Source organism: Paraburkholderia sp. LEh10 (assembly GCF_017814945.1).
Taxonomy (GTDB): domain Bacteria; phylum Pseudomonadota; class Gammaproteobacteria; order Burkholderiales; family Burkholderiaceae; genus Paraburkholderia.
In genome coordinates this window covers 285,630-342,102 of sequence record NZ_JAGIPX010000001.1, presented here as the reverse complement: position 1 = coordinate 342,102, position 56,473 = coordinate 285,630, and the positions used below count along the sequence as shown (strand labels likewise).

Annotated in this window: 53 protein-coding genes, 1 pseudogene and 1 riboswitch (2 of these 55 only partly in view); of the genes and pseudogenes, 21 read left to right on the top strand and 33 right to left on the bottom strand. The window is 62.3% G+C overall.

Annotated features, from left to right (window positions below):
• The 3 genes in view from J8I87_RS01610 to J8I87_RS01600 are tightly spaced (at most 56 nt apart) and all read left to right on the top strand, a layout consistent with a single transcriptional unit that may run on beyond the window.
• Window positions 1-619, top strand: the 3' portion of a protein-coding gene (locus tag J8I87_RS01610; RefSeq protein ID WP_209929676.1) for an acyl-CoA dehydrogenase family protein. Its footprint begins 623 nt before the window's first position; only the last 619 of its 1,242 coding nucleotides appear in the window; its start codon lies off the left edge, out of view; its stop codon occupies window positions 617-619.
• A gap of 5 nt (window positions 620-624) precedes the next feature.
• Window positions 625-2,061, top strand: a complete 1,437-nt coding sequence (locus J8I87_RS01605; RefSeq protein ID WP_209929675.1) for an LLM class flavin-dependent oxidoreductase — start codon at window positions 625-627, stop codon at window positions 2,059-2,061.
• A 56-nt stretch (window positions 2,062-2,117) separates the two neighbouring features.
• Window positions 2,118-3,617, top strand: coding sequence for an APC family permease (locus J8I87_RS01600; protein WP_209929674.1), 1,500 nt, complete (start codon window positions 2,118-2,120; stop codon window positions 3,615-3,617).
• Window positions 3,618-3,938: 321 nt separating this feature from the next.
• Here the strand turns inward: J8I87_RS01600 and J8I87_RS44400 are convergent.
• Window positions 3,939-4,071, bottom strand: a pseudogene (locus J8I87_RS44400) (glyoxalase); the annotation flags it as partial.
• A gap of 151 nt (window positions 4,072-4,222) precedes the next feature.
• Here J8I87_RS44400 and mdcA point away from each other — a divergent pair.
• From mdcA to mdcH, 9 genes are all read left to right on the top strand, one after another.
• Window positions 4,223-5,878, top strand: coding sequence for a malonate decarboxylase subunit alpha (gene mdcA, locus J8I87_RS01595; protein WP_209929673.1), 1,656 nt, complete (start codon window positions 4,223-4,225; stop codon window positions 5,876-5,878).
• Window positions 5,878-6,780, top strand: coding sequence for a triphosphoribosyl-dephospho-CoA synthase (locus J8I87_RS01590; protein WP_209929672.1), 903 nt, complete (start codon window positions 5,878-5,880; stop codon window positions 6,778-6,780). The genes mdcA and J8I87_RS01590 overlap by 1 nt, the downstream gene beginning before the upstream one ends.
• Before the next feature lie 8 nt (window positions 6,781-6,788).
• A complete protein-coding gene (locus J8I87_RS01585; protein ID WP_209929671.1) occupies window positions 6,789-7,097 on the top strand; it encodes a malonate decarboxylase subunit delta in 309 nt (102 codons plus the stop codon).
• Between the two features lie 5 nt (window positions 7,098-7,102).
• Window positions 7,103-7,951, top strand: coding sequence for a biotin-independent malonate decarboxylase subunit beta (locus J8I87_RS01580; protein WP_209929670.1), 849 nt, complete (start codon window positions 7,103-7,105; stop codon window positions 7,949-7,951).
• Window positions 7,951-8,778, top strand: a complete 828-nt coding sequence (gene mdcE / locus J8I87_RS01575) for a biotin-independent malonate decarboxylase subunit gamma (RefSeq protein ID WP_209929669.1) — start codon at window positions 7,951-7,953, stop codon at window positions 8,776-8,778. Before J8I87_RS01580 ends, mdcE begins: the two co-directional genes overlap by 1 nt.
• A gap of 97 nt (window positions 8,779-8,875) precedes the next feature.
• On the top strand, window positions 8,876-9,271 hold the full coding sequence (gene madL, locus J8I87_RS01570) for a malonate transporter subunit MadL (protein WP_209929668.1): 396 nt from the start codon (window positions 8,876-8,878) through the stop codon (window positions 9,269-9,271).
• A gap of 14 nt (window positions 9,272-9,285) precedes the next feature.
• Entirely contained in the window at window positions 9,286-10,053 is a 768-nt protein-coding gene (gene madM / locus J8I87_RS01565; RefSeq protein ID WP_209929667.1) for a malonate transporter subunit MadM, read from the top strand.
• 23 nt (window positions 10,054-10,076) lie between these two features.
• Window positions 10,077-10,754 (top strand): malonate decarboxylase holo-ACP synthase, encoded by a 678-nt coding sequence (locus J8I87_RS01560; protein WP_209929666.1) that lies wholly within the window; start codon window positions 10,077-10,079, stop codon window positions 10,752-10,754.
• Complete coding sequence (gene mdcH / locus J8I87_RS01555; RefSeq protein ID WP_209929665.1) at window positions 10,751-11,683, top strand: malonate decarboxylase subunit epsilon; 933 nt, start codon at window positions 10,751-10,753, stop codon at window positions 11,681-11,683. The genes J8I87_RS01560 and mdcH overlap by 4 nt, the downstream gene beginning before the upstream one ends.
• Before the next feature lie 21 nt (window positions 11,684-11,704).
• Here the strand turns inward: mdcH and J8I87_RS01550 are convergent, their stop codons facing one another.
• From J8I87_RS01550 to J8I87_RS01480, 15 genes are all read right to left on the bottom strand, one after another.
• On the bottom strand, window positions 11,705-12,619 hold the full coding sequence (locus J8I87_RS01550) for a LysR family transcriptional regulator (protein WP_209929664.1): 915 nt from the start codon (window positions 12,617-12,619) through the stop codon (window positions 11,705-11,707).
• A gap of 185 nt (window positions 12,620-12,804) precedes the next feature.
• Window positions 12,805-13,110 (bottom strand): hypothetical protein, encoded by a 306-nt coding sequence (locus tag J8I87_RS46210; protein ID WP_409518716.1) that lies wholly within the window; start codon window positions 13,108-13,110, stop codon window positions 12,805-12,807.
• Window positions 13,111-13,527: 417 nt separating this feature from the next.
• Entirely contained in the window at window positions 13,528-14,529 is a 1,002-nt protein-coding gene (locus tag J8I87_RS01540) for a transketolase family protein (RefSeq protein ID WP_209929663.1), read from the bottom strand.
• Complete coding sequence (locus J8I87_RS01535) at window positions 14,526-15,377, bottom strand: transketolase (RefSeq protein WP_209929662.1); 852 nt, start codon at window positions 15,375-15,377, stop codon at window positions 14,526-14,528. The genes J8I87_RS01540 and J8I87_RS01535 overlap by 4 nt, the downstream gene beginning before the upstream one ends.
• Before the next feature lie 26 nt (window positions 15,378-15,403).
• Entirely contained in the window at window positions 15,404-16,732 is a 1,329-nt protein-coding gene (locus tag J8I87_RS01530; protein WP_209929661.1) for an MFS transporter, read from the bottom strand.
• 138 nt (window positions 16,733-16,870) lie between these two features.
• Window positions 16,871-17,620, bottom strand: a complete 750-nt coding sequence (locus J8I87_RS01525; RefSeq protein ID WP_209929660.1) for an SDR family NAD(P)-dependent oxidoreductase — start codon at window positions 17,618-17,620, stop codon at window positions 16,871-16,873.
• 108 nt (window positions 17,621-17,728) lie between these two features.
• On the bottom strand, window positions 17,729-18,631 hold the full coding sequence (locus J8I87_RS01520) for a LysR substrate-binding domain-containing protein (RefSeq protein WP_209929659.1): 903 nt from the start codon (window positions 18,629-18,631) through the stop codon (window positions 17,729-17,731).
• Between the two features lie 371 nt (window positions 18,632-19,002).
• A complete protein-coding gene (gene atzF, locus J8I87_RS01515; RefSeq protein ID WP_209929658.1) occupies window positions 19,003-20,829 on the bottom strand; it encodes an allophanate hydrolase in 1,827 nt (608 codons plus the stop codon).
• 40 nt (window positions 20,830-20,869) lie between these two features.
• Window positions 20,870-24,481, bottom strand: a complete 3,612-nt coding sequence (gene uca, locus J8I87_RS01510; RefSeq protein WP_209929657.1) for an urea carboxylase — start codon at window positions 24,479-24,481, stop codon at window positions 20,870-20,872.
• Window positions 24,482-24,574: 93 nt separating this feature from the next.
• Entirely contained in the window at window positions 24,575-24,712 is a 138-nt protein-coding gene (locus J8I87_RS01505) for a hypothetical protein (RefSeq protein ID WP_209929656.1), read from the bottom strand.
• A complete protein-coding gene (locus J8I87_RS01500) occupies window positions 24,703-25,347 on the bottom strand; it encodes an urea amidolyase associated protein UAAP2 (RefSeq protein ID WP_209929655.1) in 645 nt (214 codons plus the stop codon). The genes J8I87_RS01505 and J8I87_RS01500 overlap by 10 nt, the downstream gene beginning before the upstream one ends.
• Window positions 25,348-25,363: 16 nt before the next feature.
• Window positions 25,364-26,071, bottom strand: a complete 708-nt coding sequence (locus J8I87_RS01495; RefSeq protein ID WP_209929654.1) for an urea amidolyase associated protein UAAP1 — start codon at window positions 26,069-26,071, stop codon at window positions 25,364-25,366.
• Window positions 26,072-26,107: 36 nt separating this feature from the next.
• Window positions 26,108-26,881: an ABC transporter ATP-binding protein gene (locus J8I87_RS01490; protein WP_209929653.1), complete on the bottom strand. Its 774-nt coding sequence runs from the start codon at window positions 26,879-26,881 to the stop codon at window positions 26,108-26,110.
• Window positions 26,878-27,693, bottom strand: a complete 816-nt coding sequence (locus tag J8I87_RS01485; protein ID WP_209929652.1) for an ABC transporter permease — start codon at window positions 27,691-27,693, stop codon at window positions 26,878-26,880. The genes J8I87_RS01490 and J8I87_RS01485 overlap by 4 nt, the downstream gene beginning before the upstream one ends.
• A gap of 30 nt (window positions 27,694-27,723) precedes the next feature.
• A complete protein-coding gene (locus J8I87_RS01480; protein ID WP_209929712.1) occupies window positions 27,724-28,791 on the bottom strand; it encodes a putative urea ABC transporter substrate-binding protein in 1,068 nt (355 codons plus the stop codon).
• 57 nt (window positions 28,792-28,848) lie between these two features.
• Window positions 28,849-28,968, bottom strand: a riboswitch (guanidine-I (ykkC/yxkD leader).
• An 813-nt stretch (window positions 28,969-29,781) separates the two neighbouring features.
• On the opposite strand from J8I87_RS01480, the gene J8I87_RS01475 reads away from it, so the two are divergent.
• Window positions 29,782-30,189 (top strand): OsmC family protein, encoded by a 408-nt coding sequence (locus J8I87_RS01475; protein ID WP_209929651.1) that lies wholly within the window; start codon window positions 29,782-29,784, stop codon window positions 30,187-30,189.
• Window positions 30,190-30,716: 527 nt separating this feature from the next.
• Here the strand turns inward: J8I87_RS01475 and J8I87_RS01470 are convergent.
• The 3 genes from J8I87_RS01470 to J8I87_RS01460 all read right to left on the bottom strand — a co-directional run bounded on the left by J8I87_RS01470 (window position 30,717) and on the right by J8I87_RS01460 (window position 34,676).
• Window positions 30,717-31,739: a porin gene (locus J8I87_RS01470; protein ID WP_209929650.1), complete on the bottom strand. Its 1,023-nt coding sequence runs from the start codon at window positions 31,737-31,739 to the stop codon at window positions 30,717-30,719.
• Window positions 31,740-31,871: 132 nt separating this feature from the next.
• On the bottom strand, window positions 31,872-33,347 hold the full coding sequence (locus tag J8I87_RS01465) for an NCS1 family nucleobase:cation symporter-1 (RefSeq protein WP_209929649.1): 1,476 nt from the start codon (window positions 33,345-33,347) through the stop codon (window positions 31,872-31,874).
• Between the two features lie 54 nt (window positions 33,348-33,401).
• Window positions 33,402-34,676: a M20 family metallo-hydrolase gene (locus J8I87_RS01460; protein WP_209929648.1), complete on the bottom strand. Its 1,275-nt coding sequence runs from the start codon at window positions 34,674-34,676 to the stop codon at window positions 33,402-33,404.
• A gap of 439 nt (window positions 34,677-35,115) precedes the next feature.
• On the opposite strand from J8I87_RS01460, the gene J8I87_RS01455 reads away from it, so the two are divergent.
• Genes J8I87_RS01455 through J8I87_RS01440 form a run of 4 tightly spaced genes read left to right on the top strand, consistent with a single transcriptional unit; the run spans window position 35,116 to window position 39,553 of the window.
• Window positions 35,116-35,913: a GntR family transcriptional regulator gene (locus J8I87_RS01455; RefSeq protein ID WP_209929647.1), complete on the top strand. Its 798-nt coding sequence runs from the start codon at window positions 35,116-35,118 to the stop codon at window positions 35,911-35,913.
• Window positions 35,914-35,962: 49 nt separating this feature from the next.
• Window positions 35,963-36,907 carry an allantoinase PuuE gene (gene puuE / locus J8I87_RS01450; RefSeq protein ID WP_209929646.1) on the top strand — a complete coding sequence of 315 codons (945 nt, stop codon included), beginning with the start codon at window positions 35,963-35,965 and terminating at the stop codon, window positions 36,905-36,907.
• Between the two features lie 20 nt (window positions 36,908-36,927).
• On the top strand, window positions 36,928-38,169 hold the full coding sequence (locus J8I87_RS01445; protein WP_209929645.1) for a M20/M25/M40 family metallo-hydrolase: 1,242 nt from the start codon (window positions 36,928-36,930) through the stop codon (window positions 38,167-38,169).
• A gap of 22 nt (window positions 38,170-38,191) precedes the next feature.
• Complete coding sequence (locus J8I87_RS01440; RefSeq protein ID WP_209929644.1) at window positions 38,192-39,553, top strand: MmgE/PrpD family protein; 1,362 nt, start codon at window positions 38,192-38,194, stop codon at window positions 39,551-39,553.
• A 184-nt stretch (window positions 39,554-39,737) separates the two neighbouring features.
• On the opposite strand, the gene J8I87_RS01435 is transcribed toward J8I87_RS01440, so the two are convergent.
• The 4 genes from J8I87_RS01435 to J8I87_RS01420 all read right to left on the bottom strand — a co-directional run bounded on the left by J8I87_RS01435 (window position 39,738) and on the right by J8I87_RS01420 (window position 44,276).
• Complete coding sequence (locus J8I87_RS01435; RefSeq protein ID WP_209929643.1) at window positions 39,738-41,078, bottom strand: MFS transporter; 1,341 nt, start codon at window positions 41,076-41,078, stop codon at window positions 39,738-39,740.
• A gap of 104 nt (window positions 41,079-41,182) precedes the next feature.
• Complete coding sequence (locus tag J8I87_RS01430; protein WP_209929642.1) at window positions 41,183-42,151, bottom strand: nitronate monooxygenase family protein; 969 nt, start codon at window positions 42,149-42,151, stop codon at window positions 41,183-41,185.
• A gap of 119 nt (window positions 42,152-42,270) precedes the next feature.
• Window positions 42,271-43,509: a CaiB/BaiF CoA-transferase family protein gene (locus J8I87_RS01425; protein WP_245253626.1), complete on the bottom strand. Its 1,239-nt coding sequence runs from the start codon at window positions 43,507-43,509 to the stop codon at window positions 42,271-42,273.
• Window positions 43,509-44,276 carry an enoyl-CoA hydratase/isomerase family protein gene (locus tag J8I87_RS01420; protein WP_209929641.1) on the bottom strand — a complete coding sequence of 256 codons (768 nt, stop codon included), beginning with the start codon at window positions 44,274-44,276 and terminating at the stop codon, window positions 43,509-43,511. Before J8I87_RS01420 ends, J8I87_RS01425 begins: the two co-directional genes overlap by 1 nt.
• Before the next feature lie 698 nt (window positions 44,277-44,974).
• On the opposite strand from J8I87_RS01420, the gene J8I87_RS01415 reads away from it, so the two are divergent.
• Window positions 44,975-45,862, top strand: a complete 888-nt coding sequence (locus tag J8I87_RS01415; protein WP_209929640.1) for a 3-keto-5-aminohexanoate cleavage protein — start codon at window positions 44,975-44,977, stop codon at window positions 45,860-45,862.
• A 71-nt stretch (window positions 45,863-45,933) separates the two neighbouring features.
• Window positions 45,934-46,704: a TetR/AcrR family transcriptional regulator gene (locus J8I87_RS01410; protein ID WP_209929639.1), complete on the top strand. Its 771-nt coding sequence runs from the start codon at window positions 45,934-45,936 to the stop codon at window positions 46,702-46,704.
• Between the two features lie 280 nt (window positions 46,705-46,984).
• Here J8I87_RS01410 and J8I87_RS01405 read toward each other — a convergent pair whose 3' ends face one another.
• The 4 genes from J8I87_RS01405 to J8I87_RS01390 form a co-directional block, all read right to left on the bottom strand.
• Window positions 46,985-47,317 carry a hypothetical protein gene (locus tag J8I87_RS01405; protein ID WP_209929638.1) on the bottom strand — a complete coding sequence of 111 codons (333 nt, stop codon included), beginning with the start codon at window positions 47,315-47,317 and terminating at the stop codon, window positions 46,985-46,987.
• 531 nt (window positions 47,318-47,848) lie between these two features.
• Window positions 47,849-48,724 (bottom strand): amidohydrolase, encoded by an 876-nt coding sequence (locus tag J8I87_RS01400; RefSeq protein ID WP_209929637.1) that lies wholly within the window; start codon window positions 48,722-48,724, stop codon window positions 47,849-47,851.
• A 52-nt stretch (window positions 48,725-48,776) separates the two neighbouring features.
• Window positions 48,777-50,072 carry an MFS transporter gene (locus tag J8I87_RS01395; protein ID WP_209929636.1) on the bottom strand — a complete coding sequence of 432 codons (1,296 nt, stop codon included), beginning with the start codon at window positions 50,070-50,072 and terminating at the stop codon, window positions 48,777-48,779.
• A 61-nt stretch (window positions 50,073-50,133) separates the two neighbouring features.
• On the bottom strand, window positions 50,134-50,856 hold the full coding sequence (locus tag J8I87_RS01390) for a GntR family transcriptional regulator (RefSeq protein WP_209929635.1): 723 nt from the start codon (window positions 50,854-50,856) through the stop codon (window positions 50,134-50,136).
• Window positions 50,857-51,080: 224 nt separating this feature from the next.
• Between J8I87_RS01390 and J8I87_RS01385 the strand changes: the two genes are divergently transcribed.
• On the top strand, window positions 51,081-52,328 hold the full coding sequence (locus J8I87_RS01385) for an MFS transporter (protein WP_245253635.1): 1,248 nt from the start codon (window positions 51,081-51,083) through the stop codon (window positions 52,326-52,328).
• A 185-nt stretch (window positions 52,329-52,513) separates the two neighbouring features.
• Here the strand turns inward: J8I87_RS01385 and J8I87_RS01380 are convergent, their stop codons facing one another.
• The 5 genes from J8I87_RS01380 to J8I87_RS01360 form a co-directional block, all read right to left on the bottom strand.
• A complete protein-coding gene (locus tag J8I87_RS01380; RefSeq protein WP_245253625.1) occupies window positions 52,514-52,759 on the bottom strand; it encodes a hypothetical protein in 246 nt (81 codons plus the stop codon).
• Window positions 52,760-52,809: 50 nt separating this feature from the next.
• The gene (locus J8I87_RS01375; RefSeq protein ID WP_209929632.1) at window positions 52,810-53,184 is read right to left on the bottom strand and encodes a phage holin family protein; all 375 of its coding nucleotides are present in this window, start codon (window positions 53,182-53,184) and stop codon (window positions 52,810-52,812) included.
• Window positions 53,185-53,240: 56 nt separating this feature from the next.
• On the bottom strand, window positions 53,241-53,507 hold the full coding sequence (locus J8I87_RS01370) for a CsbD family protein (RefSeq protein WP_209929631.1): 267 nt from the start codon (window positions 53,505-53,507) through the stop codon (window positions 53,241-53,243).
• 165 nt (window positions 53,508-53,672) lie between these two features.
• Entirely contained in the window at window positions 53,673-53,810 is a 138-nt protein-coding gene (locus J8I87_RS01365; RefSeq protein WP_209929630.1) for a hypothetical protein, read from the bottom strand.
• On the bottom strand, window positions 53,807-54,829 hold the full coding sequence (locus J8I87_RS01360; protein ID WP_209929629.1) for a chemotaxis protein CheB: 1,023 nt from the start codon (window positions 54,827-54,829) through the stop codon (window positions 53,807-53,809). The genes J8I87_RS01365 and J8I87_RS01360 overlap by 4 nt, the downstream gene beginning before the upstream one ends.
• A 243-nt stretch (window positions 54,830-55,072) precedes the next feature.
• Between J8I87_RS01360 and J8I87_RS01355 the strand changes: the two genes are divergently transcribed.
• Entirely contained in the window at window positions 55,073-56,326 is a 1,254-nt protein-coding gene (locus tag J8I87_RS01355) for a sensor histidine kinase (protein ID WP_209929628.1), read from the top strand.
• Window positions 56,327-56,441: 115 nt separating this feature from the next.
• On the opposite strand, the gene J8I87_RS01350 is transcribed toward J8I87_RS01355, so the two are convergent.
• On the bottom strand, window positions 56,442-56,473 hold the 3' end of the coding sequence (locus J8I87_RS01350) for a hemerythrin domain-containing protein (protein WP_245253634.1). The gene runs 529 nt beyond the window's last position; the window shows 32 of its 561 coding nt (coding positions 530-561); the start codon falls outside the window, past its right edge — the gene reads right to left on this strand; its stop codon occupies window positions 56,442-56,444.

Below are 56,473 nucleotides of genomic sequence, written 5' to 3'. Positions count from 1 at the left end.
CGGCACTACGGTATTCGACAATGCCTGCGTCGATGAACACAACGTCATCCCATTCGAGCGGCGCTTCAAGTATCAGACCGCGTTTTATCAGCTCGTGCACGTCGCGACACTGGCGGGCATTGGTGCGGCCACCATGCGCGATGTCGGCACACTGGTGCGGCAACGCAAGCGTATCTATAGCCACGGCAACGCGCAGCACGTGAGCGAAGATGCGCAGATCCAGCAGGTGGCGGGCGAAATCGCGTCATGGGCCTATGCAGCACAGGCTCTGACCGGGCAGGCGGCGCAGCCCTTGCAACGCGCGTACGAAGCCCGTTTTTCCGACGATGCCGAAGCGGAGCATCGCGCCAACGTCGATGCCGAAATCGAATCGGCGCAAAGCCAGCTAGTCGTGTCGGATCTCGTGTTGCGCGCGGCGACGCATCTGTTCGATGCGCTCGGTGCGTCGGCGACCAGCACCACGCAGGCGCTCGACCGTCACTGGCGCAACGCGCGCACCGTGTCGTCGCACAACCCGCTCGTCTATAAGGCGCGCATCGTCGGCGACTGGGTGATCAACGGCAAGGAGCCGCCGTTTAACTGGAGCATCGGCAACGGCCCTGGCCGTGGGAGCAAGTGAGCGTCATGACCAAACCCATTCGCTTCAATGCGTTCGAAATGAATTGCGTAGGTCACCAGTCGCCGGGTTTGTGGGCGCATCCGCGCGACCGCTCGTGGCAATACAAGGATCTCGAATACTGGACCGATCTCGCGAAGGTATTGGAGAAAGGCATTTTCGACGGCATCTTCATTGCCGACGTGATCGGCTATTACGACGTCTACAAGGGCAACAACTATCACGCGCTGCATCAGGCCGCGCAGATTCCCGTCAACGATCCGCTGCAACTCGCCGCGCCGATTGCGATGGTGACCGAGCACCTTGGCATCGGCATTACGGCGTCGACGAGTTTCGAGCATCCGTACACCTTCGCGCGCCGCCTCTCGACCGCCGATCATCACACCAGCGGACGGCTCGCGTGGAATATCGTCACGTCCTATCTGGAGAGCGGCGCGAAGAACATCAGCGAAGGCGGATTGCGCGATCACAGCAACCGCTATGAAGTCGCGACGGAATACGTCGAAGTTTTGTACAAGCTGCTGGAAGGAAGCTGGGAAGACGGCGCGGTCGTGCGAGACCGTGGAAAGCGCGTGTTCACGCATCCGGAGAAGGTCCACGAAATCGGCCACAAGGGCAAGTACTTCGACGTGCCCGGCTATCACCTTTGCGAGCCGTCACCGCAGCGCACGCCGGTGCTATTTCAGGCGGGCGCGTCGGGACCGGGCAAGGCATTCGCCGCGCAACACGCCGAATGCGTGTTCGTCGCCGCACCGACGCAAGCCGTGCTGAAGCACTACGTGAGCGATGTGCGACGCCAGGCAGCGGAAGCGGGACGCGACCCGGACAAGCTGCTGATCTACAACCTCGTCACCGTGATCGTCGACGAAACCGATGCGAAGGCGCAGGCGAAGTTCGAAGAGTACAAGCGCTACGTGTCGTATGACGGTTCGCTCGTGTTCATGTCGGGATGGACGGGTATCGACTTCGGCCAGTACGCGCCCACCGATCTCGTGAGACGCGTCGAAACCAACGCCATCGTCTCGGCCGTCGAGCATCTGGCGGGCGGCGACAAGGCATGGACGATTGAAGAACTGGCGATCTGGGGCGGCGTCGGCGGCATGGGCCCCGTGTTCGTCGGCTCGCCTTCGACGGTGGCGGACATCCTCCAGCAATGGGTCGAGGCAACGGGCGTCGATGGATTCAATCTTGCGTATGCGATCGCGCACGAAACGTTCGAAGACGTCGTGCATTACCTCGTACCCGAGTTGCAGCGCCGCGGCGTCTATCCGACTGCCTACACGCCCGGCACGCTGCGCGAGAAGCTGTTCGGCGGCGGCGCGCGCCTGCCGCAGACCCATCCTGCCAGCCGCTTTCGCGATATCGAGCGGGTCAAGCGCGAGTCGCAACAGGCGCAGTTCGTGACAGCCAATCTTGCCCATGCCGAAGCCGAAACGGTGAGGTAAGCGCTTCCCGGCATTTCATTCATTAAGCCGTTCATATTCCTGGAGCACCTCTACAGATGAGTCACATTACCGTCGATACGCACCGCGGCGGCACGCTGCGCCGCGGCTACCTGTCCTTGTCGGAACTGATCGCGCAATCGATCGGTCTGGTCGGCGCGGCGGGCGGCGCCGGCCTGCTCGTGCCCGCTGTCTTCGCCACGGCCGGCAACGGCACATGGCTGGCCTATCTGTTCGCGACCGTGGGGCTGCTGTTCGCGTCATGGAGCATCACGCAATTCGCCAGACGCACCGCTTCGCCGGGCGCGCTGTACACCTATGCCGCACGCGGCATCGGACCGATCTGGGGCGTCGTGGCAGGCTGGTCGCTGCTGATCGCCTACTCGATCGGCGCGGCCGGCATTCTGCAAGGCACCGTCAACGAGACAGTGGTCCTGCTGAAAGATGTCGGCGTGCTGGGGGCCAAGGGCGCATGGCTGCCAGTTTCGGTGGCGCTTACGGCGATCATCGCACTGGCGGCGTGGTTCATCGCGTATCGCGACATCCGCCTGTCCACCCGCACCACGCTGTGGATCGAATTGACGACAGTCGCACTGATTCTGCTCGTGATCGTCGTGGCGCTGTTTGCGAAGCATCGCTGGGCGGACAGCAGCCAGTTGACGCTCGACGGCGTGAAGCCCGATCAGTTACGCCTCGGTATGGTGCTGGCGTTTTTCAGCTTCACGGGTTTCGAGAGCGTGACGGCGCTCGGGATCGAAGCGAAAGAACCGTTCCGGCTGATTCCGCGTGCCGTCATCGTCAGTATTCTCGGGCCGGCTGCGCTGTTTCTCGTGACATCGTATGGTCTCGTCGCGCTGTTTCATGGCGATGCGACACCGCTCGATCAGGTCAGCGCGCCGCTGTCGTCGGTCGCGCATGGCATCGGCTTCGGCGCAGTGGGTATTCTTATCGACGTGGGCGTCGCATTGAGCTTCTTCGCGGCGTTCTTTTCGTCGATCAATGCTGCCGCGCGCCTGCTCTATACGTTTGCACGTCAAGGTCTGTTGCATGCGGCAACAGGCCGTGCCCACGCAGGCAACGCGACACCTCATGTCGCCGTTACGCTTGTCGCGCTGTTCTCGCTGGTCACGGGTCTTGCGTTTCAATTCGCAGGCACGTCGCTCTTCGATTCATACGGCTATCTCAGCACGATCGCCACGTTCGGCTTTCTGCTGACCTACGTGGTCGTGGCAATCGCGGCGCCGCTGTTCCTGCGCAAACGCGGTGAACTGAAACCGCCGCATATTGCGATCACGGTGATTGCCGTCGTGCTGATCGGGATTCCGTTCGTTGGCAGCGTCTATCCGGCTGCGCCAGGCGCTTACGCGATCTTGCCTTATGTGTTCGCTGCACTGCTGCTGGCGGGACTCGGATGGTTCGTCGCGCTGCGCGTGTTCGCGCCGCATCGTTTGCGCGAGATCGAAGCGGAACTGGCGGGTACAGAGGACGACGCGCCCGTATCGTCACAGGCAGGCGCGAACTCAGCGATGCCCGCTCATTGCGAGCACCAAGGTCTGTGAGCGCATTATCCGTGGAGGCTGAACGGCTCGCGCCCGCGATCATGAGCTGCGTGCGGCTCTCCTGTACGACCGCCTGCTTCAGGACATCTGCCGACTCAGACCCGGCTTGCCGGAACGAGCTCGCGCCATTCCACCTCAAACTGGAAAACCTTGAGCCATGTCGGGTGATCGCGATCAGCAGCACGTTCAGTGGAACGGAAAGCTGCGAAACCAGATAGAGCACTGTCGCGGGCCATATGATCGCTTTTACGGACCGCCATTTGGTTTCGGCAACGAATCGATGACTCCTGGGTGCCGCGCGTTGCCCCCGCTCACGCCGACCCAGTTCGAACCAAACTGATGGCGGGCGGCCCGGACCCCAGTACGATTCATAGCCTTTAGCGGCGAAGGCGCTGCCCGCACGCAGTACCTCAGTCGGGCCGCCCAGATGGAACGTGAAATGTTCGCAGCCTCGACTCGACCCGTATATAAATATTAACCGCGCAAAACGCTGCGTTTCCCGCGTTGAAGATCGTTAGCGTCGGAGTAACAGTCGAACCCTGGACTTGATTGAATGGGCACCCCTCGCTCCCTAGACTCGCCTTATGTTTTGAGCGAGAGAACCCATGTCCAGTCCAAACCAGTCCCGGTGGGCCACCCGCCGGGCGGAAAAGCAACGGCGCCTCGCGCGCGTTGCATCGATCGCCGACGGCGCGGTGTTACCCACCGACCGCATCGTCGAAGTCCTGCAAAACCTGATTGCGCCGGGAGATCGCGTTGTCGTCGAGGGCAACAACCAGAAACAGGCCGACTTCCTGTCACGCTCACTCGCCAAGGTCGACCCGGCAATCGTTCACGACCTGCAACTGATCATTCCGAGCGTGAGCCGCGCCGAGCATCTGGACCTGTTCGAGCGAGGCATCGCAAGAAAACTCGACTTCGCCTTCGCCGGCGCACAAAGCCTGCGCATTTCGCAGTTCCTGCAGGACGGCATTCTCGAAATCGGCGCCATCCACACCTACGTCGAACTGTACGGCCGGCTCTATGTCGATCTGACGCCGAACGTCGTGCTGGTCGCCGGCTACAAGGCCGATCGCGACGGCAATCTGTATACCGGCGCGAGCACCGAAGATACGCCCGCACTCGTTGAAGCGGCAGCGTTTCGCGATGGCATCGTGATCGCACAGGTCAACGAGATCGTCGACGATCCGAAAGACCTGCCGCGTGTGGACATTCCCGGTTCATGGATCGACTTCGTGGTCCAGTCGGACAAGCCGTTCTTTATCGAGCCGCTGTTCACGCGCGATCCACGTCTGATCACGCCCATTCATGTCCTGATGGCGATGATGGCGATTCGCGGTATCTATGAACGGCATCAGGTGCAATCGCTCAATCATGGCATCGGCTTCAACACTGCCGCGATCGAACTGATTCTGCCCACTTACGGCGACAAGCTCGGGCTCAAAGGCAAGATCTGCCGGCACTGGACCTTGAACCCCCATCCGACGCTGATCCCTGCAATCGAAACCGGCTGGGTCGATAGTGTGCACTGCTTTGGCGGCGAACTGGGGATGGAAGGCTATGTCGCGCAGCGGCCCGATGTGTTCTTCACGGGGCGTGATGGCTCGATGCGTTCGAATCGCGCGATGTCGCAACTCGCTGGCCAGTACGCGATCGACATGTTCATCGGCTCGACGCTGCAGATGGACGGAGCCGGCAACTCATCGACCGTCACGCATGGGCGACTGGCCGGCTTCGGCGGTGCGCCGAACATGGGCCACGACCCGCACGGCCGCCGTCATGCGACGCCTGCCTGGCTCGATCTGCTGCAAACCGACAGCCCGCTCGAGCGCGGCCGCAAGCTGGTCGTGCAAATGGTGGAGACGTTTCAGGCGGGCGGCCAGCCGACCATCGTCGAGACGATCGATGCGGTGGAAGTCGGGCGCGAATCGGGCATGCCGATCGCACCGGTGATGATCTACGGCGACGACGTCACACATGTGCTGACCGAGGAAGGCATTGCGTACCTGTACAAGGCGGATTCGCTCGAACAACGCAAGGCAATGATCGCAGCCGTCGCGGGCGTCACGCCGATCGGCCTTTCGAGCAGCGCAGAGAAGCGCGCGGTACTGCGGCGCGACGGTCTGATCGCACTGCCCGAGGACCTCGGCGTTCACCGCGGTGAAGCAAGCCGCTCGCTGCTTGCCGCGAAGAGCATTGCGGATCTCGTCGACTGGTCAGACGGACTGTACGAGCCGCCCGCACGCTACCGGAGCTGGTGATGCGCGAGAACCTCGCAATAATCCATGCGCCGCTGCAACGCGCTACAGCCGACTTTGCCGGGCATTTCGGCGCGCAGGTGGTCGGCGCGCTGATCGACGAAGTGACGCTTGCGCCGAAACCCGGACTCGTCGATATCCGCAGTCAGGGCGCGCATCACGACCTCGACTGGCAGCTCATGTGCAAATCGGCGTTGGCGCTGCAGCCGACCTTCGTCGAACTGGCTCGGGCGGGCATCGAAACGCGGCCGCTGCCTGAATTGCGTGAGCGCATCGGCGCCATCGGCCGCGACGGCGAAGCACGGATGATGGAGGCGACGCATGGCGTCAACACGCATCGCGGAGCGATCTGGGCGCTCGGATTGTTGGTGACGGCAGCCGCCCGCAATCCAGACGACCTTGCCGCCGATGCGATCGCCGCGCGCGCTGGCGAGATCGCGCGCATTGCAGACCCGCGCGCGCCGCTGCAAACGGGCCACAAGGGCGAGCAGGCATGCGTCGAATACAACGTCGGCGGCGCCCGCGGACAGGCTCAGGCCGACTTCCCGCACGTCGTGCAGATTGCGTTGCCGGAACTCCTCCGTTCGCGCCAACGCGGCGACAGCGAGACAGCCGCACGATTGAACGCGCTGCTCGCTGTGATGGCAAGCCTCGACGACACCTGCGTGCTCGCACGCGGCGGCCTCAGCGCGCTCGCGCAGATGCAGAGCGGCGCGCAGCGCGTGCTCGCGCATGGCGGCGCCGCTGCGCTGGCTGGCCGTCGTGATCTGAAGGCGCTGGATCGGCGTCTCGTCGAACTGCATGTGTCGCCCGGCGGCGCCGCCGATCTGCTCGCCGCAGCCCTGTTCCTCGACCGGCTTCAAGTCAACGCCGCCACTACGACGCTCAACGCGGCAAACGCATAGGAAAGTTCATGGAAACCCTCGTTTTTGAGTTCCCGGCGGGACAGCCCGCGCCACGCCGCGCAATTGCCGGCGTGGTCGCGTCGGGTGACCTCGAAGTCCTGCTCGAAGCCAACAACGCGCAACGCACGGTCGTCAACATCACGACGACCGTCGACGGCAAGAGCCGTATCTGGGAAGCCGTGCTGGAGCGCATCTTCGGCGACGGCTCACTGCCCGCCGCACGGCTCGAAATCAACGATTCCGGCGCGACGCCCGGTGTCGTGCAAATGCGCATCGGCCAGGTGCTGGAACAACTGCAATCAACGGGCGGAGCATAACGATCATGGATACACAGGAACTGCTCGAGCGTCGGAGCTTCATCGAGCTCGACGCGCGCAGCCGCGCAAAGAGACTGCTCGATGCGGGCAGCTGCAATGAACTGCTCGATCCGTTCGAACGCGTACGTTCACCATGGCTCGCGCGGCAAGGAATCGTCACGCAGGCTGACGACGGCACCGTGGTCGCCAAAGGACTGATCGACGGCCAGCCCGCTGTCGTGCTCGCCATCGACGGCGGCTACCAGGGCGGCAGCATGGGCGAGGTGTCGGCAGCGAAGATCGCGGGCAGCCTCGAACTTGCCGCCGAGGACAACCGCAACGGCATCCCCACACGCGCGGTGATTCTGTTCGAGACGGGTGGCGTGCGCCTGCAGGAGGCGAACCTCGGGCTCGCCGGCATCGCGGAGATTCACGCCGCGATCGTCGACTTGCGGCGCTATCAACCAGTGATCGGGATCACGGCCGGTCCAATCGGCTGCTACGGCGGCATGTCGATCTCGGCGGGACTCTGCAGCTATCTGATCGGCACGCGCGAAGCACGTCTCGGGCTCAACGGACCGGCCGTCATCGAACAGGAGGCCGGCATCGCGGAGTTCGACTCCCGCGACCGCCCGATGATCTGGAGCTTCACCGGCTGCGAGCAGCGTCATCGCACCGGCCTCGTCGACGTCTACGCTGCCGACGATACCGATGCGATCCGCGCGGCCGTCATCGAGCTGTTTCGCACGGGACGGCCGCCCGTGTGTCGCAGCGAACGGGTCGCGGGCTTTCTGCAGCGGCTTTCCGAAATCGATCCGGGCGTGCAGGCAACACCGGAACAAGTGGCCGCAATCTACGGCAAGGGGTTTCAGTGATGAGCACACAACAGCTTTCCGCACGGGGCGCCGTCTGGCTCGACGCGCTCACCTACAGCGCACCGTTGCAGCATGGCTTTCCGCCCTCGGTACGGGTGGTCGATGCGCGGCTCGGTGAACACCCGGCCCGCTATATCGCGGTGGTGCCCACGCCCGACCATCCGTTCCCGCGCGTACGCGGCGGCGAGGTCGGGTTGATCGAAGGATGGGAACTGGCGCGCGCGGTGCGCGAGGTGATCGACGCCGATGCGGCACGCGAAGAGAAGCGCCCGATCGTTGCGATCATCGATGTCGCGAGCCAGGCGTATGGGCGGCGCGAGGAAGCCTACGGCATTCATCAGGCGCTGGCAGGCGCGGCCGATGCATACGCAAGTGCGCGTCTGGCCGGTCATCCCGTGATCGGGCTGATCGTCGGGCGTGCGGTGTCAGGCGCGTTTCTCGCGCATGGCTATCAGGCGAACCGTTTGATCGCGCTTGCCGATGCACAGGTCATGGTGCATGCGATGGGTAAGGAATCCGCCGCGCGCATCACGCTGCGCACGGTGGCCGACCTCGAAGCGTTTGCCGCGAAGGTGCCGCCGATGGCCTACGACATCGACAACTACGCGTCGCTCGGGCTGCTGTGGAAGCTCGTTCACGTGAGCAACGCGGAGGCACCCAGCGGCGCCGACCAGACAACGATCGAAAAGGCCCTGCACGATGCGCTTGCCGACATTCGCGCCGACCCGTCGCACGGCCTCGCCGGGCGGCTTGCAAGCCCCCACCGTGCGGCATCCGTGACGGTACGGCAGAAGTTGCGCGAGCAATGGCCGCTGAACCAGCCATGACCTCGGCTCCGATGTGGCACCAGAGGCCACGTCGGGCACCTTCCCGAGCCTGCAACGACCCATCAGAGGTCCACAAATCAATCATCGGAGACAACACATGATCATCTACGGTACCGCATTGCTCGCGTTCTGCCATCTGGCCGGACTTTTTCTGGGCGATCTGCTTGGGGTCGCGATCGGCGTCAAGACGAATGTCGGCGGCGTCGGCATCGCCATGCTGCTGCTGATCTTTCTGCGCCTCTATCTGCATGGGAAAGGGTTGCTGCCGAAAGAAACGGAAGCGGGCGTCGGCTTCTGGGGCGCGATGTACATCCCCGTGGTCGTCGCAATGGCTGCGAACCAGAACGTCGTCGCGGCGATCAAGGGCGGCCCGGCCGCACTGCTTTCGGCCCTAGGAGCGGCGGCCGTCTGCGCATGCTGCATTGCCGTTCTTTCCCGTACCGGTCGCGACAGCACTTCGCTCGTGAGCGCGCCGCACCTCGAAGAAATCTGAACCAGGAGTCCGTCATGTTGCACATGCTTGAGAAAGTGTTTGTTCAGAACGGTCTGGTTACGTCGTTCGCGCTGGTCGGGTTGATCATGTGGGTGTCGTCATTGATTTCGCGCACGCTGACGCGCGGACGCGTGCACGGCTCGGCAATCGCGATCGTGATCGGCCTCGCACTCGCCTGGCTCGGCGGCCTCTTCACGGGCGGACAAAAAGGGCTCGCCGATTTGCCGCTCTTCACGGGTGTCGGCCTGATGGGCGGTGCGATGCTGCGCGATTTCGCCATTGTCGCCACCGCATTCGAAGTGCAGGCGAACGAGGCGCGCAAGGCCGGGCTCATCGGCGCGGTGTCGCTGCTGCTCGGCACGCTGTTGCCGTTCATCGTCGGCGCGAGCATCGCGCATGCATTCGGCTATACCGACGCCGTCAGCATGACGACCATCGGTGCAGGCGCCGTCACTTACATCGTCGGGCCGGTGACGGGCGCGGCAATCGGCGCAAGTTCGGACGTGATCGCGCTCAGCATCGCAACGGGCCTGATCAAGGCGATCATCGTCATGATCGGCACGCCGATCGCGGCTGGCTTCATGGGGCTGAAGACGCCCCGCTCGGCGATGATCTTCGGCGGCCTCGCTGGCACCGTCAGCGGCGTCAGCGCGGGGCTGGCCGCCACCGATCGGCGGCTCGTGCCGTATGGCGCGTTGATCGCGACGTTCCATACGGGCGTCGGCTGCCTGCTCGGACCGTCGGTACTGTTCTTTGCGACGAGAGCGCTGATGAACGCGTGAGCGCAGCTTCAAGGAAAATCGGCATGCGCCCCGCTCGAGCCACTTACGCAACGTTCCGCCCGCACGATCTGCTGTGGATCGGTGACGGGCACGACCTTCGATCGACTTCGCCGGTTCCTGCCTGGGCCACGCGCACATGGCTGACTCTTGCCCCGGTTGTGGTGCGTCGCGAAACGGTTGTCGACGATGGGATGGTGCCTGTCGGTTTGCGCGGAAGTGATCGCAGCGAGCGCTTCGCCGGGTATGTGCCGCGCGAGCGCGTCCGGCGCCGTGTCACACCGGAATCGCTTGCGCAAGCACGGGCCTGGCGCCGTCATGCAGGCTTCGCGCAACTTCCCTGCGTGAGGGCGCTGAACCGCGTTGCGCCTGAACTCGACCGCTTGCAGCTGACGTGGGGCATCACCGGCAGCGTCGGCTTCGCGTTAGCAAGCGGCATCAACACACTGCGATCGGACAGCGACCTCGATCTGCTTCTGTGCGCCGCAAAGCCGTTGTCTCGCGACCATGCGCGCTCGATTCTTTCTGTTGTTCAGGCTGCTGGCACACGCGTCGACATACAGGTCGATACGGGTGATGCCGGCTTTGCGCTCGCTGATTGGGCAGGGCTCGCGGACCGCGTGCTGTTGAAAACGGGTCAGGGGCCCATGCTCGCCGCTAACCCGTGGGTCCGTCACGCCCCGTCTCCATCGCGAACGTCATGAGTATCCTGTTCACCTTCCCCGGCCAGGGCTCGCAAAAGAGCGACATGCTCGATGCGCTGCCGGATCACATCGAAACGTCCCGCGCACTCGAAGAGGCCAGTGATACGCTCGGCTACGATGTCCGCTCGCTCGATGACGCCGCTTCACTGCGCTCGACCATCGCCGTTCAGCTCTGCCTGTTGATGGCGGGCGTCGCGCAGGCCCGGGTGCTCAAAGCGTGCGGCTGCGAGCCTGACATCGTCGCGGGTCTTTCGATCGGCGCCTACCCGGCGGCGGTGACAGCCGGCGCGCTGCGCTATGCGGATGCCGTCAGGCTGGTTGCACTGCGCGGCCAGTTGATGGAACGTGCGTACCCGCGCGGCTATGGGATGACGGCGATCGTCGGCCTCAGACAGCGACCGCTCGAAGCTTTGATCGCGCGGGTCAACCGCGCGGCCACGCCCGTCTTTCTGGCCAACCTCAATGCCGAGACACAGATGGTGGTTGCCGGCAGCGACACTGCGATGCATGAGCTCGCTGCGCTTGCACTGGAACACGGCGCGCAACGCTGCGAGCGGCTCGACGTCGCCGTGCCATCTCATTGCGCGTTGCTCGATGAGCCAGCCGCCGCACTCGCCGAAGCATTCGCGCAGGTCACCGTGCATGCGCCTCGCGCGGTGTATCTGAGCAGCAGCGCTGCGCGGCCGCTGTTCGACGGTCCACGCATCTCGACCGATCTCGCCGGCAACATGGCGCAGCAGGTCCGCTGGTTCGACACGATGCGGCTCGCTTGGGAGCGCGGCGCCCGCCTCGCGATCGAGATGCCGTGCGGCAGCGTATTGACCCGCATGACTCGCGCAGCCTTCGATCAAGGCGTCGCGGTCAGCAGCAGCGAAACCGCATTGCCGGATCTTCGTATGCTGATCGAGCGCGAACGCTCGCACGCATGACGGCTGAACGCCGACTGGGCTTCAGTCGGCGTGGCGGGTTCGCAGACGGCAAACCGCCATCAGCGCAAGCAGATTCGGATCGCGTTCACGTGCGCGCAGATAGCTGACGCCGATCGTCTGACGCATCAGGTATTGCGGCTTGAGCGGAATGAATTGCACCTTGTCGCCGAACACGCCGCGCACGCGGCCCGGCAACAGCGTATAGCCGACCCCGCCGCTCACCAGATTCATCAGCGAGAAGATATCGCCGACCTTCATCGTCACGTTCGGCGTGAAGTCCGCCACGCGAAACGCGTCCAGGAAGCCGTGATACGTGACGAACCCCTCGCCGAGCGAAACGAATGTCTCGTCGCGGCAATCCCTCAGGTCGACGGCCTCCTGATTTGCAAAGCGCGAGTTTGCGGGTGCCGCGAAAAAGATGTCGTCTTCGAAGAGCGGCAACGAGTCGACTTCGGATTCGCCCTCGGGGACGGCCATTAACGCCGCATCGACTGCACCCTGCTTCAGCTTGTCGAGCAACTCGGCATTCGACCCGAGCACCAGTTCGACCTGAAGGGTTGGACGACGCACCTTCAGGTCGATGATGATGCCCGGCACGGTCTTGATCGTCAGCGAGTACAGCGAGCCGATTTTCAGGCGGTCGGACGAATAACCCGCGGCCTCGCGCGTCGCGCGAATGCCGTCGGACATCAGCGTGAGCACTTCTTCAGCGACGTCGGCAAGCATTTGCGCGGCTTCCGTCGACTTCAGATTGCGGCCCTCATGCCGGAACAGCGCACAGCGCACGCCCTGTTCGAGCGAGTGCAGCGCCCGGTGCACACTGACCGTGCTGACGTCCAGGGCCTCGGCGGCCTTTGACAGGTTGCCCGTCTCCATGAACGCGAGCAGGACTTCAAGCTTGCGAAAAGTGATCTCGTCGTCGATTCGGTCGCGCATCTCTGGCTCTGGATGTGTCGGAATTGGGATGATCGATTCGCGCTAACGGGTAACAATAGCGTTGCCCCGCATCCTTCCGTGGCCAGACGGCGATCTTCGCTCATTCGGCTTCGCCGGGAAAAGGCGGGGGATTGCCATGGTGACTCGTTGATCGCACGCGAACGCGAGGGCGCAGATACGATCCCTCAGTATACGTCGACGCTAGAACGCCTCACCCAGTTGCCCCAGAATAGCGGGATTTTCCAGAGTCGAGACATCCTGGGTGATTGCTTCGCCTTTAGCCAGCGAGCGTAGCAGTCGCCGCATGATCTTGGTCTTGACCACAAAAGGTTCTCCCGGGCGAGGCGCGCCCAGAATCCTTCGTAGTCTTTTTCTGCTTCTGCGCACAGCGCGTTGTAGGCTTCCATACCTGCAATCGTCGCCCGCGTCGAAAATGCCTCCGGCACATCAAAAACCAGGCCATCTCGTTTCATTGATTCGATGTCGTACATGGTTGCCTCCTCGATCAGCTTGACGCGTGCTACCTCCGCAGGCTGCTCCAACGCGGAGCCCAGTGCCCCGACTCCGAGCGGATGATGACGCTGAGTTTCGTAAGGTAACCCGCCCATTATCAGCGGATCAATTAACCTGCATGACGGATGGTTACCCCAGGTGAAAGATCAGCGCTTTCGTTGACTCGCGTGTCGATTTCCCGTCGCGGACGGGAGCCGGCGCTGAGTCCCGGAAGGCGCCTTGTCGAGGCAGAAGGTCGCGGGGCATTGGCTCGGACTGGAGACTCAACGAAATAGCCCCCTTCAATGGCGGGCTTTTGTAAGCGCTTGGCAGCGCATAGGCTGGCATCTACCAGTCTCTTGAGTAGGCCTTATTGTCAGCCTTCAGATGCCTTTGTCCGGTGCCAACAGTTCCGACTATGCGAGCCACTGCTTGATGTTGGCAGCCATGACGTTGGTCGAGATGCCGTAACGGTCGTGAAGAGTCGGTAGTGCGCCGGCATCGAGGAATGCGTCGGGTAGCGCGATCTGTTTGAACGTACACGACACGCCGGCGCTGATGAGAGTCGTCCCGACAGCTTCACCCAAGCCACCGATGACGGTGTGGTTCTCGGCGACCACAACCATTCTCCCCGTTCGCTTTGCTTCACGAATAACGGTTTCAGCGTCGAGCGGCTTGATGGTTGGAACGTGCAGCACGGCGACGTCCACTTTGTCGGCTTCCAGAGCCTTCGCGGTCTCCAAGGCGCGCATCGTCATAATGCCGGAAGAGATGATGAGCACATCGTTGCCGTCACGCAGCATTTTCGCTTTGCCGAGTTCGAACTTGTAGTTGTACTCGTCGAGCACGGCCGGAACGTTGCCGCGCAACAGGCGTGCGTACACGGGACCTTTATGTGCGGCAATGGCAGGTACCATCTGCTCGATGTCGAGCGCGTCGCATGGGTCAATTACCGTCATGTTCGGCATCGCCCGCATCAGCGCCAGGTCTTCGGCCGCCTGGTGGCTCGGACCATATCCCGTTGTCAGTCCGGGCAAAGCGCAAACGATCTTGACATCGAGGTCATCTTCGGCGATTGTCTGGTGGATAAAATCGTACGCGCGGCGAGTTGCGAACACGGCATAGGTGGTGACGAACGGCTGCGCTCCCTCGTGAGCAAAACCAGCCGCAGCGCCCATTAGCAACTGCTCTGCCATTCCCATCTGATAATAACGTTCCGGGAATTCTTTCGCGAAGATATGAAGGTCGGTGTATTTGCCCAAGTCGGCCGTGATACCAATGACGTTCTTCTTGCTGCGAGCCAAATCGACGAGTGCGTGACCGAATGGAGCTGAACGGGTTACCTGACCTTCGCCAGCGATGGAAGCGATCATCGCGGACGTTTTCAGACGAGGTTTTTTATCGACAACCGAGTTCATGCTTTTCTCCCTGCGAAAGTTTCATCAAGTGCATCCAGTGCCAGTTTCCATTCATGTGCATCGACGCGAATAAAGTGATTCTTTTCCCGTTGCTCAAGGAAAGGAACACCACACCCCATCTTCGTATCGCAGACGATGATTCGCGGCTTCGGTTCCGTCAGATTCCGGGCGTTATCGAACGCGTCTTTCACGGCATTGATGTCGTTTCCGTTGACCCGCTGCACATACCAGCCGAACGCCTCGAGTTTAGGGACGAGAGGCTCAAAAGCCATGATTTGCGTTGAGGGACCGTCGGCTTGCTGATTGTTGACGTCAATCATTGCAATGAGGTTATCCAGCTTCCAGTGAGCGGCAGAGAGAAGGCCTTCCCAAATTGCTCCTTCGTCGAGTTCGCCGTCGGAAAACAGCGTGTACACAAAGGATTTGGAGCCCTTGCGCTTCAAGCCGAGACACCGGCCTACAGCAATGGTCAGCCCCTGACCGAGAGAACCACCAGACATTTCCATGCCGGGGGTGTAACTAGCCATACCAGACATCGGTAGGCGACTATCATCGCTGCCATACGTCTCGAGTTCTTCCTGCGGAAGGATGCCGGCTTCAAAGAGCGCAGCGTACAGTGCGATGGCATAGTGACCGTTCGAAAGCAGGAATCGGTCACGGTCCTCCCAATCTGGCTCGGCCGACCGGTAGTTCATTGCGCCGAAGTACGAGACAGCCAAAACGTCGGCGATGTCCAGCGCCTGACCAATATAACCTTGGCCCTGCACTTCGCCCATTAGCAGGGCATTGCGTCGGATGCGATAAGCGCGCTCGGCGAGCGATACATCCTCGATGACGGTTGTACTCATTTACTCGTCTCCTTGAAAGAGTTTGGTCAGCGATTGACCGTCTTGGCTGGCACGAAGAAAACCAGCACCGCGCCCAGCACTACGGCCGTCGAAATAAAGATGAGTCCCGCGGTCGCCTTGCCAGTGAGGTCGTTGAGCCACCCAACGATGGCGGGCGAGAAAAAGCCGGCGAGGTTGGCGAAACAGTTAACCGCGGCGATTCCGGCAGCAGCAGACATGCCGCCGAGAACCGCAGTGGGCAGCGCCCAGAAAAGTGAAGACGAGGCAAGGATGCCCGCCGCGGCGATGCTCACACATACAATCGACGCACCTACGCTTCCCAGCATCGGCAGCGTTGCAAAAGCGGCCGCGGAGACCAGCATCGGAATCGCGAGGTGGAATCGGCGCTCGCGACGTTTGTCGGCACTACCTCCGAGTATGGGCAGGGCGATGATGGCGCAGATATAGGGAATTGCAGTCAGAACACCTACCCACAACGGGTCTGCAACACCAGTGCGCCGAACGATAGTGGGCAACCAGAAGGTAAGTCCATACTGTCCGAGCACGACGCAGAAATAGATTCCGGCCATCAACCACAGACGACGGTCGCCGACGAAAGCGCTAATGGAAACGTGTTCCGTCGCCTTCGTACGGTCGCTGTCCACGTTCCGTTTGAGCAGGGATTTCTCCTCGTCGGAAAGCCATTTGGCGCTAGCGATTCCGTTGTCGAGATACAGGAAGATTGCGACGCCGAGGAACAACGAAGGCAGGGCCTCCAGCATGAACAGCCACTTCCACCCTTCGAGCCCATGAGCGCCTTGGAAAGCGTGCATAATCCAGCCTGACAGCGGACCGCCGAGGATACCGGCCAGTGGAATTGCCATGAAAAACATGGAAAGCGCCTTGGCGCGCCGGGCTGCGGGGAACCAGTACGTGAGATAGAGAATCACGCCCGGGGCGAAGCCCGCTTCTGCGACGCCAAGCAAGAACCGCAGAACGTAGAACATTGTGGGTGTCTTTACAAACACAAAGCTCGCGGAAATCACGGCCCAGGTCAGCATGATGCGGGCGAGCCAGTTGCGAGCGCCGACCTTGTGCAGAATCACGTTGCTGGGTACTTCGAAGAGGAAGTAGCCCAGAAAGAAAATGCCCGCGCCGATGCCATATACGGTTTCAGAGAAGCGCAGGTCATTGAGCATTTGCAGCTTCGCAAAGCCGACGTTCACCCGGTCGAGATATGCGCCGAGGTAGCAGAGCATCAGGAACGGAATGAGGCGCCGAGCGACCTTTGCGTAGGTCCTCGCTTCGAAGCTTGAAATATCGCTGGAAGCGGGCAGGTCTGCACCGATACCCGGTGTGGCCAGTTTGGACTTCATGGGGTTGTCTCCTTTCATCTGAACCCGTCGCGGTGACGGGCTCAGCTCCATCCTCTAGGGCCGCTTGCGCGGCAAGACGCCTCGGCTAGACCTCGTGCGTCATCGTGTGCGCCGACGGGCGAACACAAGTGGGTGATGTCAGTGAATCAGCATGCCGCCGTTGACGTCGAGCGTGATGCCTGTCAGATACGTAGAGAGGTCGCTCGCCAGGAACAGGCAAGCATTGGCGATGTCGTTTGCTTCACCGAGGCGCCCCAGCGGAATGCCCTTGATGATGTCAGCGCGCATCTCCGGGGTCAGCTTGTCGCCAGTGATGTCCGTCTGGATAAGGCCCGGTGTAATAGAATTGACGCGGATATGGTCACCACCGAATTCGCGTGCCATCGCCTTGGCAAGTCCGAGGACGCCAGCCTTCGCTGCGCTGTAATGGGGGCCGCCGAAAATGCCGCCGCCGCGCTGCGCTGAAACGGACGACATACAAACGATGCTGCCACGTTGCTGCTGTTTCATGTGCGGGATAACAGCCTGTGACATGTACAGCGTTCCAAGCAGACTTACGCCGATGACCGCGTCGAAATTGTTCTTCGAGATTTCGAGCGTCTTGATGGGTTGCGTAATTCCGGCATTGTTCACCAATGCATCGATGCGGCCGTATTTTGCTGCCACCGCATCTGCAGCTGCCACACACGCCGCTTTATCGGTAACGTCACAAGCGAGGCCCAGGTGGCCTTCGCCCAGGTCACGCGCGGCGCTTTCTGCATCTGACTGGCTCAGGTCCAGGATAGCAATGCGCGCGCCTTGTGCCGCCATTACCTTTGCTGTTGCCTTACCGATGCCGCGTGCCGACGCCGCGCCCGTGATAATGACGACTTGATTCTCGAGCAACATGTGAGTGTCTCCGTTGATGAACTAGGTGTAGGCGAAGTTTGTCCGCCAGCAAGCCTTGCATCAACGCAGTTCCTTTCAACCGTAGCTGAGAAATTTTCAGCCCCAGGGTTATCCCTGCGAACCGGGTCTGCTGCGCTCGATTTCTTGTTCGATCCAAGAGAGGAATTTTGCAACTCGAGGCAAGTCGGCGTTCTGGCGGGGGTAAACCAGATGATGGGCTCCCACCTCGACCGAATGACTATCGTCAAATACTTGCACAAGCGAACCGTCCCTTATCTTGCGGGACGCCATCATCACACTTTCCAGCGCGATTCCGAGGCCTAGCGAAGCTGTCTCGATGGACATATACGAACGGTCGAAAGAGAAGTCGAACGTCTTATGTGCAGCGGCTACACCGGCCCGTCCGAACCACTGCCGCCATTGGACAAGAGGCGTCTCCGAATAAACGAGCCGCTGGTCTAGCAGGTCTTCCGGGTTTTTCACCGGATGACGCTCAAGATAGGCCGGCGAGGCAAGCGGTGCAATGAATTCACCGCGGACGGTTCGTACCTCGAGGTTGCTCCACTCGCCGTATCCGTGGCGGATGTCGATGTCGTAGTACCCATTTGAAAATGAAACGTTCTCGTACGAGCAAGCTACATTCAGTTGAACGTCCCCGTTGGCTTCCTGAAACGACGGCAGCCGCGGCAGCAGCCACATAAGTCCGAAGCTCGGGCTCGAATGCACGCGCAAAATGTCGACCTCCTTCTGGCTTGAAGCCCGTTCCGTCGCCCGGCTGAGGTCGGCCAGCGACCCCGTCACGTCAGACAGATAACGCTCGCCGGTCGGCGTCAGAACAAGACCACGTCCCGTCCGTTGGAATAGCGATTGACCAATCATCGATTCGAGATTGCTCAACTGATGGCTGACCGCCGACGCGGTGAGGTCGAGCTCTTCAGCGGCACGGTTGACACTCTTGGTGCGCGCGATGCTTTCGAAGGCAATGATGGATTTCAACGGAGGGATTCGCATGGTCAGATTTTTTCAGCCGCGATTGAACAAAGCTGCATTGCCTTCGGAGGGTCGGCACTGCCATCCTCAGCCTCAAGCGATACGGGTTCGAAAACAATTTAAATGTTACCCGTGTCCGGCCTGCAGGTCCCGTAAGGACTTGCCTCATATAAATATTGCGCTCTGCAGCAACTGCGCAGGAGACAGCAATGCGGCTTTTGTCATTCATGCCTGACATGCGAATCGCACTCGGCCACGAGGGCGAATACGGCTAAGGCAGTCCGCAAAAGGGGGCGGTGTTCGGTCCCGTCGCGTCGTACGACTGTAGCGTTCTTGACGATATCGCCAAACGAAGGCGCCGCCATTGACAGCGGCGCCCGCCCGCGCGGCGATCATGCAGTGGTTGCTTTCATGCGCTCGCGCTCAAGATGTTGCAGCCACGCACGCCACCCACCGTACCCTGTGATGTCAGTTGCGCCTTTTAGACCATATGCTTCACACACGAAGCCGGTCTCCCAACGTCCGTCCGCAAGTTCAACCTTCCCGAGTGCGAGCGGCGCGTCGATGCCCGCGAGAAACGAACCGAGTTCGGCGCTCGGCAACTCCCACACTTCGACGGCAATCGCCGCGCCATTCGCCGTATCGCGCATCATGCCGGGGCGCTGCATCGGTCGTGCCGCCAGCGCATACAGGCGATAGCGCGGCGCGCTCGTCGTTGCTTCGACGAGCCGGGCACCGCGCGCCCTCAGCTGGCCGTTCAGCGCCAGCCCATCGAGATGCGCGCCGCACACGACCAGCTTCATTCGGTCGTGGCGGGCTTTTCGCGCAGACACGCTGCCATCGTCACGCGCGCCGCCGATCAACGGCACAGCGAGCTTGCGATGCAACGCATCGGCGACGCTCAGCAAGTATTGATCGGTAAAAGCGCGGCCGAACAGCGTCACGCCCCACGGCAGACCGTCGCGCATGAATCCGGCGGGTGTCGCGACGGCGGCGTAGTCGAGCAGGTTCATGAAGTTCGTGTAATGCCCGAGCAGCGAGTTCGCGCCGATAGGATCACGCTCCAGTTCGGCGAGCGTGACGGGGCGCGGAATGGATGGCGTCAGCACGCAATCCAGTTGCGCGAGCTCGGCATCGCAGCGTTGCTTCAAAGCCTGAAGGCGATACTGCGAGCGAAATGCATCAACGGCCGTCGCGCCTGGCGCTTTTGACAGCACGTCGCGGATCACGGGCAGCACGGCGTCGGGTTGCGATTCCATCAGTGCACCCGCAACGCTGTAGCGCTCCGCGACCCACGGTCCTTCGTAGAGCAGCCGCGCTGCTTCCACGAACGGTGCGAAATCGATTTCAACTGCCTCGCCGCCGATCGCTTCGAGCGCCGCGCGCGCCTGCGCAAACAATGCGGGACTTTCGTCGCAGCCGGCAAATTCGAGTTGAGCCGGCACGCCAAAGCGAAAGCGGTGCACTGCACCGAATGCGGACGCGTCGTTCCACTGCGGATTGGCGCGGCTGTAGGCGTCCGCGGGATCATGACGCGCCGTGAGCGCGAGCAGTTCGCTCGCCTCGCTCGCGGTCGCGGTGAAATACGTCACGCAATCGAGTGTGCGGCACGCAGGCACCACGCCCGCCGTCGACAGCAGTCCCTTCGTCCCCTTCGTTCCGAAGAGGTTGTTCAGTGCGGCGGGCACGCGGCCCGATCCCGCCGTGTCGGTGCCGAGCGCGAAGCTCGCGACACCGAGTGCGACAGCCAGCGACGAGCCCGCGCTCGATCCGCCCGAAGGATAGTCGGGATGCACGCTGTTGCGGCATTTGCCATAAGGCGAACGGGTGCCGTTGAGGCCCGTGGCGAACTGGTCGAGATTGGTCTTGCCGATGGGCACGGCGCCGAGCGCGATCAGTTGTGCTGCGAGTGTCGCCGATTCGCGCGGCGTGTAGGCGAATGCGGGGCAGGCGGCCGTCGTGGGCACGCCGGCCAGATCGATGTTGTCCTTCAGGGCGAACGGCACGCCGTAGAGCGGCAGCGAATCGATGTCGGCCGAATCCAGCGCCGCGAGATAAGGCTCGATCTCCGCGTCGGACAGCAAATGAATGAAAAGCCGGTACTCCGGGTTCAGCGTTGCAGCGCGTTCGCGCAAGGCGGCGATGAGCGCGCGCGGCGTCGTGCGGCCCGCGCGGTACGCGGCGCGCAGCGCGGGAAGACGCAGGTCGAATGAATCCATTGTCAAAGGTTCCTTGAATGCGTTGAATGGCAGTGCTGGTTCAAGCGTGCTGTTCGATCACGACGACGCGTTGCCCCGCGCGCACAGGCGAGCCCGGCGCCACGTGAATCTCGCCGACTGTGCCCGCGCATGGCGCGATCACCGAAATCTCCATCTTCATCGATTCGATCACGAGCAGCACGTCGCCCGCTTCGACGGTCGCGCCCGTCTCGACGCGCACTTGCCACAAGTTGCCCGCGATTTCGCTATCGACGGCAATCTGGCCGTCCGTGAGCGGCGCAATCTCGGCATCGGCGGAAGTGGGCGGTTCGAGCGCGTCTTCGTTGCTGCCCGCTTCGTGCCAGCGCTGCCGTTCGGCCTGAAACGCGCGTTGCTGGCGCGCGCGGAACTGCGCGATATCGTCCGCGTCGCGTTCGAGAAAAGCCTGATAGTCGGCGAGCGAGAGTTCGGTTTCTTCGATCCGCAACGGATAGCGCCCGAGCGGAAACGCCTCGCGGATGCGCAGCAGTTCGTCGGCGGACACTTCGTAGAAGCGGATCTGGTCGAAAAAGCGCAACAGGTACGGGCGCCCCGCGAAATCCGCGACGTCGCGATAGCGGTTCCACATTTGCAGCGTGCGTCCGACGAACTGATAGCCGCCCGGCCCTTCCATACCGTACACGCACAGATACGCGCCGCCGATGCCGACCGAGTTCTCCGCGGTCCACGTGCGAGCCGGGTTGTACTTCGTCGTCACGAGACGATGGCGCGGATCGAGCGGCGTCGCGACGGGCGCGCCGAGATACACGTCGCCGAGGCCCATCACGAGATAACTCGCATCGAACACGATGCGCTTCACGGCATCGATCGAGTCGAGGTCGTTGATGCGGCGGATGAACTCCAGATTGCTCGGGCACCACGGCGCATCCTTGCGCACGGTGGTCATGTACTTGTCGATCGCAAGCTGGCACGCCGGATCATCCCACGACAACGGCAGATGCACGATACGCGACGGCGCGCGCAGATCCTTTTGCAGCAGCACGCGCCGCCACGTCGACGACACGTGTTCGAGCAGCGCGGCAAGCGGCAGTTGCTCCGGCTGATAGTGCACCTGAAGCGAGCGGATGCCGGGCGTGAGATCGATCACGCCGGGCAATTGCAACGCTTCGAGCGATTGCATCAGCGCGTGGCCGCGAAAGCGCAGCACCAGATCGAGTTCGGGCGGTCCGATTTCGAGCAGCAGATGCGTATCGCCGGAAAGGCGCGCAACGAGCCGTTCATCGCCTTCGCCGACGTTCAGCACGATGGGCGATGGCAGCGTTGCGCCATCGCCGGGGTGAGGCAACCGTTCCTGTTCGTCGAGCGTTTCCAGTTCTTTGCCGCGTGCGAGGGCCGCCGCACGCGCGGTCGCGATGTCGACGGGAACGAAGCGCACCTTGTCGCCAGCCTTCAACTGGCCGATCTGCCACAGGTCGGCTTCGATGATCGTGACCGGGCACACGAAGCCGCCGAGGCTCGGTCCATCGGGGCCGAGAATCACGGGCATATCGCCCGTGAAATCGATAGCGCCCACCGCGTAGGGGTTGTCGTGAATGTTCGATGGATGCAACCCTGCTTCGCCGCCATCGGCGCGCGTCCATTCGGGCTTCGGACCGATGAGGCGCACGCCTGTGCGGCTCGAATTGAAGTGGATCTCCCAGTCCGTAGCGAGAAACTGTTCGATATAGCGCGCGCTGAAGTACTCGGGCGCGCCATGCGGACCATAGATCACGCGCAGTACACGCACGTCGTCCAGATGGTGCACGAGCGCGGCGGGCAACGTCGCGCCTGCTTCGCGGTCCACGAGTGGATGCAGATGCAGCACGTCGCCTGCACGCAGCGCGCGTCCGCCGTGGCCGCCGAACTGGCCGAGCGTGAACGTGCTGCGGCTGCCAAGATACTGCGCGACATCGAGACCGCCGCGCACGCACAAGTAGGCGCGGGCGCCCGCGCCGCGTATCGTGCCGAGCGCGAGCGTCGCACCGGCTGCGACGTAGAGCGTCGTGTTCATCGGCTGCGGCACTTCGTCGAGCGAGACAGGCAGCGTGGCGCCCGTGACGATCACGACAGCGTCGGTGTTGAAGCGCAACGTCGGTCCGCTCATCGTGATTTCGAGCGCGGCCGCTTGCGCATCGTTGCCCAGCAGCCGGTTGCCGAGGCGCAACGAGCGGTCGTCCATCGGACCGGAAGGCGGCACGCCGACGGCCCAATAGCCGGGACGTCCCGGGTAGTCCTGCACGGTGGTCTGCGTGCCGCCGCTCAGCACTTCGAATGTCGACGCGCGGTAGCGCAGGTGTTCGAGACAGCGCGTCCACGGCTGGCCGCTTGCGAACGGCGCGTCCGCCAGTATCTGGCGCAGATAGTCGCGGTTGGTCTCGACACCGTAGATGCGCGAGGCTTCGAGCGCGGCGTCGAGCGCGTGGCGCGCTGCGTCGCGTGTCGGCTGCCACGCGATCAGCTTTGCGAGCATGGGATCGAACCACGGCGGCACTTCACAACCCGCTTCGATCCATGTGTCGATGCGCAGTGCGCGGCCATCGGCGCAAGGAAACGACACTTCCGTCAGCAGGCCCGGACAGGGCTTGAAATCGCGGCCGGGATCTTCCGCATAGAGGCGCGCCTGGATCGCGTGGCCTTGCGGCTTCAGATCGCGCGACAGCACGTCGAGCGGCGCGAGCGTGCCCGCAGCGAGCTCGATCATCCAGCGCACCAGATCGACGCCCCATACCTGTTCGGTGACACCGTGCTCGACCTGGAGGCGCGTGTTCACTTCGAGAAAATAGAAGCGCGCGGCGTCGCTGTCGTAGACGAATTCGACCGTGCCCGCCGAGCGGTAGGCGACGGCTTGTGCCAGCCGGATGGCGGCATCGCACAGCGCGGCTTCGACGCCTTCGGGCAGATTGGGTGCAGGCGTCTCTTCGAGCACCTTCTGGTTGCGCCGCTGCACCGAGCAATCGCGAACGCCGAGCGCGATCGCCCCGCCCTTGCCGTCGCCGAATACCTGCACTTCGAGATGCCGCGCTTTTTCGATGTACTTTTCGAGGAACACGCCCGCATCGGAGAAGTTGTTCTGGCCAAGCCGCTTGACGTTGTCGAACTGCGCGGCCAGTTCGTCGGCGGCACGGCACACGCGCATGCCGATGCCGCCGCCGCCCGCGGTGCTCTTCAGCATCACCGGGTAGCCGACGCGCCCTGCCGCTTCGAGCGCGGCCTCGAGATCGTCCAGCAGGCCCGTGCCTTCGAGCATCGGCACGCCCTGTTCGGCGGCGATGGCGCGCGCCGTGTGCTTCAGGCCGAACGCGCGCAATTGCGCGGGCGTTGGGCCGATGAACGCGACGCCTGCGGCTTCGCAGGCTTCGGCGAAGGCCGCGTTCTCGGACAGAAAGCCGTAGCCGGGATGGATCGCCTGCACGCCTTCTTCGCGCGCGATGTCGAGCAGCTTGCCAATGTCGAGATAGGTGACGCTCGCCGCGCCGTCGCCGAGGCTGCGCGCCGTGCCCGCGAGACTGACATGGCGGCTCGCGCGATCCGCCTCGCTATAGACGGCCACGCCTTCGACGTGCAGGTCGCGCAGCGTGCGCAGAATGCGGCAGGCAATCGCGCCGCGATTCGCAATGAGGACTTTATCGAACATGAGTGGATGTTCAATGCGTGGGCGGGTCGTCCCGCCACGTGGGCATGCATGCCGAGGTCGTCCACGGCAGGTCGCGTCGGTTGCTCGCGATGTTCAGTGTTTCGTGTGCTGTTCTGCGGGCTTCGTCCGCGGCTTCGCCGGCGGCTTCGTCTGCAGCTTCGTCGTCACCAGGCGCTCCGCGCGGACTTTCATCATCGTGTAGAGCCACACGCGCAGCGTGCTCAGTTCCATATCGTCAGCTCCGCTGGAGTAGGGTTGTACGCGTTGCACGGATTGTTCAGTTGCGGGCAGTTCGAGATCAGCACGATCACGTCCATTTCAGCGCGCAATTCGACGTATTTGCCCGGCGCGGAAATGCCGTCTTCGAACGTCAGGCCACCCTCGGACGTCACGGGAACGTTCATGAAGAAGTTGATGTTGGCGGCGATGTCATGCTTCGACAGGCGGCCGTCGTGCGCGCAGGCGCGCAGGTAGTTGTCGCGGCAGCTGTGCATGTAGCGCTTTTCGAGCGCATAGCGCACGGTGTTGCTTTCCTGCGCGCAGGCGCCGCCGAGCGTGTCATGACGTCCACACGTATCGGCGACGATGGTCAACATCGGATTGCCGAGGTTCGAATAGAGCACGGTGCCTGTCGTCAGATAAAGGCTCTGCTGGCGGCGCAGCGTGCGTTGCGCGTCGTAGCGCTCGCGCGGATTCGCGAGGCGGTAGAAGAGCGTGTCGATGGCCTGATTGCCTTCGACGTCGCGAATACGCAGCGTCTGCCCCGCCTTCAGTTCCTTGAGCCACGGTTCGCCCGCGGGCAACGTTTCGCGGAAGATGGCATCGGCGGGATCACGCGTGCTGGCTGTGAGTGTGGTTGTCGTCATGGCGCGCATCGCTTGCTCAGAGAAAGAATCGTTCGGTATTGATGAAGCCGCGCGTGTTCTCGTCGCACGACGTGCGGCAGACTTCCGCCACTTGCGGATCGGCGGCGCGCAGCGCGAGCTTCACGGGCTTTGGTGCGTATTCCGGGTTCGGGTCGAGCGGATGCTGGATCGCCGTCAGCACGACGAGCGTGTTCATCGGCGCGTACAACTCGACGTAGTCGCCTGCCTTCGAATTGCCCTCGACGAATTTCATCGCGCCCGTATCGGTCACATCGACGCGGCTGAAAAGGTTGAGCGTCATCAGCAGATCGGCGATGCCGAGCCCCCATTTGCCGAGTTCGACGAGCAGGTTGTCGGTGCCGTTGCGATAGAACGCGTTGCGCAGTTCCTGATAGCGGCCCTGGCCGTATTTCTCCCGCACTTCGGCGGCATTGGAGACACCCGCGAGACTGTCGTGCCAGCCGCACGTATCTGCGACGATCGCGGCGAGCACGCGGCCCATGTCGGAATAGATGCAATGACCTTTGGTCAGCTTCGCGGTGTGCTGGCACTTCAGCGTGTCGGGCAGATTCAGCCGTTCGCTTTTCTCGGCGGCGTTGAAGAGCAGCATGCTGACGTTCGCGCCGCCGCGCACGTCGGTGACGCGCAGCAACTGGCCGCGCTTGAGTATCAACGACGCGTGGCCGCCACCGGGCACGGTTTCGTCGAGCAGTGTTTCGTTCATGTCGTGTCCTTGATTCGTTTGCATCGTTTGCACGGTTCATGCGGGCACGGCAAGCAGCGGCGCAATCGCCGTGGCCGCCTGCGGCTCGCGCACGCCGTTGCGTTCGAGCGGAATGTCGTAGGTGATGCGCGCGCCATAAGCCTGCGGCGCTTGAGGATCGATGCGCACCTTGTCGAACACCAGCACACGGCTGCCGAGGGTGAAGCCCTCTTTCAGGTCGTGCGTGACCATGAAGACGGTCAGCCGCGCTTCGCGCCACAGCGCGCTCAGCAATTCATGCATGTCGCGGCGGATGCCGGGGTCGAGCGCGCCGAAGGGTTCGTCGAGCAGCAGCACGCGCGGCTTCATCACGAGCGCCTGCGCAAGCGCGAGACGCTGCTGCATGCCGCCCGACAACTGATGCGGGTACTTGTCGAGCGAATCGGCAAGGCCGACGCGTGCGAGCATCGCGACGGCTTCATCGCGCGCGCGGCGGCGGCGCGCGCCGAACAGCCGCCCTGTGATGGGTGCGTGCGGCAGTTCGAGTCCAAGCATCACGTTGCGCAGCACGGTGAGATGCGGAAATACCGAATAACGCTGAAACACCACGCCGCGATGCGGGTCCGGCTCCGCCGGCAGCGGTTCGCCGTCGAGCAGGATCTGGCCGCGTGTCGGACGTTCCTGGCCGAGCAGCAGCCGCAGAAACGTCGACTTGCCGCAGCCCGACGCACCGACCATCGAACAGAACTCGCCTTCCGCAATGCGCAGATTGAGCCGCTCCAGCACGACCTGATCGCCGTACTGCTTCCACAGGTTGCGGATTTCGATCATGCGCGGCCTCCGTTGTACCAGGGGAATGCCCATTGCGTGAGACGGCGCAGCGCTTCGTCGATGAACCACGCGAGCAGCGTGATCCACGCGACGTAAGGCAGGATCACATCCATCGCGAGATAGCGGCGCACGAGAAAGATGCGATAGCCGAGGCCGTCGGTCGAAGCAATCGCTTCCGCCGCGATCAGGAACAGCCACGCCGAGGTCAGTGCGAGACGCAATGCGATCAGAAGGCGCGGCAGCAGTTGCGGCACGATCACCCGCAGGATCAGTGTCCAGCTCGACGCACCGAGCGTTTGCGCCTTGATCCACAGCTCCTCGGGAATCTCGCGCGTGCGCTGTTGCAGATCGCGGATCATCATCGGCGTGATGCCGATCACAATCAGCACGACCTTCGACAACTCGTCCAGGCCGAACACGATGAAGAGAATCGGCAGTACCGCGAGCGGGGGAATCATCGATATCACGGTGATGAACGGCGACAGCGTGGCGCCCGCGAGCGGAATGCTGCCCGTCGCGATGCCGAACACGAGCCCGATTGCAGCGCTGGCGACGAGCCCGATGCCGAGCCGCTTCATGCTCGACACCGTGTCCTCCCACATCACGTATTCGCCCGTGCGCTTGTCCTGAGTGAACGCGTATTCGCGCAGCGCGTCCGTCATCTGCGTGGCGCCCGGCAGCAGCTTGTCGTCGGGGTTCGCTTGCAGCCGCAGCGACGAGCCCGTGAAATACACCGCGACGAGCACGATGAAGGGCAGCAGCAACAGCATCAGACTGCCGGTGCGGCCGGGATGTCGGTTGATGAGCCGCATGGGCCTCTCCTGCTCAGATTGACGCGGCGTTCACAGCTTGCCTTGTGCGGCGAGGCGCACATAGGTCGGATCGAAACGCAGCTTCAGGTTGCTCTTGCTGCCGACGACCACGTTGTTGTCGAACGCCATGCCGACCGCGCCCGAATTCGACGCGCCCTTGCCGAGCAGGCCATGATCGAACGAGAACTGCGCGACGCGCGTCATGATCTTCGGCATGTTCGGGCTGGTCGCGAAGTCGAGCGCCTGTTGCGGCGTGTAGAAGAGCGCCGTGGTCGACAGTTGCGCCTTATAGCCCGCGAGGTCCGTGCCCGAGGCCTTGGCCATCGACGCGAGCGCGGCCTGGCTGTCGGGCGAAGTGCCGTGCATCGTCTGCACGATTTCGAACCATGCGCCCGTGAGCGCCTTGCCGAGCGCGGGGTTGTCCTGAAGCGTCTTCGTGTTGACGACCATCATGTCCATGATCTCGCCAGGAATCTTGCTCGAGTCGAACACTTCGCTGACGTTGGGCTTCGCCTTCAGGTCGGCGAGCATCGGGTTCCACGTGACAGCGTTGTGGACGGCGGGCGTGGCGAACGCGCCGGAAATGTCGGCGTCGGACGTGTTGACGGTCTTGATGTCGCGCTCGCTCATGCCCGCCGATTCGAGCGCGCGAGCCAGCAGATAGTGCGAGACGGAGAGTTCGACGAGATTGACGGACTGGCCTTTGAGATCGGCGACCTTCTTGCCCGCGCCCTTGATGAGCACGCCGTCGTTGCCGTTCGAATAGTCGCTGACGATCAGCGCCGTGCTATCCACGCCTCCCGTTGCCGGAATGGTGAGCGCGTCCATGTTGGTCATCGCGCAGCCATCGAACTTGCCGGCCGTGTACTGGTTGATCGATTCGATGTAGTCGTTCAGCTGCACGACGTCGACATTGATGCCGTACTTCTTCGCCCATTTGGACATGATGCCTTGGGTCTTCGCGTAGCCCCACGGCATCCAGCCAGCGTAGATGGTCCAGCAGACCTTGAAGTCCTTTCTGGCCTGAGCGAATGAGGGTGTGGAAATGCAGAGGGAGAGAGCGACGGCGGCAGCGGCGAAAAGACGGAGCTTGCGCATGAGGTTGACCTCGCAGGGACGGTTATCGACGGCAGGAGCGGCGCGACGCATCGCGTTCTCTCCCGGGCTTTTGTCCCGCCGTGTAACCTCGATGAGGTCGACAACTCTCGGACCAGCGTCGCGCATCGAATGCTGTTGTCGCATCGAGACGGGACCGGAACCCTAGTCGTCCATTTGCCAGATTGTGACTGCTAAACCGGATGCTGCACCGGCTCCTGTGCGTCATAAAGCGATAAGCGTGCCATCGCCGTCGATACGGATGTTCGCGGTATCGATTGGGCAACCCGTGCACAAGCTTGATGCGCAGTCTCGATACGCATGGGCGTTCAAGCACTAATCGAGTGCTTTCTGCCCGGCATCCGGCAGTTGCGCGGCCCCGCTCGCGCTCTTATCGGAAAGCGCCGTCCGCACCAGTCGGTTAGCTTTTGCTAGCGCCTCTTCCGCCACATCGGACACACCGACTTCATTCAGGATTGTGGAAGCGCGGCGATCCAACGATCCCGTTGCTCGCTTTCGATTGGCTGGACTTTCACGATCGGCTGGGTGCGCTGCCGCCGACCCCTGCCGTCTAACGAGCAGTCAGATGCGTCTATCAGCGAAGACGTCTCCGCTCTCGTCCATGCACAACAAAGCCCCATCGCGGATTCAATGCGAGCCAGGCTGTCTGTGAATGGCGCGCTCTTTGGCTCACAAGGCACAACTCTGGGCGCCACGGTTGGAGTCCGGCACTCGTTCTAGCCGGTCTGCCTCTTCATCATCGTGCGGAATATGGCTGTGATTTCGTCTTGAATCTCGACAGCTCGCGACTCCACGCCACGCATTCCGTGGAGTTACCAAACGCACTCTGGGACGGCGACTGCCTCAGAATGAGGCGTAGCATTACCGCACATGCAAGCAAGGAGCCGGTGCATCGCATGTGCCCGGCGAAGCCGGAAGCATCACGCCATTCAACTGACGCGCGCGATATCACGCCACGCCTTGGAGTTACTCATGCCGCTCGCCTCCGCTACTGCTCACCTTGCGGCCGACGCGCCCGACTATCTCGTCGCCATCGAGGCCGGACGCCACCCGCTGACGGGCGACGAAGGCCCCCACGAAGGCGGCCAGGATCGCGGCCCCGCGCCATTCGCGTTCGTGCTGTCCGGGCTTGCCGCGTGCACAGCCGCAACGCTGCGCATGTACATGCAGCGCAAGACGTGGCCGTCCGCCACGATCGCCGTTGCGGTCAGCCTTCATGCCGATCATGACGGGATCCAGTACATCCGCCGCGATGTAGCGGTTGGAGGATCGCTTGAAGAGGCGCAACGCGCGCGCCTTGCCGAAATCTGCGAAAGGACGCCCGTCACGCTCTTCATCAAGCGCGGCACGCGCATCGACACGACGCTGAGCATGACGTGACGCAAGCGTCAGTGCCAATCGCGATGTATATCGAGCGGTCAACCAAAGCCGAGCTAGGTGTTCTAGGGCGTCCGGCGGCTTTCGCGCTGGAGGCGACGTCTGAACGTCTCATCAAACCTCCGAACAAGTGGGTGTCTGCTCGCACGAAGACGGAGCCCACCGATAACGCGTCAATCCGCTATCTGCGGTAAACGGCTGCTTTCGGAAGCGGATCGGCCGGTTGAGTGACCATTTGATCGTGCGGGCGAATGTCTGGAACTTGGCCGGCAAGCGCGCGCCCACCGGCCGTGAGGCGGTCACACTTCAGTTTGCTCTGCCACTTTTCAAGCCTCGCTAGATCGATCGAATTTTCCGATTGATCGACGCGATATTGCGGCTTGTTCCCGCGCTTCGCCTGATCCAGACTTGCCACTCGTACTACGCGAAGGAGTAAAGCATGATCGATCAAGCGACGCTGGAGACTCACCGCAACGCGCTGACAGAAATCCGGCTCAATGGGTTCCGGGAAAGGACTCAGAGAGGCGCGTTCAGAATCCGTGTCGTATCCCGACGTTCAGAACGACCTGGCTTTGGCCGGGCATTCCATCCCCGTAGAACGATTCCGCCGATAGATCATGGTTCTTCAGCAAGCCGACGTTGGTGAAGACGCCGGTGCGCTTGCTGAGGCTGTAATCGGCGGTCAAACGCAGAAACGAGGCGCTGTCCGAGGTTCCAGCGCGCTTTCTGAGCACGGCGTCGCCGGCCAACACGAGTGCCGGCGTAACCGTGTAGTCGAGCCCGACACCGTACACCATCGCACGACTGAAGGTTCCGTCGCCCAGGGGATAACGGCTGTTGGCGTAGCCGCCGCGCACCCGTACCGCTCCAAAGGAGTAGTTCGCACCGATTTCCCAAAGCTCGGAGGCAAAGGGTGCGACGGCGTCATTGCGCTTGTGGTACACCGCGCCGAAATTGAAGGGGCCGTTGCCATAGGCGAGAGCCGCTTCCACAACCTGATTCGCACCGCGGCTGCCTGGGACACCACCGGGGGCGTAGAGCGCCGATGCCTGCAAGCCGGCGATGGTCGGCGTCTTGTACTTGATGGCGTTGTCGACCAGGTCGCTGACCTCGTCGAACCCGGTTAGCCGGAACACCGAGAGGTTGTAGCCGCCACGGAAGAAGCTGCCGACCATCGTGTCATCGCTCAGGTTCCATTGCCGGCCCAGCGTGACCGAGCCGAATTTGCCGTTCAGGCCGACCCAGGAGCCGCGGTTGAAGAGAGCCGTTCCCGCGAGTTGTCCATTGGGCGTGTCGAACCCCGCCTCGAGTTTGTAGATGGCGCTCAGTCCGCTGCCGAGGTCCTCGCTTCCCGTCAATCCGAAGCGGGATGTGCCCTGGGAAATGCCGTCACCCATCATGAATTGCGTGCCGGACTTTCCGGTCGACCGATCGTAGACCTGACTCGCGGACACCAGACCGGTGTCGATGAAGCCATAAAGCGTCGCATTGCTTTGCGCGCTTGCTGCCTGGAATGAAATAAGGAGTACAGACGTAATCAAGATTTTTTTCATGGTGAATCGCATAGGGTTAAGCAGCAGCCAGCGCTGCGCAAGCTGGCTTGCGCAGCGCTGGCTGGCTGGCTGGTCGAATGAATCGGAGGCAGCGCGCCGTGGCCGGGCGCTACCGGGATAGGCGCCGGACGGCTATTCGCCCGTATGGGAGGCGACGATGGGGGTTCGTTGCGAGACATGCAGGCGCCGCCTCGCAAGCGTGGTGTAGAGCAGACCGCCCGCGGCTGCCGAGATGAACCAGTTGAACGGACCCACGAAACTGAGCGCGGGCACGAGACTGATGATCATCGAGAGCAGCGCCGAAGGGATCAGCGCACCGACCGCCAGGAGATTCCAGCCGCCCGTGTAGTAATAGGAGCCGGTGCGCGAATCCGAGTACAGATCATCGCGCTTGATCTGCTGACGTTTGACCAGATAATAGTCGGCCACCATGATGCCGTAGAGCGGGCCGAGCACGCCGCCGATCGTGCCCACGAAGAAGTTGATCGCCGTCGGCGAGCCGTAGAAGTGCCACGGCATCGTGAGCAGGACAATGCCGCCGCCAATCAGGCCGCCCTTGCGGAAGGTGATCTTCGAGGGGGCGACGTTAGCGAGGTCGAAGGCCGCAGACACGAAGTTCGCCACGATGTTGACGCCGATTGCGGCGATGATGAACGTCATCGAGCCGAGCGCGATCGCCGTGCTGTTGTCGATGCGGCCGACCACTTCGATCGGGTCCATGATCGCCTCGCCGAATACGGCGGTCGTTCCGGACGTGACTATCACCGTGACGATCGAGAACAGCATCCAGTTGATCGGCAGGCCGAGCAGATTGCCTCGCTTCATGTCGCGCGCCGTCGGCGTGTAGCGCGTGAAATCGCCGAAGTTCAGCAGCAGCGTCGAGAAGTAGCTGACGATCAGCGCCGCGACCTTGATCATCTCGGTTACGACTTCCGGCGTGCTCAGGGTTTTCTTCGTCAGGCTCAGTCCGATATTGCCGAGGCCGGCCTTCGAAACGATCCAGATGGCCAGCACGAACATCACGACGTACACGGCGGGGCCAGCCCAGTCGATGAACGATCGAACCGTCTCCATCCCCTTGTAGAACAGCAGCAACTGCAATCCCCACATGACGAGGTAGCATCCCCAGCCGAGTGGCGACAGCCCGACAAAGCCGTGCTGTAGGGTCGCGAGGGGCTGCAGCGACGGGAAGAAGCGAAGCAGCACGATCTGCAGAGACACGGATGCGAGGTAGGTCTGAACGCCATACCAGACGATGGCCATCGTGGCGCGCATCAAGGCGGGCAGATTGGCGCCGAACACTCCGAAGGACATGCGCGCGGCGACCGGAAAGGGAATGCCGAGGCGCTGGCTCGGCTTGCCCATCAGATTGATGAACAGAAAGACGAGCAGAATGCCCGCGAGCATGCCGGTAAGTACCTGCCATCCGGTCAGACCGGTCGCGAACAGGGCTGCCGCGAACACATAAGTGCCGACGTTGTGGACGTCGGTCATCCATAGGGCAAAGAGGTTATAGGTTTTCCAGTTTCGCTTTTCCTCCGGAACTGGAGCCAGATCTTCGTTGTAGAGACGAGGGCTGTAGGCACTCGGGACAGATTCGCGTTCCATTTGGCTTTCCTTGGTGGTCACCAGGCTATCTCTCGGGCTTTCGGGGGCGAGGGCTTATCGTCCGGCGAGCGTGACGAGTGCGTCGCAGAGGACTTGCGCCCCTGCGGCCAGGTCTGCGGGGCTCGCGTTCTCGGCTTCGTTGTGGCTAATGCCTCTTTCGCACGGAACGAAGATCATGCCCGTCGAGCACAGCTTGAACATGTTCTGCGCGTCGTGGCCCGCGCCTGAGTAAATCTCCATGAACGGGTGATCGAGGCCGCGCGCGGCGTCGCGCACGGCGGCGAATGCGTCGCCGTCGAAACGGATCGGGGTTTCGCGCGAGATCTCGGTGAGCGTCGCGACGCAGGGCTGGGCATGCTCGTGGAGCAGTCCGGCGATGGCGTCGCCGCGCTCGACGAGCGCCCGCTCATCCGGATGCCGAAAGTCGATCGTGAACTCGACCTGCGACGGCACAACCGCGAGCGAATTGGGCAGGACATTGAAGCGCCCCACGGTGAAACGGACGATGTCGTCCGGATCGGCCATCAGATGGCTCAAAGCCCCAATGACGCGGTTCGCGGCCATCAGCGCGTCCTTGCGGCTCGCTTGCGGCGCCGTGCCAGCATGCGCGGCCTCGCCTTCGATCCGCACGACGAAACGGCGCCAGCCCTGGATGCCGGTCACGACACCGACGCGTTTGCCCCGCGCTTCGAGGATCGGCCCCTGCTCGATGTGCGCTTCGAGATAGGCGTCCGGCACGACGCCGAGCGCGCGGCGCGGCGTCGGTCCGAGCGTTTGCCGCGCGCGCAGCACTTCGTCGCGCACGGAAATGCCGTCGCGGTCCTTGATGTCGAGAAGACTTTCCAGACGATCGGGAAACGCGTAGGCCTTCGATCCCATCAACGAGTGCTCGAAGCGGGCGCCTTCCTCGTTGGTCCAGCCGACGATCTCGATGGGGCGCCAGGTTTCTATCCCAGCCGCATCGATTGCCTGCAGCGCCTCGAGTCCCGCCAGGACGCCGTAGATGCCGTCGAATCGACCGCCCTTGGGTTGCGAGTCGATATGCGAGCCGGTCATCACGGGCGGCAGATCGTTGCGCCGCCCCGGGCGGCGGATGTAGACGTTTGCGATATCGTCCATCGCGAATTCGAAGCCGCTCTCCCACGCCCAGTCGCGCAGCAGGGCGCGCGCTTCGATGTCCTCGGTACTCAAGGCAAGGCGCGTGACGCCGCCGACGGCAGTGCCGCCGAGTTTGGCCATGGCGACGTGTCGCTGCCACAGGCGGTCGGCGTCGACGAACGATGAGGGGCGCACGGTGGCGGCTTGTGCGGGAATGGTAGGGCTATCCATGGACTTCGACTCCTCGTGTCTTCAGATTGAGAACGCAAGTTGCGTTGGGAATGGAGCGGGTCGCTGCTCCGGAGGTGCAAACCTTTTATACGAACAATGATGCGTTGATAAAAGTACAAACAAGCTTGCATACGAGTACAGCAAGAGGAAAAGAAGAAGTCAAACTCAAACGTATTAGGGGAAACGCGTATCACGGGAAAGATGCCTGGGCCGTCAGGACGGGAATCCGCCCTGCCGGGCAAGCGCGAGAGGGGATGTGGCTCTGCCGCGGCGGTAACTGCTTATACTGCTGGGACGGCATGGCTCGGGCGGCCTGGCCCCCAATTGCGCCTGCGGGCGTTGCAGAGTGAGCGGTTCAGGAATAGCCAAAGGGACAGGGTCGTTGCTAGAAATTCAGTTTACTTTGTATTTTTATTGTGTAAGATAAAAGGACAGTTAAATGAGCAAAGACGAGACGATGAAGCCGAAGAAGGACCCTGCGGTAGGCAAGGCGGCGACGGCTCGCCGCAAGCGCGAACCGGAGGTAAGCGAGGAGTTCGACGAGCTGGATGTCGCGGACGATTCGCCGAGCGACACCTTCATGCATTCACAGATCCTCGCCGCGATCATCGAGCGGCGCTTGCCGGCCGGCACGAAGCTGCCGGAGGAGTCGCTGGCGCAGGCCTTCGGCGTGAGCCGCACGCGTGTGCGCAAGGTGCTCAACCGGCTGGTGCTGGAGAAGATCGTGGTCTTGACGCGCAATAAGGGCGCGTCGGTGGCCGAGCCAGACCTGAACGATCTGCGCGAGGTTTTCTCGGCGCGCAGGTTGGTGGAGGTGGGCCCCGTGCGGATGCTGTGCCAGCACGCGCAGCGCCAGCAGATCGACGAGCTCAAGCAACTGGTGGCGCAGGAGGAACAGGCGCGTCTGCGCGGCGACACCGTGAGCGCGCTGAAGCTCTCCGGCGGATTTCACCTGAAGATCGCCCAGGCGGCCGGCAATCGCATCGTCGCCGATTTATTGGGCGTGCTTATTTCGAGGACGACGCTACTGGTATCGGATTTCCATCCCGATGTCCGGGGCCTTTGCGATATCCACGATCACCAGCGCATTTTCCAGGCGATCGAATCGGGCGACGCCAACGTCGCCGTGCAATTGATGGATGAGCATTTGCTGGCCATCGAGCAATCGACCCAGCGCGATCGCGATCAGGTCAACGACATCAACCTGGTCGAGCTTTTCAGCCAGGTGCGCGAGTAGGCAAGGCGTACGCACCGGTGTTCCTTTCACGAGAGACAAGGAGACTTTTATGAGCGCGCAATATCCGAGGCAAATGTTCGGCTACGGCCCGCACGGCCCGGGGATGAACTGGCCCGACGGGGCACGCGTCGCGGTTCAGATCGTCGTCAATTACGAGGAAGGCGGCGAAAACTGCGTGCTGCACGGCGATCGGGCATCCGAAACGTTTCTCTCGGAGATCATCGGTGCGCAACCGGTGGTCGGCGCGCGCCACGCCAACATGGAGTCGCTTTACGAGTACGGTAGCCGCCGCGGGTTCTGGCGGCTGCTGCGGGTGCTGACCGAGCGCAACATTCCGGCCACCGTGTTCGGCGTCGCGATGGCGCTCGAGCGCAATCCGCACGCGGTCGAGGCCATGATGGACGCCCAATGGGAGATTGCCTCGCACGGCTATCGCTGGATCGATTATCAGCACTTCCCGGAAGCCGAGGAAGTCGAGCACATGATGCGGGCGATCGAGATCCAGAAGCGCCTGACCGGCAAGCGCCCGCTCGGCTGGTACACGGGGCGAAGCTCGCCCAACACGCGCAGGCTCGTGGCGGCCGAAGGGGGATTCCGCTACAGCGCCGACAGCTATGCCGACGACTTCCCTTACTGGGAGGAATACGACGGCCGCGCACTGCTGGTCGTGCCGTACACGCTGGACGTCAACGATGCGCGCTTCGTGACCAACCAGGGATACAACAGCGGCGAACAGTTCTTCCAGTACCTGAAGGACGCCTTCGACACCCATTACGCGGAGGGCGCACGCGATCCGCAGATCATGTCGATCGGCCTGCATTGCCGGCTCATCGGACGTCCGGCTCGCTTGCCTTCACTCGAACGATTTCTCGACTATGCGCAGCGGCATTCGGGCGTCTGGTTTTGTCGCCGCATCGACATCGCCGAGCACTGCCACCGCGCGTTGCCCTGCCAGCCGCAACTGATCGTCAATACCGACCAGACGCCTGCCTGATTCCCACCACGGACCCATCCATGAATAGCACCATTACCGCCGCCATTTCGCAGTTTCTCGACCAACACGCCGAGGAGCAGATCGACTTTCTGCGCGCCCTCGTGCGCACGCCGGCCGACAACCCGCCCGGCGATTGCGCGCCGCATGCACAGCTTACGGCGACGCTGCTGGAGCACCTGGGCTTTCAGGTCGAGTGCCATCCGGTTCCGCCCGCGCTGTGCGCCGACCACAGCATGCGTAGCGCGACCAACCTGATTGCCCGCACGGTGTTCGGCCCAGGCCCCGTCGTTGCGCTGAGCGCGCACGGTGACGCGGTCCGGCCCGGCGACGGATGGTCCTTCGATCCCTATGGCGGTGAGATCGCCGATGGATACCTGTATGGTCGCGGCGCGGCGGTCTCGAAGTCCGATATCGCTACGTATGCCTATGCGATCCTCGCGCTCAAGGCCTTGTCGCCGATGCCCGGCGGCACGCTCGAGCTGCACGTCACCTATGACGAGGAAGCCGGCGGCTACATCGGTCCCAGACGCCTGCTGGACGAGGGCCTGACGCGGCCCGATTACGCGATCTGTCCGGGGTTTTCCTATGACGTGGTGACAGGGCACGACGGCGTCCTGCATCTCGAAGTGACCGTTGCCGGCAAGTCGGCGCATGCGGCGTGGCCGGAAACGGGCTTCGATGCACTGGAGGCCGCGACGCGCGTACTCGACGCCCTGTATCAGCATCGAAAGGGGTACCGGAATATCCGCTCGGGCGTGCCCGGCATCGAGTCGCCGACGCTCGTGGTTGGCTTGATCCAGGGCGGCATCAATACGAACGTCGTGCCGGACAAGGTGACGTTCCGTCTGGACCGGCGCATGATCCCCGAGGAGCGTCCTGGCGAGGTCGAGGCTGCGCTGTGCGAGGTGATCGACGGGGCGGTCAAGACGTGTCCGGGCATTAAGGTCGACGTCGCGCGCCTGATCGTGGCTCATCCGCTCGTGCCTACGGAAGCGTCGATGCAGATGGCGGACGTGCTCAAGCGTCATGCGTCGGAGGTCTTTGAAACGTCAGTGGGCACGTGCGGCGTGCCGCTTTACACCGACGCCCGCCACTATGCGTCGGCGGGCGTGCCGACCATTCTCTACGGCACGGGTCCGAAGGACCCGTTGGACGCCAACGTCCATCGCGCCAACGAGCGTATCCGCGTTTCGGACTTGCGCCAGGCGACGGAAGTCGTTGCGCGTTTCGTCTACGACTGGCTGTCCGGCGTGCGCGCCTGACTGGAACGGGGAGACAGACAGGATGAGTTCAGTCGACACACCGCGCGCCATGGCGCGCCTCGGCGAATTTGCCGCTTCACTTCGCGATGGCGATATTCCCGTTGCGGTGCGGCAGCATGCGGCCGTGGTTCTCGCCGACACGGTCGGCGCGTGCATGGCGGGCGCAAGGGCGCCGGAACTGCATGCGCTCATCGCTAATGCGCCGCCCGGCAGTGCATTGATGCTCGGAACAGGCGCGCGCACGATTCCGGGTCACGCGGCGCTGTTCAACGGCGCGGCAGGGACCTGGGTCGAACTCGACGAAGGGCACTACGGTTCGGGCGGCCATCCCGCTATCCACGTGACTCCGGCTGCGCTCGCCGTGGCCGAACAACGCGCTGCCAGCGGCGCGGCGCTGATCACGGCGCTGGTGCTGGGCTACGAAGTCGCCGCCCGCATCGGCGCCGCGAGCCGACTGCGGCCGGAAGTGCATCCGCATGGTACGTGGGGCGGATGCGGGGGCGCATTGGCTGCGGGCAAACTACTCGGTTTCGACGAGGAGCAGTCGACGCGCGTGCTGGCAATCAGCGCGTCGACCGCGCTCGCGACGAGCCGGCAGGCGCCGCTCGAAGGCGGGACCATCCGGAATCTCTATGCCGGGATTGCTGGCGCAAATGCCTTGCTCTGCTGTACGTTGACTGAAGCAGGCGTAACGGGAGGCTCGCACGATCTCGAAACGATATTCGGCCGCGTTCTCGGCGAACGGTTCGACGAGGGCAAGCTTGTCGAAGGGTTGGGAAGTCACTGGATGGTTACGGAGAACTTCATGAAGCGCCACGCGTGCTGCCGGGATACGCAGGGCGCGCTCGAAGCCTTGAACGTTGCCCTGGCGCCCTCGACGTGGCACCCGAAGCTGTTTCGGCGCGTACGGGAGATACGGCTTTATGTTCCGCCCGCCGCACGTGCAATGGACAACGTCGAGCCGGTCAATACGATCGCAGCGAAGTTTTCCATTCCGTTCGTGGTGGCGACGTGGCTGTATCACGGTCATGCCGATATCGAGGCGTTCGAGGCGCAGGCCGTCGCCAACGCCGACATCCGGTCGTTGGCGCGACGTGTTTCATTGGTCGTCCTGTCTTCAGGCGATCCGGCGGATGCGTTGCGCACGCGCATTGAAATGACACTCGACAACGGTGAAATCCTCCGTGGCGAGGCGGCCCGCTATATGGGTGATTTCGACCGCCCCTTTGCGCCAGACGTCCTGCCCACCAAGTTTGCCCGTCTGACTGCCAGCTACTGGAAACAGGAAGAAGCGAGACAGACGTTCGAGGCGATCACGCGCTGCGATGAGATCGCGGACATTCGTGAATTGACGGGAAGCCGGTTACAGGTGCAATGCTCCTGATCCTGTGATGTCTGCTGGTATTGGGCCGTGAACCTTCATTCCCGCTGCGTCCCGGCCTGACGTGCGCGTCCGCCTCGGCTCGACGGACTGAGCGGCCGTGCCTGGCAAGCGCGAAGCGATCAGGCTTCCGTACGGCCAAAAGTGCCTGAAACAACGGGTTTTTGCTTCGCGCGCGAAGCGAACGTCAATCTCCGACGAGCGGCTGGCCGGCAGTCTCCCGCGTCAACCAGGTCGCAACCACGGAAACAAGCGCAAAAACGATCAGCATCAGCGCCGGCGCATGGACCCGGCCGATGATGGGAATGAGCCACGTGGCGAGGTACGGCGCGGGGCCCGCGGCAATCATCGATCCGAGGTTGTAGCCGAGACTGACGCCACTCGAACGGACACGCGTCGGGAACTGCTCGCAGTAAGTTGCGAACGCGATGCTCAACCAGATCGCGAGTATCTGGCCGAGTACGATTTGCGCAATCGCGGCGGTCGTAACGGACCATGGCATGACGAGAAACGCGGGGTACGCTCCCAATGCCGTGCCAATGAAGGAGATGAGCAGCAGCGGACGCCTGCCGAACCGGTCCGACAATCGCGCCCACACCGGTATCGCGAGCATGCAACCGAGCAGCATCAGCGTGGTCGACCAGGCCGCGCCCGTGCGCGACATCAGGTGTTCGCGCAGGAAGTACGTCGGCATATAGGCGATCGTGATGTAGAACAGCATCAGCCCGCCGAGCGACAAACCGCAGACGGTCATTACTTCACGCAGGTTGTCTCGCAAGATCGTCAGCGCGGGCATGCGCTCCAGCTTGCCGCTTTCCTCGGCGCGGGTGAATGCCTTCGACTCCTCCATGCGCGAGCGCAACACGAGCGTGACGACGCCCAACGGCAATGAAACGAGAAACGGCAGGCGCCACGCCCACGCGGAAAGCGTCGCGGCATCGAACGCCGTATGCACGAAAGCACTCGTCGCCGCGCCCAGCAAGGTGCCCGCCGTCGCGCCCATGCTTACGAGCCCGCAGAGATAACCACGCGAATGCGCGGGCGCGACCTCGATCACGTAAGCTGCCGCGCCGCCGGGCTCGCCGCCTGCCGACAGGCCCTGGATGCAACGCAGAGCGAGCAGCAATAGCGGCGCCGCCACGCCGATCTGCGCATACGACGGAACGCAGCCGATCAACGCGCTCGCCAGCGCCATGCCGCCCACCGACAGCCCGAGTGCAGGCCGCCGGCCGATCCGGTCGCCGATATGCCCGAGCAGGATGCCGCCGAGCGGCCGCATCACGAACGAAACGCCGAAGATGACGAAGGTATAGAGAAGCGCACTGGTCGGGTTTTGCGCCGGAAAGAAGGTGTCGGCGATTACCGTGGCAAAGAACGCATAGAGGCTGAAGTCGAAGTACTCGACCAGCGTTCCAAAGCCGCTCGCCAGCACCGCTTTGCGCAGCCGCTGCCGATCGCTTGCCGTGCGCTCGTGACCGCCTTCGGTTGCGCTCGCACCGGCGTGTGCCGTGTGTATCGTGTTGCTCATATCTGTCTCCACTTGCGTGAGTACGGTCAGCGCGTCGACTAACCGTACCTGCTCGATGTGCTGCTCATGAATGCGCGTTGCGCCGAGATCCGCCTTGCGCCCCGTCAGGTTGGGAGCGACAGACGGCGACGCGCGTGGTCATATTCCGCCTTGAATCGATCGATCAGATCGGCGGCAGGAACGATCTCCTTGATCGCGCCGATTCCCTGCCCGGCGCCCCATACATCTCGCCAGACCTTGTATCGCGCGCTGCTACCCGAACCAAAGCTCATCTTCGAAGCATCGGATTCGGGCAGATCGTCGGGATCGAGGCCGGCCGCGACGATGCTCTTGCGCAGATAGTTGCCATGCACGCCGGAGAACAGGTTCGTGTAGACGATGTCGGATGCTGCGCCTTCGACAATGGCCCGCTTGTAGCCTTCGGCGGCGTTCGCTTCTTCAGTGGCGATGAACGCGCTGCCCACATAGGCAAGGTCGGCGCCCGTCGCTTGCGCCGCAAGAATCGCATTGCCGCCGGCAATTGCGCCCGACAGCAACAACGGTCCATCGAACCACTCGCGGATCTCCTGCACAAGTGCGAACGGCGATGTCACGCCGGCATGGCCGCCGGCGCCCGCGGCGACCGCAATGAGGCCGTCCGCGCCCTTCTCGATGGCCTTACGCGCGAAGGTATCGTTGATCACATCATGGAGAACGATCCCGCCCCAGCGATGCACGGCATCGTTGATTTCCTGCCGCGCGCCCAGCGACGTAATGACGACCGGCACCTTGTACTTCTCGCACACCGCCATATCCGTTTCGAGCCGATCGTTCGACTTGTGAACGATCTGATTCACGGCGTACGGCGCGCATGGGTGCTCAGGATGCTCCGCGTCATGTTCCGCCAAAGCGGTGGTAATCCTGTCGAGCCATTCGTCGAGCGCGCCCTCCGGGCGTGCATTGAGCGCGGGAAACGAACCCACGACGCCCGCCTTGCATTGCGCAATGACCAGGTCCGGGTTCGAGATGATAAAAAGTGGCGATGCGACGACAGGAATCGAAAGCCGATTCGCGAGAACTGGCGGTAATGGCATGAACTGCCTCCGAAGCTATTGCAATAGCGGATTGGATGATGCGAGGTTCGCGAGGCACACACTGTCTGTGCACATGCACTTGAATCAGAGAACCACGTGCCTCATTACCCTCAATAGAATCAGACTTCGTCGAATGCACCACGCGGTGTGCGCCGGCTCAACAAAACGCCCCGCTTTCTGAGCGACTGAATCACGGCTGGATCGATATTGCGTTCCGCGAGCAACTCGACGTTGTGTTCGCCCTGAAATGCGGGAACGCCCGGTGGCGGCAAAGTTGCGCCGCTGAAACGCCACGGCGGCCCAGGCATCCTCAACGTGCCTCCCGCCCGGTCGTCGACATCGACGATTGCGCCCCAATGTTTGGCCCACTCCGATTCGGCCAGCTCGTTCGTGCTGCGCACGACGCCGATCGCCAGCCCTCGCTCGCTGACCTGCGCCTGCAGTTCATCCAGATCGTTGAACGTCAGAATCCACGCGCGCACTTCGGCCAGCAGCGCATCGAGATTCTGCCTGCGCAGGTTCGCCGTTGCGAAGCGCGGATCCGTCAAGAGATCCGTGCGGCGCATCATCGAACAGTAGCTGACGAATACGGGCGAATAGATGGGGCTCGCCGCGATCGTCACATGACGGCCGTCCGGCAGATGGAAGATGTGCGACTCCGGCGCGCTCAACGCGGGCGGCTCGCCATTGCCGTCGATACCCGACAGTTGCTCGGCCGCCCGCTCATTGACTGCGAGCATCGTCGCCGCCATCGCTACGTCGACGTGCTGGCCTTCGCCCGTCCGGTTCCGCTGCTGCAGCGCCGCGAGAACGGCGATCACACCGTGCAGGCCCATGTACACGTCGCCATGACTGCACGCGTCGTTTCGCAATGCGTCATCATCGAAGCCATAGTGGTCACGCAGGATGTCGGTCAGCCCGGTCTCCGCCTGAACCGTCGGCGCATAGGCCGGCCGGTTTCGCCACGGACCCGTCTGACCATACCCGCTCATCGATACGTACACGACAGACGGGTTGAATTCCTTTACCTGTTCATACCCAAGGCCGAAGCGGCCCAGCGTGCCGGGGCGAAAGTTCTCGACGATCACATCGGCGTCGCGGCAGAGCCCGGCTGCGATCTCGCGTGCCTCCGGCCAGTTCAGGTCGAGACTGAGATTGCGTTTTCCCGCGTTTTGCTGCGCGTAATAGACGGACATGGTGCCGACTTGCGGAACGCCTATCCGCGAAGTATCGCCGCGCGGCGGCTCAATCTTGATCACTTCCGCGCCCAGATCGCGCAGCGTCTTGGTGCAGTGCGGACCCGCGAGTACACGCGTGAAGTCGATGATTTTCAGCCCTTCAAGTGGTGCGCCCATCATCAGTTCCCCTCGAACACGGCCGAACCCGGCCCTGTCTTTGCGAAGGCATCGAGACCGCGTTTCTGGTCCGCGCTCGCCCACATGACGTTGCTGATCTCGATCTGCTGCGCGTCCGCCGCAGCAATGCCGTTGCGCGCCGACAGATTCGCGAGCTGCTTGATGCCCCTGAGTGCAACGGTCGGGCCCGCCGCGAGCTGCCGCGCCCACGACATCGATACGGCAGGCAGCTCCGATTCCGCGGTCACGAGATTCACCACCCCCCAACGCTCAAGTACGGCAGGGTCATGCCGGCGTCCGAACATGCCCATTTCCTTCGCTCGCGCAGGGCCTACGCGCTGAGCGACGCGCTGCACGCCGCCGAGCAGCGGCAGCAGGCCGAGCGAGGCTTCTGCCATGCCGAAGAATGCCGTGTCGGCGGCCACGATCATGTCGCACGTCAGCGCGAGCTCGAAGCCACCGCCCAGCGCGCCCCCGTGCACCGCCGCGACCGTTGGAACCGGTACGTTTTCGAGCGAATCCAGCAGCGACTCGAACGAAGCCTGATCGTGTCGCCGTCCGCCGCCCTCGTCAAAGCCTCCGACATCGGCGCCAGCGCAGAAGTGGCGCATCGCGCTACGCAGCAGGATTGCTCGACAGCCCTCTTCTACTGCGCGTGTATATGCACCGATCAGATCGGTCATGAAGGTGTTCCCGATCAGATTGTGAGGCGGGTTCGACATGGTCACGACGCCGACCGCGCCATCCTTTTCAAATAAAACAGTGCTCATTTCTCGTCCTGCATGAGGGCCGTGGTGTTACCGGCAGGTTGATTACAGGTTCATCCCGGTCGATACGAGCGCGAGACGACAGGCATGGATGTGCGGCCTTTTGGAGATGCCGACGGAACCAATCCTAACGCCGTTAATATTGCGCTCAATATACGGGGATTCCCCTAGCAGCGAGTGATGGTTTTTGGCACAGACTGTCCGAAGGGCACTGCCAAAGGAATGGACGCGTCACGTCCGACAAATACGCGACTTTCCCTGCACGATACGAAGGTCTAGTGAAGTGGCGGAAAGACGTTCCTTCCTGGTCAAGACAGATCGGCCGACAATCCGTCTTGACGTCAATCATAACGATGTTAATATTTGCTCGGAAATTCGGACCATGCGCTGCGCAGGTCCACAAAGAAGGAGACGAAGCATGATTGACAAGACTATTCCCGCCGCGAAGGCCACTGCGCCCAGGCACTCATCCGTTGCATTTGCTTCACGTCCGCACATCACACTTCGTTTTGCGCCGCGTGCGCAGGCGATCTCGAACCGCGTGCAGAGAAAGGGGCGCAGTATCGCGTCAGCACAGCCGCGCGGCGCGGCAGCATACGGACGCTGCGCATGGCCGCCTCTGCACGCTCGCCACGCATGACGCGACGAGCAACAGCGCTTTCGATTCCATGTTCCGATCCATCTTCTGAGCGACCGCTACGATGAACAAGACAATTGTCACTTGTGCACTGACTGGAAACGGCGATACGCCGCGCCTCAACCCCGCAGTGCCCGTTACGCCGGCTCAAATCGCGAATGAGGCGATCGCGGCTTACGAGGCCGGCGCGAGCATTGCGCACATTCATGTGCGCGACCCGAAGACGGGTGCACCCAGTACGGAACTGGCGCTGTACGCGGAAGTCGTCTCGCGAATCCGCGAAAGCGGATGCCCGATCCTGATCAATCTGACGACGGGGCCGGGCGGCGGCTTCTATCCAAGCGATGAGGACCCGAACAAAGGCAGCAACGAAAGCACGATGATGACGCCTGAAGCGCGCGTCCAGCATGTGCTCGAATTGCGCCCGGAAATTTGCAGCCTCGATGTCGCGACAATGAACTTCGGCAAGCGCGCGTTCGTCAACGTGCCTGATCATCTGGTCAAGATGGCCAGGCTGGTCGAAAGCGCGGGCGTCAAGCCGGAAATCGAAGTGTTCGACCTCGGGCACGTGCGGCTCGCCCGCCATCTGATCGAAACGCAAGGTGTTCTAGAGGCGCCTCTGTTTCAACTTTGCCTCGGCGTGCCGTGGGGCGCGGATGCCGATACAGAGAGCCTTCTGATGATGAAGCGCTATCTGCCCGATGACGCGCGCTGGTCGGCGTTCGGCATTTCGCGAGCACAGTTTCCGATCGTTGCCCAAAGCGTGATTCTTGGCGGACATGTCCGCGTCGGCCTGGAAGACAACCTGTATCTCGGCAAAGGAGAACTTGCACCGGGCAATGCAGCGCTCGTCAAACGTGCCGTCGACATCATCACGAGCATGGGCGCCGAAGTCGCCACGCCCGATGAAGCCCGCTCGATACTCGGCTTGCAGCCTCGACGGCCGCATTGATCGCGCGTGCAGCAACGACGTTGGGCGCGACGGAGGTCGCGTCCCATTGATTGAGTGTTAAGATTCCGGGCATGGAAGACACTGCACGAACTAAACGCGCTCCCAGAGGCCGAACGAGCACCTCACGTAACGCAGCGACGCTCGAGCAGGACGCTGCCGGTCAAGCCGCTGCGAAGCGCGCCCGCGCGCCAAAAACCACCAAAGCGGCCGATACTGCGGAGCCGCGCCCGTATCATCACGGCAACCTGCGTGAGGTCCTGGTGCGCTGTGGCAAGCAGCAACTCAGCGAGGTCGGCCTGGCCGAGCTGAGTTTGCGGCGTATCGCCAGCAGCGTGGGCGTATCGCAGGTCGCGCCCAAGCATCACTTCGGCAATAAGGAAGGCTTGCTGGCCGCCATCGCGGCCAGCGGCTTCCGTGATCTCACCGAGTTCCGCTTTGCCCGGCTTCGCCCCAGCATGTCGGCCGAGCAGCGGTTGCGTTCGCTGTTGTCGAACTACGTGGCCTTCGCGACGCTTCATCCCACGCTGTTCCACCTGATGTTCTCACCGCAGTTCCGCTCGACGCAGGTACATGCCGAACTCGACGATGCCGCGAGCCAGTGTTATCACACGCTCGTGCGGGCTGCGAGCGACTACCTCGCCGCCCAGGGCAAGGCGGACGAGGCGAACGCCTTTAGCATCGCGCGCGTCGCATGGATGTGCATGCATGGCGTCGCGACATTGACCGTCGACTACAGAATCAATCCTTTGGGCGCACCGAAAGTGACGTCAGAGCAGCTCGCCAGCCAGACACTCGATGTGATATTTGCTGGCATCCGTGGTCTGAACGGAATCCAGCCTTGACCGCGATGACAGCACTGCGGGGCCCCCGTGCACAAGGCGATCTCGCGTGGTGAGGAACCGACTGCAACGACAGCTTTCCAGAGTCTTCCGCCCGCCGATGCCTTCCTCAAGGATAAAACGCCGGCCAAAGGCGGACGGACGCACTGGCTGCTTTTGCCTGCGCGGCTCGTTGTCGTCCCGACATGCCTGCTGTGACCGGCGGCGGAATACTTTCACCCGTTCCGGGAGCTTGCGATGTCGCGCAAATCGGCTCGAGCCCGGCCTTGCGGATAACAAGCGGCTAACGACACTGTATTGCGGAGGCTGCATGTCGCGAGCGCCATTTGCGTGCGGAGAGCAGCATTTCCGTATATGCGTCTGCAAGCATTAGCAGGGCGCCGCAGGAAAACTCGAGAAAGAGCGCGCCGGCAACGACAGCGTAGGATGTGATGGCGGCAACAGCGAAGCCCGTGCTCGACTGATTCCCGAGATGCACATACCAGACATCTGGCAGATGCACGAGCATCCAGCCAGCGCCTGCGGCAATTGCACACCAGAGGAAAAATGCCGTCACGCCCACCGACATGTTGCCGACCAGGCAGAACGCTTGCCGGGTGGCCAAGATGACCTTCATGATGTAACTCCAGATCGATACGAGCCCTCTCGAGGTATAGAGAGGCACTGTCCGCCGCTTTGCTGCACGAGGGCTGGAGTCACGCAGTTACGCGTCTCTTGTAAAAGAGGCGCTAGAAACGCCACGCGGTCGCCATCGATATCGGCGCGTCCTGACCGGGGTACGGGAAAGGCTGCATATTCAATGGCCGCAAACGACGTGCCTACCTGCGCTTTTCGCCAATGCGTTCTCAGACGTGCGCCGCGATTTTGTGCCCGGTAGCAGGGCGGGCCACGATCGGCACGAATTTGAAGAGCTGAAGAAGCTTCAGATTACGTACGCACGCTGCAGCGGAAGGGATTCATGGCTCCCGCTTAGCCGATGCCCGGAGCGTCGGCAGGCCGCTGTTCTTCACCGGACCACTCCATCCAACCTCCCCCGAGCGCACGAGACAGATCGACAAGTCTCGTTAGACGCTGCGCCCGCGCGGTGATCAAACACGGCAAGCGAGGAGATTTAGCCAGTCCTTGCCCTTGCAATGCGCCATGTGAATCACGCGACGTCGAACATGTAAAGTCTTGCAGGCGTGTCCGCCAAGACCACCCTGCGCTCCTCTTCAACGGGAAGCAGCGCGCGAAGAAGTTCCAGCGCGCAAGCAAAATTCTCGTCCGCTTCAAACCGCGTATGCGGCCAGTCGCTGCCCCACATAAGGCGATGCACGCCAAAGGCCGCTTTCAGAAGATGAAATGCCTCATGCACATCATTATCATCTGAGCGGAGCCGCCGCCGGTTCCGGTATGCCGCCGATACCTTCACCCACACACGCCGCGTGTCAGCCAGTTCAAGAAGACGGCGAAAGCCCGCGTCACGTACTCCGATATCGGGATCGGGCCTGCCGAAATGATCGACGACGACGTTCATGCCAGCATCCAGAAGCGGCTCGACGATGCCATGCAGCCGCACAGCTTCTGCATGCACTTCGACATGCCAATTCAGATCGCGAACATGTGCGAGCGTTTGCGCACTCACCCATCTGTCGAGCGGCAGATCGGCATGCCCGATCAAGTTCAGCCGAATTCCTGCAATGCCCGCATTCGCCATCTCCGTCAGCGTGTCGATCTGACAATCGCGCTCGATCACCGCGACACCGCGTAGCCGCTCCGGCGCGCGGCGCAACGCATCAAGCATATAGCTGCAATCGGTGCCAAGGAAGCTGGGCTGCACAAGCACGCCGCGTGATACGCCGTGCGTATCCAGTTGGGTAAGGTAAGCGTCGAGCGTGGCGTCGTAGTCGGGCGCATAGCGGCGCTGCTGGGCGAGCGGCAGGCCGCGCTCGAATACATGAGCATGGGTATCGACAGATGCAATGTGGGCAGGACGATACGCAGCCTGCCGATGGCTCGCGTCTATCCCCGACTTCTCCATCATGGACGTTCCTTCATCACCAGTCTTGCGCGGTTACGGGCGAGTGCGCCGCGCGTTAATGCCTTTGCGCGTGAGAAAGCGGGCCCGTATGTTCCGAATCAAGCGTGGCTTCGCCTAGTGCGCGGCCGCGTGTCTCCGGCAGCATCAGCACGGACAGCACGACAATCGCGTACGCGAGTCCCGCATCGATGCCGATCGCCGTCCCGAGCGACATATTTGCGGACATATGCCCGACGAGCACCGGAAATCCCGCGGATACAACGCGACCGAAGTTGTAGCAAAACCCGACGCCCGTGCCGCGCATCCCGCGCGGATACAGCTCGTTGAACAGCGCGCCCATGCTTGCTGGAATGCCCGCTGCAAAGAAACCCAGTGGAAATCCGAAGAACAGCATCGCGGCATTGCCGAGCGGAAGAAACAGATAGGCGGTGACAGTTATCACGCAGCAAATTGCAAACGTGAGAATGGTCTTCCGGCGTCCAATGCGATCCAGCAGTTGCGCACTCACGAGGCACCCGCAAAAGAACGCGACGATCACGACGGCAAGGTAGCCGCCCGTGCTTAACACCGACAGATGGCGCTCGCTCTTCAGAAACGTCGGCAGCCAGGTCATCAGCGCGTAGTAGCCACCATGCGCGCCAACGCCGAGCAGTGCGCCGATCAGCGTCATGCGTAGCACTTGCGGAGAAAAGATGCCGACGACTAGGCCAGGCATCTGCTCTTGCTGACGCGCCCGCGCATCACGTATTGCGTGCGCCGGCGCGGCAGGCTCCTGCACGCTGCGTCGAACGTACAGAATCAGCAGCGCGGGAACGATGCCAACCCCGAACATCACGCGCCACGCGGTATCCCCGGGCAGCAGCGAGAACATCAACGCATAGAGCAGCACTGCTGCGCCCCAGCCAACGGCCCATGCGCTCTGCACGCTGCCCATCGCCTTGCCGCGATGCTCGTTGCGGATCGTCTCGGCCATCAGCACGGCGCCCGCCGCCCATTCTCCGCCGAAGCCGAACCCCTGCAGCGTCTTCAGCACGAGAAATTGCGGATAGTTCTGCGCGAACGCGCACAGGAACGTGAACACGGAAAAAAACGCGACGGTCCATTGCAGCGTCTTCACGCGTCCCAGCCGGTCTGACATCATTCCCGCGATCCAGCCACCCAGCGCCGACGCCACCAGCGTGACGCCGCTGACGAGCCCCGCTTGCGTGCGGCTGATCGACCATTCGGCGATGATCGCCGGAATCACGAGGCTGAACATCTGCACATCGAGCGAATCAAGCGCCCATCCGCCGAAGCACGCCCAGAACGTCCGGCGTTCATTGCCTGAAATCTCGCTGAACCACTTGAACATTGACGTCTCCCAGGTCGTCGTTCCTGCCTGGGAACAACGCATTTGTGAGGGCGCGCGATCGTTAGCGGATCTCGGCCTGATAGATGAATTCGCTGGCGGGTCCGCGTGAGCGGCGCCATTCGAGCGGCTGTCTGTCGTAGCCGTACGCGAGACGCTCGATGACTACGGCGGGCGTACCCGGCTCGATGTGCAACAGCCGTGCATGCAACGGGCCAATGGCTTCGACGGTCAGTGTTTCCGTGGCCGACGCCACGACCTGATTGCACTTGGCCTCGTACACGGGGTACAGCAGGTCGCCGACTTCATTCAGGTCCATCTGCGCAAACGCGGCAAAACGTACGTAGGGCAGCCAGATTTCTTCGGCGAGCATCGGCACGCCGTCGATCAGCCGCAGGCGCGACATCTGGATCACACGCGCGCTACTCGGAATCTGCAAGGTCGCGGCGACTGCCGACGGCGCGTCGACCACCTCGCGCCGCAAGATGCGGCTCTCTGGAATGCGCCGTTCGCCTTGCCGCGTCTGGAAGCGGAAGAAGCGAAACAGGGAGCTGTCGAAGCTCGCGCGGCGCACGAACGTCCCCCTGCCCTGGAAGCGCTCCAGCAGTCCTTCCGCGACGAGCAGCTCGACGGCCTTGCGAACCGTCCCGACAGCGACGTCGTAGCTTTTGGCGAGCGCCTGCTCGGTAGGGATCGCTTCACCCGGCCGCCAATGGCGGGCCGCGATCAGCGCAACCATTTCGTCGCGCAAACGCTGGTAACGGGGCAACCGGTCATCGGCATGCATTTTAGCCTCCTTCGAATTCATATATATGTTTTCATGATTAGGGCCGACGATGGATCGGTAATAACCCTCACCATCCTATATCTGTCGGGGTCAACGGGTTTCTACCCATTGCTGCGAAAGCCAATTCAACTAAACATATATATGAATTTTTCGACCGGAGATTGATTGTGAGCCAAACCCTGATTGCCGAGCAGGCTGTCGTGAAGAAGGTCGCCTGGCGGCTCATGCCGCTTTTGATCGTGATGTTCCTGATCGCCTTCATCGACCGGCAGAACGTCGGCTTTGCCAAGCTGCAGATGGTGCATGCGCTGGGGATGTCGGAAGCGTCATATGGCCTGGGCGCGTCGCTCTTCTTTATCGGCTACCTACTGTTCGAGGTACCGAGCACGCTTGCGCTGCATCGTTTCGGCGCGCGCCTGTGGCTCGCGCGCATCATGGCGACCTGGGGCGCCATTACCGTGGCGATGGCATTCACGCATTCAACGGGACTCTTCTATGTGTTCCGGTTCGCACTGGGTGTCGCCGAAGCGGGCTTCTATCCGGGCGTGATCTTCTATCTGACGCTCTGGTTTCCGCAGAGTCATCGCACCCGCATGCTCGGCTTCTTCACACTAGGCAGTGCGCTCGCCAATATGCTCGGCTCACTCGCGGGCGGCTTGCTGTTGTCGCTGGACGGCAATCTTGGTCTCGCTGGCTGGCAATGGGTGTTCGTGGCAACGGGGATGCCTGCCGTCTTCGTCGCACTCGTTGCGTTGCGCTTTCTGCCTGAGTCCGTCGAACGCGCCCCGTTCTTGTCGAACGAAGAGAAAACCCTGATGATCGCGGCCCTCCGGCGCGAGGCGCCGGCGCAAGCGGCCGCCGAGCATCCGTGGCGGGCGCTCGTCGACAAACGCGTGCTGATGTTCGCGTGCGGCTACATGCTGATGTCCACCTCGCTCTACGGCGTGACGTACTGGCTGCCGACGCTGCTGAAAAGTGGCGGCGTTTCGCATTCGTCGCTCAACGGCCTGCTCAACATGATTCCGTGGATGCTCTCCGCGCTGCTTCTGCTGTGGCTCCCCGCGAAGCTGAAACGCGAGGGCGTGGTACTCAAGGCGATGGCGATGGTGGCAGGCGTCGGCGTGATCGGCTTCGCGCTAAGTCTCGTGCTGCCGGGTCTGCCGCTGCAATTTGCCGCGCTCGTGCTGGGCGGGGCATGCATTCCGCTGCTCTATCCGTGCTTCTGGTCGCTGCCCCCGCGATACTTCACAGGCGCCCGCGCTGCAGCGAGCATCGCGGCGATCAATTCGATCGGCAATCTCGGAGGCTTCTTCGCGCAGAACCTGATGCCTTACATCGGGAAGGTCGCAGGCAACGCGAGCGCCCCGATGCTGGTGCCCGTCGTCTGCCTGACGCTGCTTGGTCTCGGCATGTCGATCGCGTCGGCGCGAAGTGGCGCAGGCGAGCGCGTGCGGGTTGCGGCGCGGCAGTAAGCATCTAGCGACGAACGGTTGAGGACCGGCAGGCCGGCGGTAAAGGAGACGCTCGGGCACCTCGCGTCACGCCGCTGGCACGCCTGGAGATTCGCCCGCGACCGCGCAATCACACGGTCGCGCCTTCGGTAAATTATCCGCATCCAGGATCGCCGTGCCGCAGCACACCGCAAACGCGAATGCATTCAACTTCCCGCGATGCGGCGGACTCTTGTTGCAATCCATGCGACAAGTCCGTTTCGTACCACGACGCCGGCGACCTTGCGAGGACCGATCACCAGCGATCCGACAAGCATCGCGGCGAGCAGCATAACGTTCGGTGCCGTCGATACCAGATCTCGAACGCGCATCGGCAGCGAGGACGGCTGGCCGGTCTCATCCACGCGCGCAGCTTCGCGCGCGGCCAAAAAATTCGCGCGCGACACGGCCATGCGCTCCAGCACCACCGATTCGGCCGCAGCTAGCACCTCCACTCGTGACGTCATTTCAGTGCCTCCCTGACCGTTTGCAGATCCTCGCGGATTTCATTCTTGAGTACGCGGAAAGAGCGTGCCGGCTTTTGCGCACGCAAGACGAAAAGCGAAATGACGCACAGCAAGAACCACGCTCCCGCGATCGCCCAGGATACGTGGAGAAAGTACGGCGTATTGAATGCCGTGGCGATGATCGCGATGCAGAAGAACGACAGCATGAACAGTCCCGCGACCGCGAGTGCCACAAGCGCAACCACTTCACGCGCGAGTTGGGTACGCGCCTGCGCGAGTTCGATGGAAATGAGTTCGCCATAGTCCGCGATCCGGTTCGCGCAGAACCGGCTTACAGTGCCCCACTGATTTACTTTGGATTGAATCGACATCGCGCGGCTCCCGTGAAGAGGCACATGATGTGCCCCCTCAGTCGTAACCCAAGTGATTACATATCCGTGTCACGATTGCGTGCCCACAGCGCGCCTATCACGAAGCCGATTGCGGTCGCACTCGCCAAAACCGCCAGAGGGCGCGACGACATTGCGTCGCGCGCCAGATCCGTCGCGTCCGCGCAGAGCTGCTGTGCCTTGCCACGCAACTCGCTGGCCTTGCCCTCAAGCTGCATCCCAACGTCGCCTGCGAGCGAACCGATCGTTTCCTTGACACTTCCCGCAGCTTCGCGCAGGGTGCCTTCCGTTTTGGTCGTTTCCATTTGTCACTCCCGGGTTATGACACGCCGCTAGACCACGGCGCACGCAGCACGCGCAGCATCTAGCACCAACGGTATCGACAGAAGCGTCCCGCATCGGCGGCCGCGGACTGTCAGGAGTGACACAGCAAGCATCGGACCCAGAAACCAATAACAGTTTTGGCTGGCTCACCGTGCGCCCGCTTTCGCTTGGGACTGCACCACCGCTTCGGGACGGGCCACGTTTTCGACGAACTCGCCAAGCTTCCTGGCGATCTCCGTTTTATCTTCAAGCGTTTGCCTGAGCAGCTTGACGTCTTCCCTCATTCTGTCGCGCCAGTTCTCCACCGTTTAGAGTTTTCGCGCAGAAAACGCCGAAGGGACTCCTCCAGCAGTTTGTGCCTGACATGTTGCTTCTCTGCAGCATCGGCTCCGGCTTCGTCACCCTTTGCTTTGGCCACCTCTGCCTGACATGCCGCAAGCACGGCGCACTCTTCCGCCTTACGCATTGATGTCCATAGCGATTCTTCGAGGCCGCACTCTTGAGCGTAGCGCAATCCCAGATTCGAAAACGCGTGTCCGGTATGGCATCGATAACGCAATGGTGCATCAGTGCCAACCCGCCATATGACGCCGCCGCACTCCGGACACGTCAACGTGCTGCGTTTACCGATGAAGTCGAGGTCGTCCGGCGATGCCGCGCCCGTCAGGCTGATACGCGCCTCAATTTCTAGCCGGCTCCGGTCTTCTTCCGTGGTTGTCGCCTTCAATGGGGCCGCAACCGTCTTAACGATTGTCTCGCCGATGTTGTCCAGTTGGGCGATGACGGCGCTCGGAACCGCTCGCAGACAGCTGGATGGCATTGAGGGCGCAACGCTGTCGGCAGGATCCTGCACGATTACCGCTCCCCCGCACGCACGCACTGCTACCGCACCGGCCGCCCCGTCGTCGAGGTCGCCCGTAAGTATGACGGCGATTGCTCGTGGTCCAAACTCGAGCGCGGCCGACCGGAATAACGGATCGATGGCGGGACGCGTGAAGCATTCCTTAGGGCCGTTACTCAACCTTGTGCGACCGTCCTGTACCATGAGATGTCGGTCCGGCGGAGCTACCAGAATCACGGACGATCTGAGGACCACGTCGTGCCGGGCGTGCTCGACCGGAAGTGAAGTATGCGGAGCAAGCAGTTCAGGCAGAAGACTGTGATTTGCTCCAATGTGCATCGCTATCAGCACAATGGCGTCCAGGTTCGGCGGGAAGGCAGCAATCACACCGCGCAGCGCTGCAAGTCCGCCCAGCGATGCCCCGATCACCACGATTCGGCTCGGCTCAGCTTTCTTCTCCATTTATCCTCCCTCCGAATTACGCTGCATCGTGCCCCCTTGATCGGCTTGGTCAACACAGGGAAATTTCGTTCTCGTACCAGCAAAAAAGGCTCTGGACAGGTCAAACACAGCATTAGCGGTGCCTGAAACACGACCAGCATCGCCGCAGTGCTGAACGTCCACAAGTGCGCGCGAAATCGCGGAAAAGGTATAGCGCTTGCGTTCCAACGCTTATCATCGCCACCCTTCCGCACGGAGAAGAAAATGACTTCGGCGCAAATTGCGACGTTGGCAGCATCAATGAATCACATCGTTGCTGACGACGCCGATACGGTTTTGCTAAGCGAAGTGTTACGTCAACGGCGACTGTTTGCCCGGATGATCGAGGCCGCGCAGGGGAATCCGCCGTTGCAAAAGCTTCTCGACGACGCAACGCTCACGGCCGCACACGGCTGCTCCGCGCCCATGGCGAAAGTTCTCGAACTGGACTCATCCGACGATTCGTTGATCATCAAAAGTCAGTACGGGCTTGCCATCGACGTACTTGGTCAACGTGCAGGCAGGGCCGTGTCGGGCAACCCGCCAGGGGAAGCATTGAAGGCGGCTGCCCCCGTCGTGGATTCCGACGTTCGCAAACGACCGCCAGAACTGCTGCCGAAAGTCTTTAAGGACAATCACGTGGTCACGTCGGTTAATCTTCCTCTGATCAACCACGATGGGCCCTATGGCGTCCTTGAAGTCGACTTTCACCAGGTAACGGCGGTTGGCGCGCTCCACATCTCGTTCCTGGCATCCGTTGCCGGCGCATTAGCAGAAAACATCGAACAGACCCAGGCTCGGGCCGCTTTGGCAGCTGAGCGGGACGCGAAGGCACTGCTTCTGCGGGAACAGCAGCACCGGATCAGGAACAATTTTCAGCTCATCATTGCGATGGTCCAGCGAAGCGTATTCAAAGCCAACGACAACGACGACCGCAAAAGTCTTCGGGCAATAGAGCGCCGTTTGTTCGCGATGGCATCGATATACGACCATCTGCTCGGATTGAGCGAACAGTCTGAATTTACCGATCTCGGACGCTATCTGGGCACGATGGCCGCAAATTTCGACGATCTCTATGACCTCAAAGATCGCAGCATTTCATTAAGAATCGACCTGCAGTTCGGTATTGTGGTCGACATTGAGACTTGCACCACCGTCGGAACCGTTGTGAACGAGCTTGTCGCGAATTCGGTCGAACACGCGTTCGCGGACGCGGGTGGGCAAATCACCGTATCCTTGAATCGCTTCGCGCAGCATGAGTGCGTCGTTTGCGTCGAAGACAACGGGCGGGGACTCGGCAAATCCATGCTTGAAGAAAGCACGGGCTTGCGAACAGTCCGCCACATGCTTGGCGCCATCGGTGGTCAACTCGATCTTGAAGCCGGAAGTCAGCGAGGAATGAAATGGTTATTGCGTTTCAGTGACGGTGCCGTTCGGCAATCCCGGTCGCCGACATACCCCAGGCAGCCCATCACCTGACGTGATCTATTACGAGGCCTTCGAACCAACCACGACGCACGGGTACCGCATGCATGATGCTGCCGTGCCAAAGTGCAACGCGCGCGGTCACAACCGCGCGCTGAGGCCATGCAACTCACGCAACTCGGCCGAACGAGAGCGACCTGT

What these genes read in the sequence shown, in the direction of transcription:
- J8I87_RS01605 (WP_209929675.1), top strand. Translation starts at nt 625, where the DNA reads ATGACCAAACCCATTCGCTTCAATGCGTTCGAAATGAATTGCGTAGGT.
- J8I87_RS01600 (WP_209929674.1), top strand. Translation starts at nt 2,118, where the DNA reads ATGAGTCACATTACCGTCGATACGCACCGCGGCGGCACGCTGCGCCGC.
- mdcA (WP_209929673.1), top strand. Translation starts at nt 4,223, where the DNA reads ATGTCCAGTCCAAACCAGTCCCGGTGGGCCACCCGCCGGGCGGAAAAG.
- J8I87_RS01590 (WP_209929672.1), top strand. Translation starts at nt 5,878, where the DNA reads ATGCGCGAGAACCTCGCAATAATCCATGCGCCGCTGCAACGCGCTACA.
- J8I87_RS01585 (WP_209929671.1), top strand. Translation starts at nt 6,789, where the DNA reads ATGGAAACCCTCGTTTTTGAGTTCCCGGCGGGACAGCCCGCGCCACGC.
- J8I87_RS01580 (WP_209929670.1), top strand. Translation starts at nt 7,103, where the DNA reads ATGGATACACAGGAACTGCTCGAGCGTCGGAGCTTCATCGAGCTCGAC.
- mdcE (WP_209929669.1), top strand. Translation starts at nt 7,951, where the DNA reads ATGAGCACACAACAGCTTTCCGCACGGGGCGCCGTCTGGCTCGACGCG.
- madL (WP_209929668.1), top strand. Translation starts at nt 8,876, where the DNA reads ATGATCATCTACGGTACCGCATTGCTCGCGTTCTGCCATCTGGCCGGA.
- madM (WP_209929667.1), top strand. Translation starts at nt 9,286, where the DNA reads ATGTTGCACATGCTTGAGAAAGTGTTTGTTCAGAACGGTCTGGTTACG.
- J8I87_RS01560 (WP_209929666.1), top strand. Translation starts at nt 10,077, where the DNA reads ATGCGCCCCGCTCGAGCCACTTACGCAACGTTCCGCCCGCACGATCTG.
- mdcH (WP_209929665.1), top strand. Translation starts at nt 10,751, where the DNA reads ATGAGTATCCTGTTCACCTTCCCCGGCCAGGGCTCGCAAAAGAGCGAC.
- J8I87_RS01550 (WP_209929664.1), bottom strand. Translation starts at nt 12,619, where the DNA reads ATGCGCGACCGAATCGACGACGAGATCACTTTTCGCAAGCTTGAAGTC.
- J8I87_RS46210 (WP_409518716.1), bottom strand. Translation starts at nt 13,110, where the DNA reads ATGTACGACATCGAATCAATGAAACGAGATGGCCTGGTTTTTGATGTG.
- J8I87_RS01540 (WP_209929663.1), bottom strand. Translation starts at nt 14,529, where the DNA reads ATGAACTCGGTTGTCGATAAAAAACCTCGTCTGAAAACGTCCGCGATG.
- J8I87_RS01535 (WP_209929662.1), bottom strand. Translation starts at nt 15,377, where the DNA reads ATGAGTACAACCGTCATCGAGGATGTATCGCTCGCCGAGCGCGCTTAT.
- J8I87_RS01530 (WP_209929661.1), bottom strand. Translation starts at nt 16,732, where the DNA reads ATGAAGTCCAAACTGGCCACACCGGGTATCGGTGCAGACCTGCCCGCT.
- J8I87_RS01525 (WP_209929660.1), bottom strand. Translation starts at nt 17,620, where the DNA reads ATGTTGCTCGAGAATCAAGTCGTCATTATCACGGGCGCGGCGTCGGCA.
- J8I87_RS01520 (WP_209929659.1), bottom strand. Translation starts at nt 18,631, where the DNA reads ATGCGAATCCCTCCGTTGAAATCCATCATTGCCTTCGAAAGCATCGCG.
- atzF (WP_209929658.1), bottom strand. Translation starts at nt 20,829, where the DNA reads ATGGATTCATTCGACCTGCGTCTTCCCGCGCTGCGCGCCGCGTACCGC.
- uca (WP_209929657.1), bottom strand. Translation starts at nt 24,481, where the DNA reads ATGTTCGATAAAGTCCTCATTGCGAATCGCGGCGCGATTGCCTGCCGC.
- J8I87_RS01505 (WP_209929656.1), bottom strand. Translation starts at nt 24,712, where the DNA reads ATGGAACTGAGCACGCTGCGCGTGTGGCTCTACACGATGATGAAAGTC.
- J8I87_RS01500 (WP_209929655.1), bottom strand. Translation starts at nt 25,347, where the DNA reads ATGACGACAACCACACTCACAGCCAGCACGCGTGATCCCGCCGATGCC.
- J8I87_RS01495 (WP_209929654.1), bottom strand. Translation starts at nt 26,071, where the DNA reads ATGAACGAAACACTGCTCGACGAAACCGTGCCCGGTGGCGGCCACGCG.
- J8I87_RS01490 (WP_209929653.1), bottom strand. Translation starts at nt 26,881, where the DNA reads ATGATCGAAATCCGCAACCTGTGGAAGCAGTACGGCGATCAGGTCGTG.
- J8I87_RS01485 (WP_209929652.1), bottom strand. Translation starts at nt 27,693, where the DNA reads ATGCGGCTCATCAACCGACATCCCGGCCGCACCGGCAGTCTGATGCTG.
- J8I87_RS01480 (WP_209929712.1), bottom strand. Translation starts at nt 28,791, where the DNA reads ATGCGCAAGCTCCGTCTTTTCGCCGCTGCCGCCGTCGCTCTCTCCCTC.
- J8I87_RS01475 (WP_209929651.1), top strand. Translation starts at nt 29,782, where the DNA reads ATGCCGCTCGCCTCCGCTACTGCTCACCTTGCGGCCGACGCGCCCGAC.
- J8I87_RS01470 (WP_209929650.1), bottom strand. Translation starts at nt 31,739, where the DNA reads ATGAAAAAAATCTTGATTACGTCTGTACTCCTTATTTCATTCCAGGCA.
- J8I87_RS01465 (WP_209929649.1), bottom strand. Translation starts at nt 33,347, where the DNA reads ATGGAACGCGAATCTGTCCCGAGTGCCTACAGCCCTCGTCTCTACAAC.
- J8I87_RS01460 (WP_209929648.1), bottom strand. Translation starts at nt 34,676, where the DNA reads ATGGATAGCCCTACCATTCCCGCACAAGCCGCCACCGTGCGCCCCTCA.
- J8I87_RS01455 (WP_209929647.1), top strand. Translation starts at nt 35,116, where the DNA reads ATGAGCAAAGACGAGACGATGAAGCCGAAGAAGGACCCTGCGGTAGGC.
- puuE (WP_209929646.1), top strand. Translation starts at nt 35,963, where the DNA reads ATGAGCGCGCAATATCCGAGGCAAATGTTCGGCTACGGCCCGCACGGC.
- J8I87_RS01445 (WP_209929645.1), top strand. Translation starts at nt 36,928, where the DNA reads ATGAATAGCACCATTACCGCCGCCATTTCGCAGTTTCTCGACCAACAC.
- J8I87_RS01440 (WP_209929644.1), top strand. Translation starts at nt 38,192, where the DNA reads ATGAGTTCAGTCGACACACCGCGCGCCATGGCGCGCCTCGGCGAATTT.
- J8I87_RS01435 (WP_209929643.1), bottom strand. Translation starts at nt 41,078, where the DNA reads ATGAGCAACACGATACACACGGCACACGCCGGTGCGAGCGCAACCGAA.
- J8I87_RS01430 (WP_209929642.1), bottom strand. Translation starts at nt 42,151, where the DNA reads ATGCCATTACCGCCAGTTCTCGCGAATCGGCTTTCGATTCCTGTCGTC.
- J8I87_RS01425 (WP_245253626.1), bottom strand. Translation starts at nt 43,509, where the DNA reads ATGATGGGCGCACCACTTGAAGGGCTGAAAATCATCGACTTCACGCGT.
- J8I87_RS01420 (WP_209929641.1), bottom strand. Translation starts at nt 44,276, where the DNA reads ATGAGCACTGTTTTATTTGAAAAGGATGGCGCGGTCGGCGTCGTGACC.
- J8I87_RS01415 (WP_209929640.1), top strand. Translation starts at nt 44,975, where the DNA reads ATGAACAAGACAATTGTCACTTGTGCACTGACTGGAAACGGCGATACG.
- J8I87_RS01410 (WP_209929639.1), top strand. Translation starts at nt 45,934, where the DNA reads ATGGAAGACACTGCACGAACTAAACGCGCTCCCAGAGGCCGAACGAGC.
- J8I87_RS01405 (WP_209929638.1), bottom strand. Translation starts at nt 47,317, where the DNA reads ATGAAGGTCATCTTGGCCACCCGGCAAGCGTTCTGCCTGGTCGGCAAC.
- J8I87_RS01400 (WP_209929637.1), bottom strand. Translation starts at nt 48,724, where the DNA reads ATGATGGAGAAGTCGGGGATAGACGCGAGCCATCGGCAGGCTGCGTAT.
- J8I87_RS01395 (WP_209929636.1), bottom strand. Translation starts at nt 50,072, where the DNA reads ATGTTCAAGTGGTTCAGCGAGATTTCAGGCAATGAACGCCGGACGTTC.
- J8I87_RS01390 (WP_209929635.1), bottom strand. Translation starts at nt 50,856, where the DNA reads ATGCATGCCGATGACCGGTTGCCCCGTTACCAGCGTTTGCGCGACGAA.
- J8I87_RS01385 (WP_245253635.1), top strand. Translation starts at nt 51,081, where the DNA reads ATGCCGCTTTTGATCGTGATGTTCCTGATCGCCTTCATCGACCGGCAG.
- J8I87_RS01380 (WP_245253625.1), bottom strand. Translation starts at nt 52,759, where the DNA reads ATGGCCGTGTCGCGCGCGAATTTTTTGGCCGCGCGCGAAGCTGCGCGC.
- J8I87_RS01375 (WP_209929632.1), bottom strand. Translation starts at nt 53,184, where the DNA reads ATGTCGATTCAATCCAAAGTAAATCAGTGGGGCACTGTAAGCCGGTTC.
- J8I87_RS01370 (WP_209929631.1), bottom strand. Translation starts at nt 53,507, where the DNA reads ATGGAAACGACCAAAACGGAAGGCACCCTGCGCGAAGCTGCGGGAAGT.
- J8I87_RS01365 (WP_209929630.1), bottom strand. Translation starts at nt 53,810, where the DNA reads ATGAGGGAAGACGTCAAGCTGCTCAGGCAAACGCTTGAAGATAAAACG.
- J8I87_RS01360 (WP_209929629.1), bottom strand. Translation starts at nt 54,829, where the DNA reads ATGGAGAAGAAAGCTGAGCCGAGCCGAATCGTGGTGATCGGGGCATCG.
- J8I87_RS01355 (WP_209929628.1), top strand. Translation starts at nt 55,073, where the DNA reads ATGACTTCGGCGCAAATTGCGACGTTGGCAGCATCAATGAATCACATC.